Genomic DNA, 55,589 nt, shown 5'->3' on the forward strand with positions numbered 1-55,589 from the left:
GGCGTTGGCATCCAGCGTCTGGTAGGCCGCGGCGTCGGCATTGCGCAGGGTCGCCAGCCCGGCGGCCATCGCGACCGGGTTTCCTGACAGGGTGCCGGCCTGATACACCGGGCCCAGCGGCGCCAGCCGCTCCATCACCTCGGCCCGCCCGCCGAAGGCCGCGGCCGGCAATCCGCCGCTCATCACCTTGCCGAAGGTAAACAGGTCGGCATCGACCGGATCGATTCCGTACCAACCACTTCGGCTGACCCGAAAGCCCGTCATCACCTCGTCGATGATCAGCAGCGCGCCGTGCTCGGCGGTGATCGTCCGCAGCGCCGCGTTGTAGCCGGACGCGGGGGGAACCACCCCCATGTTGCCGGGGCTCGCTTCGGTGATCACCGCGGCGATCTGGTCGCCGAACCGGGCGAACGTCTGGCGCACGGCGTCGATGTCGTTGTAGGGCAACACGATGGTGTCGGCCGCCGTCGCCCCGGTCACGCCCGGTGAGGACGGCAGACCCAGCGTCGCCACCCCGGAGCCCGCGTCGGCGAGCAGCGCGTCGACATGGCCGTGGTAGCAGCCGGAGAACTTGATGACCTTGGCCCGGCCGGTGAAGCCGCGGGCCAGCCGCACCGCGCTCATGGTGGCCTCGGTGCCGGAGTTGACCAGTCGGATCCGGTCGACCGGTGCCACCCGCGCGATCATCTCGGCGGCCAGCTCGCTCTCCGCCGGGGTGGGCGCCCCGAACGACAGGCCCGAGGCGGCGGCCTGGGTGACGGCGTCGACCACGGCGGGGTGGGCGTGGCCCAGGATCATCGGTCCCCACGAGCAGACGAGGTCCACGTAGCGGTTGCCGTCGGCGTCGGTCAGCCAGCATCCGCGTGCCTGCGTGATGAACGGCGGTGTCCCGCCCACCGCGGTGAACGCGCGGACGGGGGAATTCACCCCGCCGGGGATGACGGCGCAGGCGTCCTCGAACAGCCGCGCCGAGGTCGCCGTGGCCCGAGGCGTTCCCGTGGCGTGCGCGGGCGCCCGATCACTGCTTCCCATGATGACTAGTGTCCCAGCCTTCGCGGGCCGTCCAACTACAGGGTGTAGCAGGACCGGGCCGGTCCGCCGGTCAGGCGTGGTGCTCGCCGGCTTCCTGCGCCTTTTGGTAGTCGCGGCGCGCGGCGTCGTTCCTTTTGCGCGGAGCGCTGGTGCGCGGCGACATCGCCGAGGTGCTGGGCGGCCTCGTTCCCCGCCGCCTCGCCCGTGAGACGTCAGTAAACCCAATCGGGCGCCAAATATCGGGTTGTCCTGCGGCCGGGCCTGCGAGTTGGATGAGAGCATGCAACTCCCACAAGGACTTGCCCGGTTCAACCGTCACGTCACCAACCCGATTCAGCGGATGTGGGCCGGTTGGCTCCCGTCGTTCGGGATCGTGGAGCACGTGGGGCGGCGCTCCGGCAAGTCGTACCGCACACCCGTGAACGTGTTCAGCACCGAGGTCAACGGCAAGCCCGGGGTGGCGATCCTGCTGACCTACGGGCCCAACCGGGATTGGCTGAAGAACCTCGCCGCGGCGGGCGGCGGGCGCCTGCGCAGCAGGGGCAAAACCGTGGGCATCGCCGATCCGCGCGTGGTCTCCAAGGCGGAGGCGGCCGCATACGTGACGCGCGGGGTGCGACGGGTGTTCGCTAGGCTGCCGTTCGAGCAAGCGGTATTGCTCACCCGGACCTCCTGACATCGCGGGTGGTGCGGATCGCGGGGATCGTCGAGCGGGCGGTCGGCCTCGACGGCGGCCGGCGCGGGGGGCCCGCCAACGCGGTGGTCAACTTCTCCGGCCACACGGTCTCGTTGGTCGCGGTGATCTCCGACGTGGTCCGGGGCGGGCGGCCCGTGGCGGGCGTCGCGTTCAACTCGATCGGGCGGTTTGCGCAGAGCGGGATCCTGCGCGACCGGATGATTCCGCGGGTGCTGGCCGCGTCCCCCGACACCCTGCTGGATGCGGCCGGGTTCCTCGACCCCGCCGCGGTCGCGGGGTGCGCGCTGACCGACGAGAAACCCGGCGGTCATGGGGACCGGGCGGCCGCGGCGGGCGCGCTGGAACTGGCGTGCTGGGACCTGAACGCCAAACTGCGCGACGAGCCCGCCTGCGTCACGATCGCGCGCGACGCCGGGAGAGTCCCCGCGCCGACCGTGCCGGTGTATGCGGCCGGCGGCTACTACTACGCCGAGGGCGGCGCCGAGCAGCTGCGCGCCGAAATGCGCGGGTACCTCGACCTCGGCTACGACGCGATCAAGATGAAGATCGGCGGCGCCGCGCTCGGCGAAGACCTGACGCGGATCGAGGCCGTCATCGACATCGTCGGCGACGCGGGACGGGTCGCGGTCGACGCGAACGGCCGCTTCGACCGGGACGAGGCCACCCGCTGGGCCGCCGCGCTGGCCCCCTATGGCCTGCGCTGGTACGAAGAGCCGGGCGATCCCCTGGATTACGCGCTGCACCGCGCGGTGACCGACTGCTATGACGGCGCGGTGGCCACCGGCGAGAACCTGTTCTCGGCGCCGGACGTGACCAATCTGGTGCGCTACGGGGGCATGCGGCCGAATCGTGATGTCTTCCAGATGGATCCGGGGCTGAGCTACGGGGTGGGCGAGTACCTGCGGATGCTCGACGTCCTCGAGGCCCACGGCTTTGATCGCCGCTTCGCCTTTCCGCACGGCGGGCACCTGATCAACCTGCACGTCGCCGCCGGGCTCGGCCTGGGCGGGTGTGAGGCTTACCCCGGCGTGTTCGCGCCGTTCGGCGGCTATTCCGAGGCCTGCGCGGTCTCGGAGGGACGGATCGCGCCGACGGACGCCGCCGGGTTCGGTCTCGAGGAAAAGGCGGGCCTGGCCGAACTGATCGCGGAGCTGACCGGAGGGTGCGGATGAAGATCGCCGTGATCGGTTGTGGGGCAATGGGTTCCATCTATGCAGCCAGGCTGGCGACCGCGGGTAACGACGTGCTGGCCATCGACCGCCACGAACCCAGCATCGAACGGATCAGCCGCGACGGCCTGCGGGTCACGGGCCCAGGCTACGACCGGGTGGTGCCGCTGCGGGCCAGCACCACCGCGCCGGACGTGCCGATGGACTTGATCGTGCTGGCGGTCAAGGCTGCCGACGTGACAGTCGGTGCGCGGCAAGCCCTTCCGATGCTGGGGCCGGCCACGCCGGTACTGACCATCCAGAACGGTTTGGGGTCGGCCGAAACCGTCGCGGACATCGTCGGCGCCGAGCGGGTCGCCGTCGGGATCGCCAGCGGGTTCGGGGCCTCGCGGGTGTCCCCCGGCCACGTGCATCACAACGCCATGCGCGCGATGCGTTTCGGCGCCTACTCCTCGCTGCCGCACGCGACGGTCGAGGCGATCGCGCGGGCCTGGGCCGACGCCGGATTCGATGCCGCCGCGGTCACCGACATCGCCGTCATGCAGTGGGAGAAGCTCATCTGCAACGCCGCCTACAGCGCGCCGTGCGCGCTGACCGGCCTGACCGTCGGCCAGGTGATGGACGACCCGGAGATGGGGGCGGTCAGCCAGGCCGCCGCGACAGAGGCGTGGACCGTCGCCCGCGCGTCCGGCATCGCGGTCGCCGTGACCGACCCCGTCGCGCACGTTCGCGCCTTCGGCGCTCAGATGCCCGACGCCAAACCGTCGGCGCTACTGGACCACGAGGCGCGCCGCGTCAGCGAGGTCGACGTCATCAACGGCGCGGTGCCCCGCCAAGGAGCACGGGTTGGCGTCGCGGCGCCGGTGAACGCCACGCTGACCGCGTTGATCAAGGCGATCGAACGGCGGTGGGGCTGACCGGGCTCGGGCTTTCGCCGTCACAGCGGCACGGCAGCCTCTGTGCCCCGACATGTGAGTCAGAAAGTTGATAGCGCATGCGCTAGCGCTTTTCAGACAGCGGTACCCCGTTGCCGAGCCGAGTGCGGCCGCGGGCGACTAGGTAGAGGCCGATCACCACCGCCCAGGACAGCAGGCTGAGCCACAGCTGACTGCGCGCCTTGTGATCGAACGCCATCTGCACCAGCACCGCGGTGATTCCGGTCAGGGTGAGGATCGACAGCACGGGGAAGAACCACATCTTCACCGTCAGCTTTTCGGCGGGCGTGCGGCGGCGCAGGATGATCTGCGACAGCGCGATCAGCCAGTAGACGAACAAGATGACCGCGCCAGATGAGTTGAGCAGGAACAGAAATACCGTGTGGGGCGCGACCCGCGCCATGATGACGCACACGAATCCGACGGCCGACGAGCACAGGATCGCGAGGTGGGGAACGCCACGCCCGCTCAGCTTGACCAACCGCATCGGCGCCTCGCCCCGGTCGGCGAGGACGAACAGCATGCGCGATGCCGTGTAGAGCCCGGAGTTCAAACACGACAGCACCGCGGTGAGCACCACCGCGTTCATCACCTGATCCGCTCCGGGCAGACCCATGTGCTTGAGGGCGGCCACGTACGGCGAGGCGCCGAGTTGTACGGCGTCCCAAGGCAGGATCGCGACGAGCAGAAAGACCGAGCCGACGAAGAAGATGCCGATGCGCGCCACGACCGACCTGGTCGCCCGTTGGACCGCGAGCTCGGGGTCGCGGCTTTCCGCCGCGGCGACGGTGACGATCTCGGCTCCGACCATGGAGAAGATCACCACCACGATGGCGGCGAACACCGCGCCCACGCCGTGGGGAAAGAATCCGCCGTGCGAGTGCAGGTTGGCCAGGCCCCCGTGATGGCCGGGCAGCAATCCCAGGACGTACGCCGCCCCGACGGCGAGGAAGATCGCGATGGTCGCGACTTTGATTCCGGCGAACCAGAATTCGAATTCGCCAAAGGACGTCACCGAGAACAGGTTGGTCCCCGTCATCAGCACCATCAGGCCCAGGGAGAGTAGCCACAGCGGCGCGTGGAACCAGTACGTGAGGACCTTTCCGCCGGCGACCGCCTCGAAGCCCACCACGATCACCCAGAAGTACCAATACAGCCAGGCGACCGAAAACCCCGCCCAGCGGCCCAGGGCGTTGGCCGCGTAGTCAGCGAACGATCCCGTCGACGGGTTCGCGGCCGCCATCTCCCCCAGCATCCGCATGACCAGGACGACGAGCAACCCGCACAGGGCATAGGTGAGGAAGGCGGCCGGTCCGGTGTCTTTGATCACCACGCCGGATCCGACGAACAAGCCGGCGCCGATCACGCCGCCGAGGGCGATCATGCTGAGTTGGCGCTGCGACAGCCCTTGGCGCAGTTGCGAAGTGCCAGCCATGACCAGCCACCCCCTACGCGCATCCCGGTGTTGGTCATCAACCACAGCACATCGGGCGCCGGGATACCAGTGTCGGCGGCCCTATAGAGACAAGACCAGGATCGCCGGCCACCGTCTCCCGCTGGGCCAGAAGGCAATACGATCGCAACGTTTCAGATGGTGGCAACCCTCGTCGGCGGCGCTACGATGTGAACCGATCCAGTGTGATGCCGCAACCCGGCGCGGAAGCCACCTCGCGCCGGGCCGTCAGAGCCGTTGCTGGTCGCCGGAAAAGATCACCGCTTCGTGACCGAAAGATCACGCCAGATCACACAATGCTTCCAATACGGCGTGGCTCGGCGGGTAATCCCCGTTCCGGGCGGCATCATTGCGATCATGCCTGACCTCACACGCCGGGCGGTGCTCCGGATGGGCGCCGGTGCCAGCCTCGGAGCCGCCGGCGTGTTCGCCTTCAGCTCGCTGCTGGCTGCGGAGACGTCGCACGCCGCAACGCTGCCGCAGGCTCCCGCCCCGTTCGAGCCGCCGACGGCGGGCAGCACCCTGCCGAACAGGCTCACCGGGTCATTCGTGTCGGCGGCCCGCGGAGGCATCAAGACCAACTACGTGATCGCCATGCCGCCCGGCCAGAGCAAGATGCTGCGTCCGGTGATCGCGCTGCACGGTGTGGACGGCGACGCCAACCAGATGATCGACATGGGCGTGCCCGACGGGCTGGCCCGGCTGGCCAAGGAGGGTAAACCGCCGTTCGCGGTCGTCGGTGTCGACGGCGGCAACACCTACTGGCACAAAAGAACTTCCGGCGAGGACTCCGGCGCGATGGTGCTCGACGAGCTGCTGCCGATGCTGTCCACGATGGGTTTCGACACCTCCCGGGTCGGCTTCATGGGGTGGTCGATGGGCGGATACGGGGCGCTGCGTCTGGGCGCCAAGCTGGGCCCGTCCCGGACCGCCGGCATCTGCGCGATCAGCCCGGCCCTGTACACCTCGTACGCGACGAGCGCTCCGGGCGCGTTCGACAGCAACGAGGACTTCGTGCAGAACAGCGTGATGGGTGTGCCGGCGCTGAATTCGATTCCGCTGCGCGTGGATTGCGGCAACTTCGACCGCTTCTATTTCGCCACAAAGCAATTCGTGTACCAGTTGAAGACGCAACCGGCGGGCAGCTTCTCGCTCGGCGGCCACGACGTCGCCTACTGGCGCAGCCAACTACCCGGCGAACTGGCCTGGATGGCGACCTGAGCCGACGATGACACTTCGGGAGGAATCAGTCGCCAGCAGCCCACAGCCCGTGGAGCGGCGGACTTCCCGAAGGGGATTCCGGCCCGACATCGAGGGACTGCGCGCCGTCGCGGTGATCGCCGTGGTGCTCTACCACGCGGGCATCCCCGGGGTCAGCGGCGGCTACATCGGGGTGGACGTCTTCTTCGTCATCTCCGGCTTCCTCATCACCGGTCTGCTCTTTCGGGAAACGACCGCCACCAATACCGTTGCGCTGGGCCGATTTTACGGCGCGCGCGCCCGGCGGCTGCTGCCGGCCGCGGCCATCGTCGGCACCGCCACCGCGATCGCCGCCGCCGCGGTGCTGCCGCCGCTGCAGGCCCGCAGCGTGTTTCTCGACGGCGTCGCCAGTGCCCTGTACGTCGGCAACTACCGGTTCGCCCTGCGCGGCACCGACTACCTGACCAGCGATGCGCCGTCGCCGTTCCAGCACTACTGGTCACTCGGCGTCGAGGAACAGTTCTACCTCGTGTGGCCGGTGCTGATCATCGCCGTCGCATGGTTGATCCGGCGCATCCCGTCCCTGCGCGGCGCCGCGAAGCGGGCGGCACCGTACGCGGCGGTCCTCGCGGTGGTCGCCGCCGCGTCGTTGACGGCCGGTGCGCTGTGGACCCGGACGTCGCCGTCGTGGGCGTTCTTCTCGCTGCCGACCCGAGCCTGGGAACTCGCGGCCGGCGGCCTGGTGGCCCTGTCGCTGCAGCAATGGCGCCGGCTGTCGCTGCTGACCGCCTCGATCGCCGGCTGGGGCGGCCTGGCGTTGATCCTGCTGACCTGCACCCAGCTCAACGCACACACCCCCTACCCCGGCGTCGAGGCGCTGCTGCCCGTGCTGGGCACCGCGCTGATCATCGGTGGGGGCGCCGTCACCGGCGGACTCGGGCCCGGTCGGGTCCTGTGCCGCCCGGCGATGCGCGCCGTCGGCCGCATCTCCTACTCGTGGTACCTGTGGCACTGGCCGCTGCTGCTGCTGATGCCGGCGCTGCTCGGCGAGCCCGCCGGACTGCCGGCCCGCCTGAGCGCGACGGCCGTGTCCGCCGGGCTGGCCGTCATCACCCTGCATCTGGTGGAGAACCCCGGCCGCTTCGCCGCGGCCCTGCGCCGATCGGCGAAGGTCAGCCTGGCCGTGGCGGGCGGCGCCAGCGCCGCCACCGCCTGCGCATGCATGCTGCTGCTCAACGTGATCCCCGCGCCGGTGGGCCATGGGGTTGCGGCACCGCGGGCGAACATCGTTGCGGCGCCGCCCACCGGTGTCCCTGCCGTCAGTCCGCAGGAAGCGGCGGTCCGTCAGGCCTTCGACCAGGCGCACGTCATCCTAGCGGGGGCTGCGGGCGTGCGGGCCGTCCCGTCGAACCTCGACCCGCCGCTGGCCCAGGCGCCCGCCGACAAGGCCGCCGTGTTCGTCAATGGCTGTGTGCGGTCCTGGCGCGATGTCGGCCAGAGCGAATGCGCGACGGGCGATACCGCCTCGCCGACCACCGTGGCCCTGATCGGCGACTCGCACGCCGCCATGTGGAATCCGGCGTTCGAGCAGCTCGCCGAGCAGCGGCACTGGCGGCTGGAGACGCTGGCCAAGGTGACCTGCCCGCTGCAGGACCTGCACATCGTGAGCCCCTATCTGGGCCGCGAATACACCGAATGCGAACAGTGGCGCGCGCAGATCATGGGCCGGATGAACGCCGAACACCCACGCTTGATCGTGCTGGACATGAGCCGGCGCTACGGCGGGGACTTCGGCTTCACCTCCTACGATCCGGCGTGGGTCGACACCCTGGGACGCACCGTGGCGCAATTGCGCAATACCGGCGCCACGGTCCTGGTGCTGGGGCCCGCCGCCGATCCGCATTCGTCGGCGCCGACCTGCCTGTCCGCCCATCTCGACGACGCAACCGCTTGTGCGCCAACGCGATCCGCCGCCGCCAACGACGACGGGATCGCCGCCGAGCGCGCCGCGACCGTCGGCAACGGCGGGCGCTACGCCGACCTGACCGACCTGTTCTGCGCCCCCGACCGCTGCCCGCTGATCGTCGGCAACACCCTGGTGTTCCGCGACGACAACCACGTGACGACCGAGTACGCGCGGCTGCTGGCGCCCGTGATGGGTGTGCTGGTGGACCGCGCCGTGGCGGAGGGGTGAACGGCGATGAACTTCTCGTGGCGGACGAACGTCAGATCAGTGAAGGGTTTTTGGAGGGTTTAGCTCATGTCTCCACTGCTGCTGGTCTGCATCGCGGTCGCCGCGCCCTTCGCTGGGGTCGGCCTGCTCCACCTGCAGGATCGCTTGGAGCGGTGGGACTACGAGCGCCACGCGGAGGACTAGCGCCCCGTCACGTCGACAGCTGAGTACGGATCAGCGGTGCGATCTTGTCCGCCATGTACTGGTGCCCCGCGTCGTTCGGGTGCACGCCGTCGGCGCCGATCAGGTCGGGCCTGCCGACGAACCACTGCTCGGCGATCGGGTCGATGAACGTTGCCCCGGCGGCCCCGGCCGCGCCACCGAGGATGTCGCGAATCAGGAACATCGATGGCGGGACGTCGGCGGTCGGCCACGGCGGGCCGATCACCAGCAAGCGGGCGGCGGGTGCGAGTCGGCGCGCCAGATCCAAAGCGGCGTGCGTCTTTTCGGTCAACAGCAGGGGGTCGACGCCCTGGTCGTTGCGGGAGCCGAAGAACACCACCAGAGCGTCGTCGGGATGGACCGCCCTGGCGGTCAGGTCCTCGAAGATGCTGCCATGGTCGCCGGGTGTGCCATAACCGGCGCGGCCCTCGGCGGCCACATCGGCCGAAACGCGCGAGCCCCGCGCGCCGAGCGCCTGCCACGCACGCGTAGGCCATGACCGCGGGCCCAGGCCGCCCTCATCGGTGCCGGTGGTGTACGAATCCCCGATGACCGCCAGGTGATTCAGCCGGAAGTCCAGCGTCAGCGTCTCGTAAGTGCGGACCTGCGCCGGGTATGCGACGCCCACGCCCCCCAAAAAACTCAACCCAATGAGAAAGGTGGCCAGACGACTCACTCTTACCTCCACTGTCAACGGCATGGTCGGATGCCGCCGTGTCCACATCGAATACTGCCCGCGAATCGCGGCCGGGCGCAAAAGCAGCCATCACACCGCGCGAACCGAAATCGCTTCCAGCGGACGGTCGATCGGATGCGGCTTGCCGTTCGTTGACTCGCCGGGGTCACTTCTCGCGGTCACGGCCCTGACATCGACCATCTTGCGCATCCAGCGGCGAGCGGGCTCTTCGACGGCGTGATACAACGCGATCGAAAGGAGCACGGCAATCGCGAGCAGGCCGATGACGTTCCATTTCCACGGGTTGTCCTGCGTTGCGAGCTCGAATTGTTCCACGGCCCAGCCCCACGACGTGTGCACCAATTCGTGAACCATGTACAGGCAGAACGAGATCTGACCGCCGTACACCATCACGCGGGTGGACAACGCCCTCGGCAGGCTCCCCAGGCCGACGGCCAGCGAGATCACCAGCGGAACGAACAGCACGTCGACCACGCCGCCGCTGTCGTTTTCCACCACTCCGGATATCGGGTGTGCCCCAAACCAATACAGGACGCCCACCATGGCGGCCAGGAGAAGCAGCGAGACCCACCCGGCGACACGGCGGCCACGGTCGGTCAGCCGCAATCTGCGCACCGCGGCGCAGGCCAGCGCGCCGGCGGTGAACTGGGTGACGATCCGCGGCAGCCAGCTCCACGGCGTGTAGAAGTGGCCGCTGGCCAGCAGCATCACCACCGGCGGCAACGACGCCGCGAAGGCCAGCACCATCAGGCTGCGCGCCCGCGTCGCCTGCTTCATCCGCAACAAGACCAGCACCAGCAGGGCGAAGAGCACGTACGCCAGCCATTCGGCGCTGATCGACCAGGCCGGCCCGTCCCAGCTCGAGTCGTCGAAGAACGGCACAAACCACAACTGCACCAATAGGATCTGGCGCACGTAGCTGATCGCGGTGAGCGAGGCGGCGTCCGGCGACGGCACGTGACCGACATGCAGCGTAAAGATCACCCACAGGGCGGCGAGGTGCAACGTGACCAGATACACCGGCCATACCCGGGCCAGGCGCAGCCACAGGAAGTGCAGCGTGGCGCGGGTCGACCAGGACCGGCCCATCCGGTCGAGATAGTTGTACGTCAGCACGAACCCGCTGAGGATGAAGAAGAGGTCGACGCCCTGGGCGCCGCAGTTGAGCACGGGGGCCAGCGCGTCGTGGAAATCGGGCGAGGCGTCCCCGAGCATCGGCCGGAAGTGAAACAGCACCACCCACAGCGCGGCGACGATACGGAGTCCCGTCAGGGCCTTGATTTCGCCCCGGATCTCTCCGCCCCGCACGTTGCTCTTCCCGTCTGAATCCTGCCGTTGCGTTCACCTGCTAGCGGCTGAGCGGACGATCTCGCCATTTCGCAAGCCCCCCGACTAGCAACCGGCAGCCATGGCAGCCTAGCAGCGCAATCGCCGACATGCGTGGACGGTTGTGGTGTGGCACACGGCCTTCAGTGCCGCCCGGGCCGCTCGACGCCGATTATGGAGGTTTGCTCCATGGGGAGCCGCATTTGCTTCTTAGCAAAGAGTTAAACGCGGCTACCGGTCTCCTTAGGCTTGCGGCCTAGCGTTTAAGGCAGCTTTGGTGAGCGGGGAGGCGCCCCCAAGGCCAGCGCGAGCGGCACGGAGAGTGAGGGGTCCTCATGACGATCGCAGGCACCGAGAGTCGCCACGACAACTGCGTCTTTGAGTGCGATGGCGCTCAGGTGCGCGCGCACTATCGCCACTTGGCGACGGTGGTGCACATTCGCGGCGAAATCGACGACGCCAATGTCGACCGCGTCAGTCACCACATTCGGCGGTTCACGCTCGGGGAAAACCCCGTGGTGCTCGACATCGCCGATGTCAGCCAATTTGCTGAGGCCGGGATTTCGCTGTTGTACGCGTTCGACGCCGATTGTCGCGCCGCCGGAGTGGATTGGACACTGGTGGCCAGCTCGGCGGTCACCGAGGCGCTCGAGGACACCGGCCATGACGCCAGCTTCCCGCTGATGCGCTCGGTTCAGGAGGTGCTGCGCGACCGCGCCGACGCCATCAGGATCCGCCGCCGGATGGCGTTGCCGCTGGTCAGGAAGACGTCGTAGCGCCGGAACGGGCACGCCGCAGCCTGGCTGCGCCGACGACCGCCAGCACGCCGGCGCTCGTCAGCAGCACCAGTGTCAGCAGCAACAGCTGCGGGTCATAGACCACCGACGTGGTGAAGGGCTGCCCCTCCGCGATGGGCGCCACGGACACCGTGTGATGCGAGCGCATCCAGCTGATGCCCGAGCCCGCCAACGCGGCAACCGCCACGACGAGCTCGACCACCGCCCGGTAGCTGGCGGTCATCACGCGGACCCGGCTTGATTACCTGGGGTGTCGTCCCAATCCGCGTCGATGACATCGGTGGCGGTGGGCTCCACCCGCTCTTGGACCAGTGGGGTCAGGGCCGCCCGCAGCTGGCGATGACGCCGCGCCCACGCTTGCGCGGTGCGGCCATTGGTCAGCTTGAGGCCGATCCCGATCCGCCCGCGTGGCACGCCGACCAGTTCGCCGAGCGCCCGCGCCGACTGCCAACGCGCCAGCTCCTTGCCGGAGGCTTCATGGTTCTCGGGTTCGGGATACACCCTGATGATTTCGCGCACCAAGATCGTCTCGGTGCCTTGGCGCAGGGCGTCTTCGGTGAGCTCGACCGAGACGTGGATCCGCGCCGCCTTCACCTGCAACCCCACGAACGCCGACACCAGCACCAAGAAGATCGCGGGCACCACGAGCGACACCTTGGCGCCGCTCCAGATTTCGACGAGGACCATCGCCGCCGCCGAGGCCGGGCCGGACGCCACCCACCACCAGCTGGCGCCGGGTTCGTAGAACAACGGCTTCGGTTGGGTATCGCTTCTGGTCGTCATCGCAAGCCCCATCTCACGAAAGCCACCCTGCCGCATCCGCGGCCCAATAGGTGAGAACGATATCGGCTCCGGCCCGGCGGATGCTCGTCAACGATTCCAGAGCCGCGGCACGCTCATCGATCCAATTGTTCGCGGCCGCAGCGCAAATCATCGCGTACTCCCCCGACACCTGGTAGGCGGCCACTGGCACCGGCGAAATCGAGGCCGCCGCAGACACCACGTCCAGATAACCCAATGCCGGCTTCACCATCACGATATCGGCGCCCTCGTCCAGGTCGAGCTGGATTTCGCGGAGCGCCTCGCGGGAATTGCCCGTCTCCTGCTGATAGGTGCGCCGGTCTCCGGACAGGCTGGAACTGACAGCGTCGCGGAACGGGCCGTAGAACGCCGACGCGAACTTGGCGGCGTAGGCGAGGATCGCCACGTCGGTATGGCCGGCCGCGTCCAATCCGTCGCGAATCGCGCCCACCTGGCCGTCCATCATCCCACTCGGTCCCACCACGTGAGCGCCCGATTCGGCTTGCGCCACAGCGAGTTTGACGTAGCGGGCCAGGGTTGCGTCGTTATCGACCCGGCCGCGGTCGTCGAGGACGCCGCAGTGGCCGTGGTCGGTGAACTCGTCCAGACAGGTGTCGGCCATCAGCACCGTGGCCTCGCCGAGGTCCTTGGCCAGGTCGCGCAGGGCGACGTTGAGGATGCCGTCGGGGTCGGTGCCGGCCGACCCCACCGCGTCCTTGTCCTCCTCGCGCGGCACTCCGAACAGCATCAGCCCGCCCACCCCGGCGGCGACGGCGCTGGCGGCGGCGCTGCGCAACGAGTCGCGGGTGTGTTGCACCACCCCCGGCATCGAGGCGATCGGCCGGGGTTGGTCGATGCCGTCGGCGACGAACATCGGCAGCACCAAATGCCTTGGCTCCAGGGACGTTTGCGCGACCAAGCGGCGCAACGCCGGGGTTGAGCGGAGCCGACGCGGACGGTGCCGCGGGTAGGCGCTACCGCTCATCGCGCGTCGCCGCGAGCGCGCGCAGAATGCCGGCGCCGACGGCGTGTCGGCGTACAAACACGGACGCTCGGCCGTCCGGCGACCACTAGCGCCTGCGGCTCTTTTTGCGCGGCGGTGGCAGCGCGCCCTCGGCGCGCAACCGCGCGGCGTGTTCGGCCAGAGCGTCGACCAGCGGACCAACCGCGGCGGTCTCCGGCTGGACATCCACCCGCAGCCCGAACTCGGCGGCGGTCTCGGCGGTCTTGGGACCGATGCAGGCGATGATCGTCCGCGCGTGCGGCTTGCCGGCGATACCGACCAGGTTGCGCACCGTGGAGCTAGAGGTGAAACACACCGCGTCGAAACCGCCGGTCTTGATCATTTCCCGCGTCTCCGCCGGCGGCGGTGCGGCCCGCACCGTCCGGTAGGCGGTGACATCCTCGATCTCCCAACCGCGTTCGCGCAGACCCTCGGCCAGCGTCTCGGTGGCGATGTCGGCGCGCGGCAGCAACACCCGGTTGACCGGATCGAAAACGCTGTCGTACGGCGGGAAGTCGTCAAGCAGACCCAGCGAGGACTGCTCACCGGCCGGCACCAGCTCGGGGCTGATCCCGAACGCCCGGACCCGGTCGGCGGTGGACTCCCCGACGCAGGCGATCTTCACGCCGGAGAACGCGCGCGCGTCCAGACCGAACTCGCCGAACTTCTCCCACACCGCGCGCACCGCGTTGGTGGAGGTGAACACCACCCACTGGAACCGGCCGTCGACCAATCCCTTGACGGCCCGCTCCATTTGCGCGGGGCTGCGCGGCGGCTCGACGGCGATGGTCGGGACCTCGATCGGCAGCGCGCCGTAGGACGTCAGCCGCTCGCTCATCTCGCCGGCCTGGTCCTTGGTGCGGGGCACCAGCACGGTCCAGCCATACAGGGCGCGGCTCTCCCACCAGTTCAGCTTCGCCCGGCTCGACACCGTCTTGCCGATGGTCACCACCAGCGGACCGGTCAGGGGCCCCGCCGGGTCGGTGCCGCCCAGGACGGCCGAGTCGGTCAGGCCATGCAGCGTCGTCTCGATGGACCGCTGCTGGCAGGTGGTGCCCTGCGCGGTCACGACGCACGGCGTGTTCTCGGAGAGCTCATGTTCGATCAGGGTGCGCGCCGCGTCGGCCAGATGCGACGACGTGGCCTGCAGAATCAGCGGTCCGGGCGCGGCGGCCAGCGCCTCCCAGTCCACATCGCCCCGCACGTCGGCCACGGTGTGCGAGGAGCCCAGCGGCAGGCCCGCATACGTCGGGACGGCGTTGGTGGGCGCCAGCCCTGGCACGATCTCGATGTGCAGGTGGCTGCGCGCGATCGCGTTGACCTCGGTGATGACGGCGTCCACCGTCAACGGGTCGCCAGCCACCAGGCGCACCACGTCGACGCCCGTCCGCGCCTCGTGGGTGAGTGTCTTGGCCACCTCGGCGGGGTCGCCCAGCGCGGGGCGGATGTCGGGGCCACCGGAGATCACCGCCGGCTGCGTCTGGCCTTGGTCGGCGCCGTCGCCGCTGGCGGCGGCCGGGTCGGCCGGGGCCGGGCCGGATACCGGCGGCAGGTCTTTGCCGATCAGCGCCAGCACCGGCTCGGGCACGTCAGGGTCGGTGAACACCAGAGCGGCGTTCGTCAGCACCGTCGCGGCCCGGGTCGTCAACAGTCCCGGGTCGCCGGGGCCGGAGCCCACGTACGTGATGCGGCCGGGTGTCGGCTTACGCCCTCGCGTCGTCATTGTCGCTCCCACGTAACTCGCACTTAATTTCCTCGCGTCGGGTCTTGCCGCGCTCCGCGCATCAGCTCTCGGGCGCCAAGCTCGAACAGCTCCGCGGCGACCGAAAGCCCAAGCTCTCGTGCCCGACCGGGAGTGCCGATGCCGGACGCGCGGATCACGTCGGACCCGTCCAGTGCCGCCACGCAGCCGCGCAGCGACAGCTCTTCGAAGATCCGGCCTTCCTCATCGATGGACTCGACCACTTCAGCGATCGCGCCCACCGGTGCGGAGCAGCCGGCCTCCAGTTCGGCCAACAGAGTTCGCTCCGCAGTGACCGACGCACGCGTGTCGGCGTCGTCCAGCTCCGCCAGCACTGCCGCCAACCGGGTGTCACCGGCACGGCATTCGACGGCGAGCGCGCCCTGAGCCGGTGCTGGCAACATCTGCACCGGCTCTAGCGTCTCGGTGACGTCATCGAGGCGACCGAGTCGGGCCAGACCCGCCCGGGCCACCACGATCGCGTCAAGATCACCACTGCTAACCCTGTTCAACCTGGTATCTAGGTTGCCTCGTAGGGGGCGGATTTCCAAACCGAGACCCAATGCTCTAAGCTGCGCGGCCCGCCGCGGCGAGGAGGTACCCACCAGCGAACCCGGCGGCAACTCCCCCAGCACCAGCCCGTCCCGCGCTACCACCGCGTCACGGGGGTCGTTGCGCACGGGGATGGCGGCCACAGCAAACCTGGGATCGTCGGCCGTCGGCAGGTCCTTATGGGAGTGCACCGCGGCGTCCACGCGGCCCTCTTCCATGGCCTCACGCAGCGCGGTGGTGAAGACCCCCACCCCAAGGGATTCGATGGGTCCCGACGACCGGTCCCCGGCGGTGGTGATGGTCACCAGCTCCGCCGGGTGACCCAGCGCGATGAGGGCGTCTCTGACGACCCCGGCCTGGGTGGTGGCCAGCAGGCTGCCCCGGGTGCCTATCCGGATCACGTTCGCCAATCGGCTACTCGGCGGGTTGCTGCGGGGTGCCCGCGTCGAATCCGTTTGCTATGACGGGCAATTCGCCCGCGGCGACGGCGTCGACGGCGGTCTGGTCAAGTTCGAAAAGCTCGCGGAGCGCCTCGGCGTAGCTGTCGCCTCCAGGGGCGCTGGCGAGCTGCTTGATGCGCACCGTCGGCGCGTGCAGCAGCTTGTCGACCACCCGGCGCACGGTGCGGGCGACCTCTTCGCGCTGCGCGCTGGCGAGCCCGGGGAGCCGGTTGTCCAGGCGCAGCAGCTCGGCTTCGACCACATCGGCGGCGCGCTGACGCAGCGCCGTCACCGTCGGCGTGACCTCGGCCATCCGCTGGCCGGCCAGGTAGGCAGCAACTTCGGTGGCCACGATGGTGCGGGCGGCGTCGACGTCGCCGGCCGCGGCGTGCGCGGAGGGCTCATGCTGCACCCGGTCCACGTCGACGACCCACACACCGGGCAGCCCGGCCACCGCCGGGTCGACGTCGCGCGGCATACCCAGGTCGCAGATCACCAGCGGCTCGGTCGCCTCGTCCCGGTTGGCGGCGGCGAGCCCGTGGTGCACGTCGGCCAGGGAGATCACCGGGGTCACCGCCCCGGTGCAACTGATGACGACGTCGGCGTCCGTCAGGACGTCGGTCAGCTGCTCCAGCGGCAGCGCGTCGGCCCGCACGCCGGTGTCGCGGATCTTGCGGACCAGGCGCTGCGCCCGCGATAGCGACCGGTTGAGCACGTGGACCTCGGCGACGCCGGCGCGCGACAGGTGCGCGGCGGCCAGGGCGCCCATCGCGCCGGCGCCGACCAGCACGGCGGTCCGGCCTGACAGACCGCCCAGCCGGCGTTCGGCCATGTTCAGGGCGACCGACACCACGGAGGCGCCGGCGGCGTCGATGGCGGTTTCGGAGTGCACCCGCTTGCCGACGGACAGCGCCCGTTGGGCCAGCTCGTGCAGGACGCGGCCGACGGTGCGGTTGGTCTCGGCGGTGGCGTACGCGCGCCGCACCTGGCCGAGCACCTGCTGCTCGCCGATCACCGCCGAGTCCAGGCCGCTGGCCACCGCGAACAGGTGCTCGACGGCGGCCTCGCTGTACCGGACGTAGGCGTATTTGGTGATGTCGGTCATCGACATCCCGGAATGTTCCGACAGCACCTGCCCGATCACCGCGAGTCCGCCGTGGAACGCATCCACCACTGCGTAGACCTCGACCCGGTTGCATGTCGACAGCACCATCGCCTCGGTCACCAGCGGCGACTGCAGCACCCGGTCGACGATCTTGCCTTGATCGGACTCGTCGATGCTGAGTTGTTCCAGGACGGAGACCGGCGCACTGCGGTGCGAAACCCCGAAGAGCAAGACGCTCACGGCAGCATCACCTGGCCAGCTCCCTTGCATCCTCCAGTAACTGAACTGCTGTCCACGGTAAACGTTTATCAGCTGGGCTACCAAATAATTGCCCCGCGGCCACCCGGCCGCCTCGTCAGCGGGCGAGATCCGCGCGCAGGCGGGGCTCGTCGAGCTCCCAGTAGCTCTGTTCGCGGCCGTCGAGCAGGACCACCGGCAGCCGGTCGCCGAACTCGGCGCGCAGCGCCGGGTTGCCGTCCGCGGCCGCGGCGTCGACGTCGGTCGTCGACAGATCGAAGCCCAGTTCACCGGCCAAAACGACGAGCCGGGCGTGGATGCGCTCGCAGATAGTGCAGCCGTCGCGGGTCAACAACTCCACCTGCGGCCGGCCGGCGGCTTGGGTCATGGGCACCAGTGTGTCATCAGCGACTTGTGGGGCCGTCTACCAGGAGTTATGTTCCGGTTTATGGCCGACAACACTGTGCGGGTCGATCCGGTGGTGATGCAGGGCGCCGCCGTCTCGCTGAGCGGTGCGGCCGAGCAACTTTCTGCGCAGCTATCCCAACTCGACGATCAAGTGGGTCAGATGTTGGGTGGTTGGCAGGGCGCGGCGGGCAGCGCGTACGGGTCCGCATGGGAGCTGTGGCACCAGGGCGCCCGCGAGGTCGAGCTCGGGCTGTCGATCCTGGCGCATCTGGTCGGCCAGGCCGGCGGGGCCTATCAGAGCAACGAGGCCAGGGCCGCCCAGGCCGAGCGGTCGGTGCGCGATGGCTGAGGCGTTCCGGGTGGATCCGCAGGCGTTGGCCGACGCCGTGCAGCGGATGGCGACGTTTCAACGCTATGCCGAAGACATGATTGGTGAAATCGATTCTCGCGTAACGCGTTTGCATGGGACATGGACGGGCGCTGCCGCGGCGGCTCATGCCGAGGCGCATCAGCACTGGGTACGCGGTGAGGCGATGATGCGCGAGGCGCTGGCGCAGCTGGAGAAGGTCGCCACGACGGCGCACGGCAACTACACCGGCGCGATGTCGACGAATCTCGGTATGTGGTCGTGAATTCATGGCGCCGCTGGCGTGTGACCCGACGGCCCTAGACCGCGCCGGCGCCACGGTGGTGGCCACGGGCGAGTCGCTGGGATCGGTGATCTCGGCCTTGACCACGGCGCTGGCCGGCAGCGCCGGTATGGCCGGTGACGATCCGGTAGGTGTCACAGTGGGCCGCGCTTACAACGGTGCGGCGGCCAAGGTGATCGAGGCGATGACCAGTACCCGCAATGGGCTGTGCAGCATCGGCGACGGCGTGCGGATGTCGGCACACAACTATGCGGTCGCCGAGGCGATGTCGGATGTGGCGGGCCGCGCAGAGGGTCTGCCCACGCCGCCGGTGACCGGGCCGTTGACCGTCGGGGCTTCGCCGCCGTCGGCCGTCGGTGCCGGTAGCGGCGCACCGGCGGGCTGGAGCTGGGTCGCGCCCTATATCGGAATGATCTGGCCCACAGGCGATTCCGCAAAGCTGCGCGCCGCTGCGGCGGCGTGGACGACCGCGGGTGTCAACTTCATGACGACCGAGATCGCGGCAGGCGGCGGCACGATGGCCGCCATCGCCGGGCAGCAGATTCCCGAGGTCGCTGCCATCAACAAAGCGTTGGCTAATGCCTCCGGCGCCACAAGCAACGTTGCGCAGCAATGCCAAACGATCGCTGCGCAACTCAATAGCTACGCGGCAAAGATCGACAAGGTCCACGCGGCGATCCTGGATCTGTTGTCCCGCATCTGCGATCCGCTGACCGGGATCAAAGAGGTCTGGGATCTCTTGACCGACGAAGACGAAGACGAGATCAAGAGGATCGCCGACGACATCAAAACGGTGGTCGATAACTTCGCCCGGGAAGCCGAAACGCTGGGTGGGCAGATCGAGGCCGCCATGTCGGCGGCCGAAACCGCCGCCAAGGACATGGCCCACTGGGTGGATAAAGAGTGGGACCACTTTCTGCACGGGACGCCGGTCGGTAGGGCCCTCAATCAGGTGGGTCAGACATTCAAAGGAGTCGGCGTCGAGGGCTGGGATCTCCTCAAGGGTTTCTACGACATCAGCCAATTTCACGCCGTGCTCGACCCGGCAGGTTATGCCAAAACGATGGGTGGCATGGTCGAAGGAGCTGGGACGCTCGTCGGCTTGGGACCCGACGGCGGGCCCGGAGTCGCCGAGGCCTGGAAAGCGCTGGGCAAGGACGTCACCCATTGGGACGAGTGGGGCACCAACCCTGCCGAAGCGCTCGGAAAATCGCTCTTCGACGTGGCGACTCTGGCCTTGCCCGGCGGACCGCTCTCCAAGCTGGGCAAAGTTGGGCACGGCGCTGCCGACGCGCTGAAAGGCTTGAAGAAGCCGCCCGAAATTCCCAAGGTTCCGTCGGTAAAGCCTCCGGAGGTCAAGCCTCCCCCGGTCGCGCCCAAACCGCCGGAATCGGGCCACCCCGCGCCGGCGCCCGAGGGCAAGCCAGGACCTTCGGGAAAGCCAGCGCCCGGCCCAGCCGACGGTCCGCTGCCGCACAGCCCCACCGAATCCAAGCCACCGGTTGGCGGGACACCTCACAGCGGCGAACCGAAACCCATTGGGGTTCCGCCAGAATCGGGCGGCAAGCCGCCGGTATCGGCCCCCGCGGAAGGCACGACACCACCCCATCTGCAGCCGCACGAGCCGGCTCCCGCCCACGTGCCATCTGCGGAGCCGGCGACGGCCCCAGCCGCCGCTCCAACTCCCGCGGCCTCGATGCCCGCGGCATCGGCTCCTTCGGTGCCGTCGATGCCGTCTTTGCCGGAGCCGCCGTCCCTCCCCTCTCTTCCCATGGACAACCCCCCCGCCGAAACGCCCCCCGCTGCCGGGATACCTCACGGCGGGGAGCCGGGCGCTCCCCCAACGGGACCGCCACATCCCCCTGACGGCACACCGCCTCTTGACGGCACACCTCCCGGATCGGGTGATAGCGCTCCACACGGCCCAGGAGACGGCGGTCCGCATGGGCCGGTCGACGGCGATACGAACAACCCCAGCGGGCACGGACCACACGACCCGGGTCCAGACGACGGCAGCGATCACCATTTACCACTCCACCCGCTTAACTCGGACGATCTGGCCGCGCTTGCCCACTACACTGGGCCTGGATACAAAGACCTAAATTCTGCTCTTAGGGAAGGCGCGTTGGAAGCATCTCAACAGGCCCGTGTTGACGCGCTTAACAAAGCGTTGGAGAAACTCCCGCCGTATGAAGGCACCGTAGTCCGAGGAACAAACCTGCCCGCAGAAGTGCTCGAACAGTACCGACCTGGAGAAATAATTACCGAGTCGGCGTTTACTAGCACCTCGATGGACCATGCCGTGGCTCAGTCAGCCACTTTCGCCGGAAACGCCGAGTTTAGGATCTTGTCAACTACGGGAAGAGATGTTTCTTCCGTGTCAATGTTCCCCGATGAACACGAGATATTATTTCCAGCTGGGTCAAAATTTTATGTCGTGAACAAGATAGTAGATCCACATACAGGTAAGACAATTATCGAGATGATCGAACGCTGACTCGCTGCTCATCTCGTACCCTGTAGTCATGATGGGAGTTCCCAATGAGCAAAAAAATCGCCGGTAAGACTTTTTCCACGCCAGAAGAAGCCGGCGTCAGCGCACCAACAGAAGAAGAATTAGCGCGCGCAAGGAAGAGTTTCGACGAATTTCAGGCCAGAGTCGACGCTGTTGCGCCCGAAGACCGCAAAACAGACGTTTCGCCGAAATTTTGGGATGATATATCCGGTACTGAGTACGATCCCGACAAGAAAGCGTAGCTTTGTTTTCGGTGCGGGCACCGTAGAGGGGCGACGACGACCTTCCGTTATCGCGGACCTGCACTTCCTTAAATGGTGGTATTACCAGGAATCTTCGCCTTTCAGACACGGATCCTAGTTATCCGCCGATACAGTCGCGGCAACGAGCGGAGGATAGTTGACTGCGCGGGCCCAGAGACCAACTAACGCCCACGGACAAGTCTCGTCGCGCCCGACCAGACTGGCTCGCCAGCCCCGAGTGTGACGCTGCAGTCACACTCGGCGTCGAACGTGACTGCAGCGTCACGCTCGGCAGCGCGGGGCGAGCCCAAGCCGCGGCCCGAGGCGGCGGCCCGGGCCGAGGCACCCCTAGGCGTCAACGCCTCCACGCCATCTGCCCGATAGTGTTGGGTCTCGGGCACCCGCTGGGTCACCAGGCAACACAGCGATCTAGGAGGTTGGGCGATGACTTCCTTTGACCCGGTCAACGCAGACCACACCGGTTACGTCGACTTGGAGTCGCTGGGCGCGGACGCCAGCGCGGCCCGCGCGATCGAGGGCATGCACGAGGAAGCCGCCGCCGCTCCGGACCGTCCGCAACCCCCGATCGACCTCACCGCAGCCGCCTTCTTCGACGTCGACAACACCCTGGTGCAGGGCTCCTCGGCGGTGCATTTCGGGCGCGGGCTGGCCACGCGCAACTATTTCACCTACCGCGATGTGCTCGGATTCATCTACGCGCAGGCCAAGTTTCAGATCCTCGGGACGGAAAACAGCAACGACGTCGCCGCGGGCAGGCGTAAGGCGCTCGCCTTCATCGAGGGTCGATCGGTCGAGCAGCTGGTGGCCCTGGGCGAGGAGATCTACGACGAGATCATCGCCGACAAGATCTGGCCCGGCACTCGCGAGCTGACCCAGATGCATCTGGACGCCGGCCAGCAGGTGTGGCTGATCACCGCCACCCCCTACGAGCTCGCCGCGACCATCGCGCGGCGGCTCGGCCTGACCGGCGCGCTGGGCACCGTCGCCGAATCGGTCGACGGCGTCTTCACCGGCCGGCTGGTCGGCGACATCCTGCACGGCACCGGTAAGGCGCACGCGGTGCGGTCGCTGGCAATCCGCGAAGGGCTCAACCTGAAACGCTGCACCGCCTACTCCGACAGCTACAACGACGTGCCCATGCTGTCGCTGGTGGGGACCGCGGTCGCCATCAATCCCGACGCCCGCCTGCGCGCCCTGGCCCGCGAGCGCGGATGGGAGATCCGCGACTTCCGCACCGCCCGCAAAGCGGCCCGCATCGGGGTGCCGTCGGCGTTGGCGCTGGGCGCGGCCGGCGGTGCGCTGGCCGCGGTGGCCTCTCGGCGGCAATCACGCTGATAGGCTGCGCCGCGCAGACATCTTCGAGCGGAGAGCACAGCGGCATGACAGTCCCCAAAGAAGCCGAAGGACTCATCGGCAGCCATTACCGCGCACCGGACTACTTCGAGGTCGGTCGCGAAAAGATCCGTGAGTTCGCGTTGGCGATCAAAGACGACCACCCGGCGCACTTCGACGAGAATGAATCCCGGAACGCCGGGTACACGGAGATGGTGGCGCCGCTGACGTTCCTCGCGATCGCCGGGCGCCGCGTTCAGTTGGAGATCTTCACCAAGTTCAGCATCCCCATCAACATCGCCAGGGTCATCCACCGCGACCAGAAGTTCAAGTTCTACCGCCCGATCCTGGCTCACGATAGGCTTTACTTCGACACCTACCTAGACTCGGTGATTGAGTCACACGGCACCGTCCTCGCGGAGATCCGCAGCGAAGTGACCGATGCCGATGGAAAGCCGATCGTCACCAGCGTTGTCACGATGCTGGGGGAAGCCGCAAGCCAGGCCGACACCGAAGCAACCGCCGCGGCAGTTGCATCAATATCCGCAGGAAAGTTAGGGGCGACGTAAATGTCACCACAGGGGGAAACGGGAACGCAGCTCCACCCGCCAGTCGAGGCGGTGCGCTCCCACTACGACAAGTCGAACGAGTTCTTCAAGTTGTGGCTCGACCCGTCGATGACCTACAGCTGCGGTTACTTCGACGAGAATCCGGACCCGCAGAACCTGACCAAGACGCTCGAAGAGGCGCAGTACGCCAAGCGCAAGCTCGCCCTGGACAAGCTGAACCTCGAGCCCGGCATGACGTTGCTCGACATTGGCAGCGGCTGGGGCTCCACCATGCGGCACGCGGTGGCGGAGTACGACGTCAACGTGATCGGCCTGACGCTGAGCGAGAACCAGTACGCCCACTGTGTGGCCGAGTTCGACAAGATGGACAGCCCCCGCCGCAAGGAAGTGCGAATCCAGGGCTGGGAGGAATTTCCCGACGAACCCATCGACCGGATCGTGTCGCTGGGCGCGTTCGAGCACTTCGCCGACGGCGCCGGTGACGCCGGGTACGAGCGCTACGCCACCTTCTTCAAGAAGTACTACGACCTGCTGCCCGACGACGGCCGCATGCTGCTGCACTCGATCGTGGTCCCCAGCCGCGAAGAGGGCAACGCGATGGGCTTGAAGGTCAACATGACCCTGCTGCGGTTCATCAGCTTCATCTTGAAGGAGATCTACCCGGGCGGAAAGCTGCCCCAGGTCGACCTGGTCGACAAGTACTCGACCGACGCGGGTTTCAAGATCGAACGACACCACTTCATCGGCAAGAACTACGTGCCGACGCTGACGGCGTGGGCCGACGCTCTTGAGGCGCACAAGGACGAGGCGATCGCCCTCAAGGGGCAGGAGACCTACGACATCTACCTGAAGTACTTGCGGGGCTGCTCGGATCTGTTCCGCGACGGCTATACCAACGTCTGCCAGTTCACCATGGTGAAGTAGTCGACTTCTTCAAAGGTCAACGCCACCACGGATTTCCGTGGTGGCGTTTCCTTTTGGGCGCGCCCCGCTCAGCCGAAGAAGATGTTGCGCCGGCCGGCCAGCAACCGGTACAGCGTCTGCTGGATGGTCTCGCGCACCTGGTCGGTCAGCTCGAAGGTCACCATCGGGTCGTCGGCGTCGGAGGCCGCATAGTCGTCGGTGTAAATCGGCTCACCGAACGCGATGTGCCATTTCGACGGCAGCGGCACCAAACCCATCGGCCCGGCCAACGGGAACAGCGGCGTGATCGGGAAATACGGCAGCCCGAACAGCCGGGCCAGCAGCTTGACGTCGGCCAGCATCGGGTAGATCTCTTCGGAACCGATGATCGAGCAGGGGATGATCGGCGCCTTGGTCCGCAGCGCGGCGGTGACGAATCCGCCGCGGCCGAACCGCTGCAGCCGGTAGCGGTCCTCGAAACGCTTCCCCAGGCCCTTATAGCCCTCGGGGAACACGGCGGTGAGCTCGCCGGCGGCGAGCAACCGGTGCGCGTCCGTCGTGCACGCCATGGTGTGGCCGGCCTTGCGGGCCGCCTCGCCCACCACGGGCAGATCGAACACCATGTCGGCGGCGAGCAGCCGCAACTCACGATGCGCGGGATGCTCGTCGTGCACAGCCACCGACAGCATCAGCCCGTCGAACGGCAGCACCCCCGCGTGATTGGCGACCACCAGCGCGGCGCCCTCGGCCGGCAGGTTCTCGATACCGCTCACCTCGACCCGGAACCAGTTCCGGAAGAACACCCGTAGCAACGGCCGGACGATCGCGCTGTTGAAGTGGGGATCGAAGCCGAACTCGTCGACGCTGTAGTCACCCGTCAGCCGCTGGCGGAGAAATCCGGCGACCGACGCGACGCGTTGCGCCAGCTCGTTCAGCGGCGCCTCGCCGGACGACGCACCCGTGGCACGGCGGTGCTGGTCGATTTCGCGAACCACCGCGGCGATCTGCTCCGCCGACGCGCGGCCACGCGGATCGGTCAGTAACGAGGGGTGCTGGCGGGCCGACTCCGCCCGTTGGTCGGCTCTGCGTCGCGCTGCTACCCGGCCCCGATTCGTGTGCAGTGGAATGACATTCGCTCTGGATTCACCCGCCACGATACCTACCTGACCCCACCCCACGGAATTGGATTTCGGCTACCCCAGCGCTGAGCTAGAGATATGGCGCGACCTTCCAAGGAGCGTACCCGATGTGGGTCGATTATGGGAGTGAGGCAGCGGCCGCGAACGTAGTCGTCGAAGGCCTCCGCCGTCGTCCATTTCGGCTGGTAGTCCAGTTCTGAGCGCATCCGGCTGGTGTCCATGACGCGCCCGTAACTCAAATAATCAAACTGATCGCGACTGATCTCGTTGTAGCGGTTGGCGCGGCGCAGCGAATCCAGGGCCCAGACGCCGAAACCCGGTACGGGCAAAGGGATCCGGCCCGCGCGACGGATCGCCTGCGACAGCATGATGATGCCGTCGGCGCCGATGTTGAACGTTCCCGCCTTGCCGGCCATGGCCGCGCGCTCGAGCGCGCCGAGGGCGTCCTGCTCGTGCAGCAACTGCAGCCGGGCGTCGCGGCCGAACATCGTGGGCACCAAAGGCCCGGCGAGATAACGCGACAGCGTGGTGTCCATCGCCGGGCCGATCATGTTGGCCAGCCGCAGGATCGTCACGGCGATGTCGGGCCGGCGCCGCCCCAATCCGCGCGCATACGCTTCGATGTCGAGGCTGTCCTTGGCGAAACCGTCGCGGAAGGGCCGGCGGCTGGTGCTGTCCTCGGTGAACATCACCGGATCGTGGGCGCTCGAGCCGTACACCTCCGACGTCGACTTGAGCACCACGCGCCGCACCGAGGGCGCCTTCTGGCAGGCAGCGAACAACTGCATCGCGCCCATCACGTTGATCTCTTTGAGCGCCGCGGTGCCGCCGGACCTGGGCGCGTAGGACGCGGCCGCCGCGTGCACCACCGTGTCGACGTCGCCGTTCCGAATCACCTTGGCAATAAAGGGATTACGGATGTCGGCGCGGACGAACTCGGCGCGCCCCATGCGGCGCAGCATGTCCTTGCTGGGGGCGATCGCGTCCACCGCGATGACCCCTTTGATCAGCGGGTTCTGCGCGAGCCGGGCCGTCAGGTAGCCGCCCAGAAACCGGCAGGCGCCGGTGACCAGCACGACTTTGGGGTAATGCGCCGCGTTGCCGGCGGTGTCGTCCGGCCCGGTGTTCTCCCCATTCGACGCATCCACCCGCACAGCGTAGCGGTCGGCGAGACGGCCGCACTATGGCGCGTTGCGACCAGTTACGGCCTTTTTACGGTGGCCTTATGACGGCCTTAAGAAGGCCGCAGCGGGAGTTACTTGCCGAGTTTTCTGCGCTGCACCCGGGTGCGACGCAGCAGCTTGCGGTGCTTCTTCTTCGACATACGCTTGCGCCGCTTCTTGATTACTGAACCCATGAACTCCGCTATCTAGACCGAGACCTGCTTCAAAGATCGGACCCGGACACTTTACCCAGCCGCACGCACCCAACGCCAAACCGGCGCCACCCGATCGCCGCGCGACCGCGAGGCCAGCTGCCGCTCGTGAGCGGCCACCGGTTGTGGTCAGCCGGCGTCGAAGTAGGAGGTCTCCAGCATGTCGTGGACGGCCTTGGCGTGCACCCGGAAGGACCGGCCCACCCGAACCGCGGGCAGTTCGCCGTTGTGCACCAACCGGTAGACCGTCATCTTGGAGACCCGCATCAACGCCGCCACCTCGGCGACGGTGAGAAATTGCGTCCTGCCCTGCTGGCCATCGACGGAACTGGTGTCCCGCGGCTTACCTGCAGAATCTCGCGTTGATGGCCCATTCGTAGACGTCATCGCTACCCAATCGTGTCAGGCACGCGCATGCCAGCGGCTTCCCCTCCGCTGGCACCCACACGTGCTTACAAAGAGGAGAATAGCGGGACTGATGGGGTTACTGGTACTGGTGGGGGACAATCAGTTCAAAAAACTTGGATTACTCTGATGTAATTCTTAGCTGCTCAGAGCGCATTTTGGCGGCCTGAACCGCCGCGTCGACGGCCGCTCGTAGGCCGCCCCGTTCCAGCTCGCGCAGGGCCGCCGCGGTGGTGCCACCGGGCGAGGTCACCGTCGCCCGCAGCTGCGTCGCGGCGGCGTCCACCCGCGTCCCGGGCGCCTCCGCCTCCCCGCGCCGGCGATCGGCGTCCATCCGTTCCAGCAGCATCGCCGCCGCGCCGGCCATGGTCTGCGCGGTCAGCTCGCCGGCAACCTGGCGGCTCAGGCCCGCCGCGACGCCCGCGTCGACGAGGGCCTCGACCATCAGGAAGAAATACGCCGGACCCGAGCCCGACAGCGCGGTGACGGCGTCCATCTGGCTCTCGGGAACGCTGAGCACCCCGCCGACCGAGTCGAACAGCGCCGAGACGCCCTCCAGCTGCGGCGGGGTGACGAACCTGCCCTTAGCCAGGGCCGTGACCCCCGCGCCGACCAGCGCCGCCGTGTTCGGAATGGCCCGCACCACCGGCGTCCCCGCGGGCAGTTTGGCTTCGAAGTAGCCGATGGTGACGCCGGCCGCGACCGTGACGAAGACCTGCTCGGCGGTATCGCTGTCCGCCGCGGCGGCCACGCGCGCGACCTCCGACATCACCGACTCGACGTCGGCGGGCTTCACCGCGACCACGACGAACGACGCGTTTTCCACGGCCTCGGCCACCGAGGTGATCAGCACCGAATAGGTATCGGCCAGGTACTTGGCGCGCTCGGGCACCCGCTCGGCCACCACCAGGTCCTTGACCTGCCGGCCGGCGCGCAGCAGACCCGACAGCAGTGCCTCCCCGATGCTGCCGCCACCGATGATCGCGATTCTTGCCATGCCGGACAGCATCGCAGACCCCGCCCGCTAGCGAGCGGCAGGGACCAACGCCAGCTGGCGGGCCTGCACCACCAGGCGCCCCAGGCTGTCGACGACCGTGTGGTCCTCGTCGAACCAGTCGTGCCCGATCTCGGTACAGGTCGCGATGATGCGCAGCCAGCCGTCGGCGGGCAGCCCCCGCAGAAAGGCGGTGAGCTGGATGGTGGGCGCCCAACCGGTGCGGTCCACCGCAAACGTCACCGGCGCCGACAGATCGCCGCACATGAGCGCAAACAGCGCGTCGGGGGCCACACCGCGGGGGCGCGCCCACATCTGGATCACCGGCGGGCGCCCGTCGGCGCGGGCCTCCATCGTCGACAACACCGGCCGCACGTCGCAGCCCTCGCCCAGGTGCACCAGCCCGGCCAGCGGATGCCCGGGACCGATCGGCTCGATGTCGTCGGGCGGTTCGGGCGCCATCAGGTCGGCCACCGGGTTGGCCGACAGCAGCGGTTTGGCCGCACCGTCAGGAGGAAAGTGTTCCGGCTCGCCGAGGTTGACCACGGCGTGCACCGCGGTGCGGTCGCCCTGGGTGAGCTCGACGTCCACGACGCTGATCCGGCGGCCGCGCTTGCGGATCGACGTGACCAACTGCACCGGCCCCGGGTCGGGCGCCCACAGAAAGCTCGCCGACACGGCGACCGGTTGCAGCGCCGTCCCGGTCGGCTGTCCGCCGCAGGCGGTGCGGGCGGCGTTGGCGCATAGCGCCAGCATCGCGCCGCCGTGCACCTTGGGACCGATGGTCCAGCGCTTGTCGAGTTCTCCTTCGTAGACGCCGGAACCGGCCTCCCGCAACGACATTGCGGTGGTGAATAACGCGTTCATGGATTTTCGCGGGTCTCCTGAATGATCAGCGCAGCAGATGCGTGCGGGCGAACTGCAGCGACTCGGCGAGCATGGCTTCGCGCTCATTGGCTGAACGTGCGCCGGAGGTCGACACCTCCAGGATGACGTGCCCGGCGAAATGGCTGCCGGCCAGCATCTGGCACAGCTCCACGGTGGGTTGCGTACCGCGCCCCGGCACCAGGTGCTCGTCGGCGGGCAGCCCGTTGCCGTCGCACAGGTGCAGATGGACCAGTCCTGCCCCCATCCGTCGCGCCATGTCCAGTGAGTCGGTGCCCGCGGTCGCGGTGTGGGACAGGTCCAGCGTGTAGTGGGCGTGGTTGCCGTCGAGGGGGTCGTAGGAGGGCGCGAACGCCGAGATCGCCGGGCCGGGGCCGCCGCCGCGCCGGCGCATCCGTTCCAGCGACTGACCGGCCCCGAACAGGCGGTCGGCCCGGAACGGAAACATGTTCTCCACCGCGACCAGCACGTCACTCGACGCTTCCAGTTTCGCCACCTGCTCGCTGAAACCGTCGGCGTAGCGCCGCTGCCAGCGAAACGGCGGATGCACGACGACGGTCTGCGCGCCCAGCTGTTCGGCGACGCGCACGCTGCGGTCCAGCTTGGGGATCGGGTTGGGGCCCCACACCCGCTGCGAGATCAGCAGGCAGGGCGCGTGCACCGACAACACCGGGACGCGATAGCGCCGGGACAGCTTCTTGACGGCCGCGACGTCCTGGCTCACCGACTCGGCCCAGACCATCAGCTCGACGCCGTCGTAACCCAGCCGGGCGGCGTACTCGAACGCGGCCTCGGCCCGCAACGGATACACCGAAGCCGTGGAAAGGCCGACTTTGATGGCTGGGCGCACTGGATGTGGGCGTCGCTAGCCCGACTGCAACGACAGCGCCAGGGGCCCCAGGGTGATCAGCGCACCCACCGCGACCGCGATCAACGTGCTGGCAATGTCCTCGGTTTTGCGGACCACGCGCACCCCGACCACCAGGCCGAGGATGACGAGCACCGAGAGCACCAGCGCCACGATGCTGTTCCAGCGCCACAGTTGGTCGAAGGCCACGAACAACCCGCCACCGAACGCGACGGCCAGGATCGACTGCAGCACAACCACGGCGCTGCGCCACAGCGCGTCGAGCCTGCCCTCCGCCGGGTGGGCGTCGGAGCCCTCCGCGTGCCCGTCCTCGTCCTCGAGGCCCAGCAAGCCGGTGTCGAGCGACCCGGCCCCCGCGGTGTCGTCGTCTTCGTCCAGCGAGTCCGAGGACCGCAGGTAGGAGCGCACGTAGGCGGAGTCCTCCAGCGCGGGTTCGGCCTCGCGCACGTCGGAGTCCATCACGTCGACGGGGATGTCGGCGTAATGGTCCATCGGGTCAGGACTCATGTCCTCGGCGCCGGAGGGCTCCGCGGGCTTGGCGGTCCCGTTGGCCAGGGGCCGCGGGTATTCGCTGCGCTCGGGGCCCGGCACCCGCTTGGGCTGCGGGGGCGACTTGGGCCAGCGCGGCTCGGGCTCGGACCAGTAGGCGGTCTTGGGCTCGTCTTCGGTCACCGGCTCGGCGACGGCGTCTTCGACGGCATCGTCGACGGGTTCGGCGGCCTCGATCGTGTCGGTAGCGCCGTGTTCTTCATCGTCGTCGTCGCGGATCACCGGTATTTCGCCGGTGAGTTCGGCGACGGTCACGGCGTCGCTGTCACCGCGGCGACGGCGGCGGCGCCGGGTGACGGCCGGGGCGCCGATGGTGCCGTTTCTGGCCAGCAATTCGGCCACCGAGATCGGCCGAGTGCCGGGGCTCTCGGTCTCGGAGTGCGGTCCGGTCATGGTTTGTCGCCTCTCGATCGGTTCTGATTCCGATCAACTGCCTGACCTCCAGCATTACGCACGGACGGGCCCATGAGGGCGGTTCCGTCGGCTTCGCTGTCGAGTTTGCGCAGAATGAGACCTTCCCGTAATGCCCACGGGCAAATATCCACCGATTCCATCGACAGCGCTCGCATGCTCGCTTCCGCCACCAGCGCACCTGCCACAATCTGCGGCGCGCGCTCGGCGCTCACTCCTTCCAGTTCCGCCCGGTCAGCGGTCGTCATCCTAGAGATGAAAGATATGAGTTGCCTGAGGCCGTTTGCTGTCAGCGTCCTCTTGACCCGCGGACCGGCGCCCGACGGGGCCGCGCCGGTGAGCCGCGCCAGCGAGCGGAACGTCTTCGACGACGCCACCGCCAGGTCGGGGCTGCCGGCGTCGAGGATCTTCGCGCTGGCTTCGGAGAGTTCGGCGTCCAGCCAGTCGCGCAGCATCGCCACCCGGCGCCGTCCGGGCGGATCGTCGGGCAACCATTCGCGGGTCAGCCGGCCGGCGCCCAGCGGTAGCGACATCGCGACCTCGGGCTCCTCGTCCAGGCCGCTGGACATCTCCAGCGAGCCGCCTCCGATGTCGAGGTTGATGATCCGGCCCGCGCTCCACCCGTACCAGCGGCGCACCGCCAAAAAGGTCAACCGCGACTCGTCGACGCCGGTCAGCACCCGCAACTCGACGCCGGTCTCCTTGCGCACCCGGCTCAGCACGTCCTCGGAGTTGCCGGCCTCGCGGACGGCCGAGGTGGCGAAGGCCATCAGCTCCTCGCAGCCCGAACTGTCGGCGATCTTGGCGAATTCGTCGATCGTGGAGATCAGCTTCTCGGCACCGCGTTTGGTGATCTTGCCGGCGCTGTCGGTGGCCTCGGCCAGTCGCAGGGTGGCCTTCGTCGAACTCATCGGCGTCGGATGACCGCCCCGGTGGGCATCGACCACCAGGAGATGCACCGTGTTGCTACCCACGTCGAGAACGCCCAATCGCACGTAGACAACCTAACGGGGTGTCCCCGCCAGGGTTTTGCGCCACCCGGTTAACCCACCGTGATTACGGCCATACGGGCCGCGAGTGTCAGCGGCTCGGCCGCGCCGAAATGTGGTCTAACGTGGACTCCGTGGCGAATTCGCACCCAGAATCCGGACAGCCGGGGCACGAGGTCGAGCTGGATTTCGCCCGCGAATGGGTGGAGTTCTACGACCCCGACAACCCCGAGCACCTGATCGCCGCCGACCTGACCTGGCTGCTCTCGCGGTGGACGTGTGTGTTCGGCACTCCGGCCTGCCAGGGCACGGTGGAGGGCCGCCCGGACGACGGGTGCTGCTCGCACGGCGCGTTCTTGTCCGACGACGACGACCGCGCCCGCCTGGACGACGCGGTGAAAAAGCTGACCGCCGCCGACTGGCAGTATCGCGAAAAAGGCTTGGGCCGCAAGGGATATCTGGAGATCGACGAGCATGAGGGCCAGCCGCAGTACCGCACCCGCAAGCACAAGAATGCGTGCATCTTCCTGAACCGGCCCGGCTTCGCGGGCGGCGTCGGCTGCGCGCTGCACAGCAAGGCCCTCAAGCTCGGTGTGCCACCGCTGACCATGAAGCCGGATGTCTGTTGGCAGTTGCCGATCCGCCGCAGCCAGGAGTGGGTGACCCGGCCCGACGGCACCGAGATCCTCAAGACCTGGGTCACCGAATACGACCGCCGCGGTTGGGGTTCCGGCGGTGCCGACCTGCACTGGTACTGCACCGGCGACCCGGCCGCTCACGTCGGCGCCAAGCAGGTGTGGGAAAGCCTGGCCGACGAACTCACCGAGTTGCTGGGCAGCAAGGCCTACGCGGAGCTGGCCGCAATGTGCAAGCGCCGCAGCAAGTTAGGGCTCATCGCGGTGCACCCGGCGACTCGCATCGCCGAGTAGCGGCTAGCCTTCCAGCTTGTAGCCCAGGCCTCGCACCGTCACCAGGTGTACCGGGTTGGCCGGGTCTGCCTCGATCTTGGACCGCAGGCGCTTGACGTGGACGTCGAGCGTCTTGGTGTCGCCGACGTAGTCCGCGCCCCACACCCGATCGATCAGCTGCCCGCGGGTGAGCACCCGGCCGCTGTTGCGCATCAGGTACTCGAGCAAGTCGAATTCCTTGAGCGGCAAGGTGATCGTGTCGCCGTTGACCGACACGACGTGGCGTTCGACATCCATGCGCACCGGGCCCGACTCGAGCACGCCATCGCTGATCTCGGAGTCGTCCTCACCGCCGCGGCGCAACACCGCCCGGATCCGCGCGATCAGCTCACGCGCCGAATAGGGCTTGGTCACATAGTCATCGGCGCCGAGTTCGAGACCCACGACCTTGTCGATCTCGCTGTCCCGGGCGGTCACCATGATCACGGGCACGCTGGAACGCGCGCGCAGTTGCTTGCATACGTCGGTGCCCGACATTCCGGGCAGCATCAGGTCGAGTAGCACGATGTCGGCCCCGCCCCGATCGAACTCGGCGAGGGCGGCCGTCCCGTCGGTCACCACGGTGGCCTCAAAGCCCTCCTTGCGGAGCAGGAACGCCAGCGGATCGGCCAGCGACTCCTCGTCCTCCACAATCAGCACGCTTGTCATCGACTTAGTTCTTCCTCTCGTTGGGACCGGTCGGACCGCACGTCGCGGCCCTGCGGTTGCTCGGATTCGCCCGCGTCTCGAGGAGACGGCGTGGCCGCCGGAATGGACAGGGTGAATGTCGATCCGGTTCCCGGCTTGCTCCACACGCCGATGGTGCCGTTGTGGTTGGCTGCGACGTGTTTGACGATGGCCAGGCCCAGGCCGCTGCCCCCGGTAGCCCGCGAACGCGCCTTGTCGCCCCGGAAGAAGCGCTCGAAGACCCGCTCCTGGTCCTCCAGGGCGATACCGATACCGCGATCCGTGACGGCGACCTCGACGTTCTCGCCGCGGCGGCGGCGGCTGATCGACACCGGCGAGCCCGGCGGCGAATAGGCGATCGCATTGGACACCAGGTTGGCCAGCGCGGTGATCAACAGCGTCTCATCACCAAGCACCCGCAGACCGCTGGGGGCGTCGGTGCGGACCTCGATGTGCGTGTTGTCGGCGGCCACCTTGTGGCGCGAAATCGCTTCGCTCACAACCTTATCGACGTCGACCTCGACGACGTTGGGCAGCGGTTCGGCGCCCTGTAGCCGGGACAGCTCGATCAGCTCGGCGACCATGTCCCCCAGGCGGTTGGCTTCGACGAGCACCTTCTCGGCGAACCGCCGCACGGTTTCGGAGTCGTCGGCCGAGGCCAGCAGGGCCTCGGCGAGCAGAGCCATGGCACCCACCGGGGTCTTGAGCTCGTGGCTGACGTTGGCCACGAAGTCGCGCCGGGTCGCTTCCATCCGCGCGTAGTCGGACTGGTCGTGGGCGAAGACCACGGCGAAGCGGCGGTCCTCTTCGCTGAGCAGCCGGGCCTGCCCGTGCACCGACAGCCCGGACCGGGCGCCCGCCCGTTTCGCCGGCTGCAGGTCGAATTCGACGTCGACACCGGTCAGCGCCTGCTGCGCCGCCTCCCACGCCTGGTCATCGAGCTGGCGGTCGCGCACCAGGCCCAGCTCCTTGGCCCGGTCGTTGAGGTAGACGACGTCGCGGTGGACGTCCACCACCGCCGCGCCCACCGGCATCAGCGCCACGATGCATTCCAGCATCTGCCCGACGGTGATCCCGGTCCATTCGGTGCTCACCCGCTGGCGGCGCTGCATTGCATGCGGAGACAATCGGGCCCCGACCGCCACACCTGCGGCCAGTGCCAGCACGGACAACACCCCGGCCAGCAACAGCGCCGAGAACACAGTCACATAGCAAATCCTACAAATCTTCCTGAACGCTGCCCTAGCAGAACGAGGCCAAAATCGGACAAGTCACACCTTGCGTCACAGGTGTTCCGCTCCCGTTCACGTGCTGTTTGGCTAACGGGGCTGTTCGCCCGGCACATCGCGCCGGGCGCGAGGGTCAGCCGCGGCCCTGGCCGGCGACCGCGGCGGCGCCGGCGGCGGCCGCTTCGGGGTCCAGGTAGGTGCCGCCGGGCACCACCGGCCGCAGGTCGGCGTCCAGGTCGTAGCGCAGCGGGATGCCGGTGGGGATGTTCAGTCCCACGATGTCGTCGTCGGACATCTGGTCGAGGTGTTTGACCAGGGCTCGCAGCGAGTTGCCGTGCGCGACGATCAGCACCGTCTTGCCGCTGCGCAGGTCCGGGACGATGACGTCGGTGAAATACGGCAGGAAGCGGACGACCACGTCGGCGAGGCATTCGGTCAGCGGCCCGCCGCCGATGTCGGCGTACCGGGGATCGGTGTCCTGGCTGTAGGTGCTGCCCTTCTCGATCGGTGGGGGCGGCATGTCGTAGCTGCGCCGCCAGGCCATGAACTGGTCGTCGCCGTAGCGCGCCTTGGTCTCGGCCTTGTCCAGGCCCTGCAGCGCCCCGTAGTGGCGTTCGTTGAGCCGCCAGGTGCGCCGCACCGGGATCCACAGCCGGTCGGCGGCGTCCAGCGCGAGGTGCGCCGTCGAGATGGCCCGGCGCAGCAGCGACGTGTAGAGGATGTCGGGCAACAGATTGTGTTCGGCCAGCAGCTCGCCGCTGCGCACCGCCTCGGTGCGGCCCTTGTCCGTCAGCCCGATGTCCACCCAGCCGGTGAACAGGTTCAGCGAATTCCATTCACTTTCGCCGTGGCGCAGCAGGACCAGCGTGGCAGAGTCACCCATGCCGGTTAGTCTCTCACGCACTCAAAAAGTCGCCCGAGCGTACTAATCCGAGTCGTCGTCACGGCTCGAAGCTCGACTCCTCCTCATCGCGCTTCGCGCTCTGCATCGTCGTCTTCGTCGATCAGGTGGGCGAAGGCCTCCAGGTTCTTCAGCGACTCGCCGCGCGACACCCGCCACTCCCACTCTTTCTGGATCGACGAGCGAAATCCCAACTCCAGCAACGTGTTGAAGTCCGAGTCCACCGCTTCGAGCACCTGCCCCAGCACTCGGTCGATCTCGTCGGCGTCCACCGACGGCAGCGACATGCGGCCCACCAGGTAGATGTCGCCGACGTTGTCCAGCGTGTAGGCCACGCCGTAGAGCCGGCGATTGCGCTTGAGCAGGAACCGATAGACGCCCTCGTGATTCTCGTCCGGCTTGCGGCACACGAAGGCCTCGACTCGCACCGAATGCTCGCCGACGCTCAGGATGGTGTTGGTCTTGAGCTTGCGCTCGCCGGGCAGTTCCACCACCAATCCCGACGGACCACCATGTGCGCCAGCGTGTTTCGAGTAGTTCAGCCCGCTCGCCTGCAGGGCATCCTCGATCACCCGCGACACGTCGGTGGAGGAGGTCATGCGCCCAACCCGCGGCGCTCGGCGGTGTATTCGCGGATCGCGCGGCGATAGCTAGCCAGCAGCGCGTCGGTGGTGTGGTCCCAGGAGAAGGTCGCCGCGTGGGCGGCGGCCGCGCGGCCCGTCTCGTCGGCCTCTTGCGCGGGTCTGCGCAGCAACCCGTCCAGCGCGGCGGCCCAGCGGTCGACGTCGTGCCCGGCGACCAGCGTGCCGGTGACCCCGTCGCGCACGGCCACCGGCAGCCCACCGACGGCGGCCGCCGCCACCGGGGTGCCGCAGGCCTGCGCCTCGAGGGCGACCAGACCGAAGGACTCCGAATAACTTGGCACCGCAACCACATTGGCGGCCTGGAACAAGGTGGCCAGGTTCGGGCGGGACTGCGGGGGCAAAAAGGTCACCCGCGCGGTGATGCCGAGTTCGTCGGCCAGCCGGGCCAATCCGTCCGGCGAAGCCAGTCCGCTGCCCGACGGCCCGCCCGCGACCACGATCCGCACCCCCGGCAGCTTGGCGGCGGCACGCAACACGATGTCGGGCGCCTTCAGCGGCTGGATCCGGCCGACGAACGCGACGATGTGTTCGTCGGGCGGCAGGCCCAGCGCGGCCCGGGCGGCGCGGCGGTCGCCGGGCCGGAACACGTCGAGGTCCACGCCAGGATGGACGACGTCGATCCTGGCCGGGTCGGCGTGGTGAATCGAGATCAGCTGCCTGGCCTCGTCGTCGGTGTTGACGATCAGCCGGTCCGCCTCGTCGACCACCTGCTGCTCCCCCACCGTGCGCAGCGGCGGCTCGGGCGAGTCCCCGTCGGCCAGCGCCGCGTTCTTGACCGCGGCCAGGGTGTGCGCGGTGTGCACCAGCGGCACCGCCCAGCGGTCCCGCGCCAGCCAGCCCACCTGCCCGGACAGCCAATAGTGCGAATGCACGATGTCGTAGTAGCCCGGCTCGTGGGAGGCCTCGGCGCGCAACACCCCGGCCGCGAATGCGCACAGCTGGGTGGGCAGGTCGTATTTGTCCAGGCCTTCGAACGGGCCCGCCACCACGTTGCGGACCAGCACCCCCGGCGCCACCCGCGCGACCGGTGGGTCCGCGGACGCGGTCGCCCGCGTGAAGATCTCCACCTCGATGCCGCGCCGCGCCAGATGCAACGCGGTCTGCAGCACGTAGACGTTCATGCCGCCCGCGTCGCCGGTGCCGGGCTGGGCCAGTGGGGAGGTGTGGACCGCCAACACTGCGACGCGACGCGGTTCGTTCAGCCGGAAAACGTCATCGTGCCGCACCCTGTCATCTTTACAGGACGGGCCGCCGGCGACCGCAGGCGCGCATGACACGCGTCAGGCGGACGACTCGTCCCGGGTGACCTCTGGCAGGCGGGCGTCCAGCGCCCCGGCCCGCCGCATCGCCCCCAGCGGGTCGGCGTAGAGCCCGGACAGCGACACGGTCCCCGCGCCGGCCTCCTGCACCCGGTTGCCGAAGGCGGTGAGGCGGATGTCGCGCGGCCCCAGCACCGAGCGGGCGGCGAACGCCGCCTCCACTTGCTCCATCGCCTCGGGGTATTCGGTGAACGCCTGTCCGCCGACCACCAGCTCATCGGGGTTGAGCATGTCGCGCAGCAACGCCACCGCCTCGCCGAGCACCCGGCCCCGCTCGGCGAGCAGATCCTTGGCCTGCTGGTTGCCGGCGCGCACCACCCGCAACAGGTCGGCGATGCCGGTGGCGGGCCCGTTGCCGCGGTTCGCCGGGGCGAACGGCAGGATGCGCTGCTGGCGGGCGACGGCCACCACGGCCTCGTCGCTGACGGTGGTTTCCAGCGCTCCGGTGCCGCCGAGCAGCTCGGAGTGGGCGGGCAGGCTCGCGATGGTGCCCGGGCCGCTGGACGGGCAGTGCACCCGCCCGCCGATCACCAGCGCATAGCCGACGGTTTCGCGGGCGTAGACGTACAGGCTGGTCGGCGAGCTGGGCAGGAACCGCCGCATGCCCAGCAGCAGCTCGGCTCCGGCCATGGCGTCCACGTGCGAGGCCACCGAGACCGGCAGGCCGAGCGCGTCGGCCAGCACCTGGCCGACCGGCGCCTGCCGCCAGCCCAACCGCGGGTGGTCCACCTGGCCGGTGGCGCCGTCGACGGTGCCACCGATGGCGACCCCGACCCACAGCGGCCGCCGCCGATGCCAACGGCGCAGATATCGGCGAGCGCTGTCGGCCAGCGACGCCAGCGCGGGCCCGGCCGGGTTGCGCGGCGTGGGGGTCTCGACGGTGTCGAGGGTGCGGCCGAACAGGTCGGCGGCCACGATGCTGGTGGTGCGCGCGCCGATGTGCATGCCTAGCGTCACGAACGGCTCGTGGTTGACCTCCACCGGCACGCGCGGGCGGCCGATCGCGCCGGAGACGGCCAGGTCGGCCCGCTCCCGCAGCAGACCGGCCTCCAGCAACGCGATGACCTGACGGTTGACCGTGGCGATGCTCAGCGAGGTGACGCCGGCGATGACGTCGCGGCCGACGGGCCCGCGCAGCCGGACCGCCCGGAAGACGGAGGCCGCCGCGGAGTCGGGGATGTGCAGGGCCGGCGGCACGATCTGCCGTCGCACCGAGCGATGGCCCTTTTGGCCGGAGTAGCCGACGACGCGGCTAGGCGAAAGATGGGTATGGGTGAGGGTATTGGTAGGCACGAGCGTCCTTTGTCCGAATTTTGCTGGCCATCTTGGCCACACCTGGCATGGGGTCAGGAGCGGCAAAGTGCGCAGCAACAACACGCACCCGCCGCGCACAGACACGCGGCGGTGGTGATGTCGGACAGGGCGCTGTGAAGCACAGGGAAAATTTAGCACGTTCACTAAGGTTGTTTCGATGGTTAAAACTGGCAGGAATGAACGCGTCGCGGTGATCACGGGAGCCAGCTCCGGAATCGGCGCGGCGACCGCTCGAAACCTGGCTGCACAGGGCTTTCACGTCGTCGCGGTGGCGCGCCGGGCCGACCGGATCCACGACCTGGCCGAGGAGATCGGCGGCACCGCGATTGTGGCCGATGTCACAGACGACGCCGCCGTCGACGCGCTGGCGAGCAAATTGAGCCGCGTCGACGTGCTGGTCAACAACGCCGGCGGCGCCCGCGGGCTGGCGCCGGTCGTCGATTCCGACCTCGACCACTGGCGATGGATGTGGGAGACCAACGTGATCGGCACGCTGCGGGTCACCCGCGCGTTGCTGCCCAAGCTGATCGAGTCCGGCGACGGGTTGATCGTCACCGTCACTTCCGTTGCGGCACTTGAGGTTTACGACGGTGGCGCCGGCTATACGGCGGCCAAGCACGGCCAGGGGGCGCTGCACCGCACGTTGCGGGGCGAGTTACTGAGCAAACCGGTGCGGCTGACCGAAATCGCGCCGGGGGCGGTCGAAACGGAATTCTCGCTGGTGCGCTTCGACGGCGACCAACAGCGCGCGGACGCCGTCTACACCGGCATCACCCCGTTGGTGGCCGACGACGTGGCCGAAGTGATCGGATTCGTCGCCTCGCGGCCGGCCCACGTCGATCTGGACCTGATCGTGATGAAGCCGCGCGACCAGGCGTCGGCCAGTCGCTTTAACCGCCGGGGGTAGCCGGGCCGGTGGTGGCCGGCGTCGTCGTGGTCGGGGTGCCCGACAGCGTCGGCGCGTTGGACGGCGTCACCGGCGCGGTGACCGGGATCTGCGTCGACGGCGGGTGCGCGGTGGGCGGCGGCAACGCGGACATGGCCACCCAGGTGTCCCAGTCCACGGCCCAGTCCCAGATGTCGCCGTCGGAGTAGGACAGCTGGATCGTGCTCCCGGTGACTTCGACCGGGTCGCCGTAGATCGCCGTCTGGTAGTACTGCTCGGCGTCGTTGGTGGACAGGTTGATGCAGCCGTTGGTGACGTTGGTGTTGCCCTGCGCGCCCGCGCTCGCCGGGTTGGCGTGGATGAACTCGCCGTTGTTGGAGATCCGCACCGCCCAGCGTTCGTGGATGTGGTTGTAGCCGGCCGCCGGGTTGGACATGTAGAAGTCGGCGTACTTCTCGCTGACCACGTGGATGCCGTTGCGGGTGACGTTGCGCGCCTTGTCGGCTTCGCCGTAGCTGCACGGGAAGTCCATGATGACGCCCTCGTCGCGGACCACCTGGATGCGGTGCGACGAGACCTCGGCCTTGACCACCTGCCGGCGGCCGATCTGGATGTTCAGCGAGATGTCCTCGGCGCCGTACGCGCTGTCGCCGAAGGGCAGTCCGTAGAGCTTGGCGTCGACGTTGACCGTGGTGCCCGCGGGGTAGTACTCGCGGGTGCGCCAGTGCGCGCGGGCGCCGGCCGCCTCGTCGGGCAGCCAGGCCCAACTGCCCTCGACGGGCGGATTGGTGGTGACGGTGAGCGCCCGTTCGACGGCGGCCTTGTCGGTGATCGGGGCGTCGAACTGCAGGATGATCGGTGCCGCGACGCCGACGGTCTGGCCGTCGGCCAGCTGGAACGCCCCACCGATCTTTTTGCTGGGCGACACCGTGGTGAATTTGCCCGCGACCGGGACCGCCTTGCCGTCGTGCCCGACGGCCGAGCCGCTCCACGTGTAGGTCATGTCGTAGCCGAGGGGTTCGGAGGTCGTGTAGACGGTCCGGTCCTGGTTGAACGTTCCGGTGACGACTTTGCCCGACGAATTCGACAGCGTGACGTGCTGAAACCACCCGTCGCTCACCTGGACGCTGACCGGGGCGATCGGCACGACGTTGCGGGTGGCGTCAGCGGGCTGGTACTTCAGCTGCAGCGCCGGCTGCTCTTTCTTTTCGGCTTGTTTCGCGGAGGTGCCGCTGCAGGCGGCCAAGGCATTGGGAGCGAGCACGCCGAGCCCGAGGGTCGCCAAAGCCACGCGCCGATTGAACGGCCGCGGGGCGCGGGACGGGGTCACGAAAATCAAAGATACCGGGGAAAATCCACCAACCCGGCCGCGACAAATCGGGGTTCGGCACACGTCGGCAAATTTTGCCGCTACAGCCTGCACCCCAGCAGGACGGGCTCGGGGATCAGTGTGACACCAAACACAGCCCGGACCCCGTCGCGGATGGCGCGGGCCAGCGCTATCACGTCCTCGGCGCTGGCCCCGCCGCGGTTGGTCAGCGCCAGAGCGTGCTTGGTGGACAACCGGCACGGCGCCTCGGACCCGCCCGGTCCCGGCTGCGGATAGCCCTTGCCGAAGCCGGCCCGCTCCACCAACCAGCCGGCGGCAAGCTTGACACCGTCGGGAGCCGGGTAGTTCGGGACGGGCCCGCCCACGCTCGCGGCCAGTCGCTCGTAGACGTCGGGGGCGACGACCGGGTTGGTGAAGAACGAACCCACGCTCCAGGTGTCGTGATCGGCCGCGTCGAGCACCATGCCCTTGCCCGCCCGCAAGGTCAGCACCGCCTCGCGAACCGCGCGCGGGTCGGCGCGCTCGCCGATATTCACCTTCAGCGCGGCCGCCAATTCCCCGTAGCGCATCGGCGCGCTGCGCCCCGATGGGTCCAGCGCGAATTCCACTTCCAGTACGACGGAAGGGGTTTCGAACCCGCCGCCGCCACTGCGTTTGAACACGCTGGTGCGGTAGCCGAAGCCCAACTCGCTGCCCGGCACCCAGCGCGCCTCGCCGCTGGCGCGATCGAGCACCCGGACCCGCGTGAGGGTGTCGGACACCTCCGCGCCGTAGGCCCCGACATTCTGCACCGGGGTGGCCCCGGCCGAGCCGGGAATCCCGGACAGGCATTCCAGCCCGCCGAGGCCGTGCTCGATGGCGGTGACCACCACGTCGTCCCACACCGCGCCCGCCTGCGCGCGGACCAGGTTGCCGTCGACGGTGATGCCGTCGTTGGCCAGCCGCACGGCGGTCAGGTCCGCGCATGTGTCGGAGATCACCAGGTTGGAGCCACCGGCGAACACCAGCACCGGGTCGCCTTGTCCGGCACGGGTTTCGGCGTCCAGGTGCCCCAGCGTGGCGACGACCTGATCGCTGTTCGTGCAGGTGACGAGGCGCCGTGCGATCGGTCCGACCCGCAGGGTCGTCAGCGGCGCCAGTGGCACCGATTCGGCCACCGACGCGCCGGCGAACACCGAACCGGCACCGCTGGATTTCATCGTCCGTAACGGTAGCCTGACCTGCTATGCCGCGTTCATTCGACTTGTCGGCCGACTACGACGGCAGCGTTGACGAGGTGCACCGGGCCTTCACCGATGCGAACTACTGGCGGGCCAGGCTGGCCGGATCCGGCGTCGACGTCGCCACGCTGGAGTCGATGCGGGTCGGCGGGGAAACCGGCGACGACGACTCCGTCGAGGTCGTCACGCTGCAGGTGATCCGCAGCGACAAGCTCCCGGGGATGGTCACCCAGTTGCACAGCGGCGACCTGCGTATCCGGCGCGAGGAGACGTGGGGACCGGTGAGCGACGGGGCGGCGACGGGTTCGGTCGTGGGCTCGATCGTGGACGCGCCGGTGAACCTGGAGGGCACCGCCGCCCTGGAGCCGATCGGGCGGACCGGCGGCGCCCGGTTGACGTTCCGGGCCACCGTCCACGTGCGTGTCCCGATCATCGGCGGCAAGTTGGAGAACATCATCGGCGCCCGACTGGCCGAGCTGATCGCCGCCGAACAGCGCTTCACCACGGAGTGGATCGCCAAAACAGCCTGAGGCCTCACGGGCCTAAGCTGGCCCTCATGCGAATCGCCCTGGCGCAGATCCTCAGCGGCACCGAGCCCGCAGCAAATTTGCAGCTGGTGCGCGACTACAGCCGCCGCGCCGCCGACGCGGGCGCGCAACTGGTGGTGTTCCCGGAGGCGACCATGTGCCGGTTCGGTGTCCCGCTGGGACCGATCGCGGAGCCGCTCGACGGTCCCTGGGCCGACGGGGTGCGGAGCATCGCGGCCGAATCGAAGATCACCGTCGTCGCCGGCATGTTCACCCCGTCGGGTGACGGGCGGGTGAAGAACACGCTGCTCGCGGCCGGCCCGGGCGATCCCGATCAGCCCGGCGCCCACTACGACAAGATCCACCTCTACGACGCGTTCGGCTTCACCGAATCGCGCACGGTCGCGCCGGGACGCGAGCCGGTGGTGATCACGGTCGACGGCGTCGGGGTCGGATTGACCGTTTGCTACGACATCCGCTTTCCAGAGCTCTACACCGAACTGGCCCGCCGCGGCGCCCAGGTGATCGCCGTCTGCGCGTCCTGGGGCGCGGGCCCGGGCAAACTCGACCAGTGGACGCTGCTGGCCCGCGCCCGCGCGCTCGACTCGATGAGCTACGTCGTCGCCGCCGGTCAGGCGGACCCCGGTGCCGCGCAGGCGGAACGCGGATCCGGCGCACCGACCGGGGTCGGGGGAAGCCTGGTCGTTTCGCCGCTGGGCGAGGTTGTCGCGGCGGCCGGCGCGGAACCGCAGCTCGTGGTGGCCGACGTCGACGTCGACCGGGTCGCCGAGGCGCGCAAGGCCATCGCAGTCCTTAGCAACCGCTCGGCCTTTGCTCAGGTCGATAAGGCAGAATCGGTACGGTGACGAACCCACAAGGACCCCCGAACCAGGACCCGTCGAAGTGGGCCCGTCCCTCCAACCAGGGACCGTTCGGCCAGCCCCCCACGGAACGGCCCACCGAGCGGATCAGCACCGGCGGCCCGGGTCAGCCGCCCCCGCCCCCGCCCCCGCCGCCGCCCACTCAGGGGCCCCCGCCCACTCAGGGTCCCCCGCCGGGTCAGACCGAGCGGTTCGGGACGCCCCAGCCGAACATGCAGCAGCGTGGTTATCCGCCGCCGCCCACCCCGCCCGCCGGCCCGACGGAGCGGCTGGCCACCCAGCCCGGTGACGACACCACGTCGGGAAAGAAGAAGCGCCGCTTCGGCCGTGACCCGGTGTCGGTCCTGCTGATCTTCATCATCGTGTTCGCGCTGATCATCGCCGGGCTCATCGGGGCCGAGCTATACGTGCGCCACGTCGCGGACACCAAGGTCGCCCAGGCGGTGGCCTGTGAGGTCAAGGACCAGGCGACCGCGTCCTTCGGGGTGACGCCCCTGATGCTCTGGCAGCAGGCGACCAAGCACTACACCAACATCTCGGTGCAGACGGCCGGCAACAACATCCGCGATGCCAAGGGCATGAAGCTCTCGCTCAACATCAACGACGTCCGGATCAAGGACACGGGCAACTCGAAGGGCACCATCGGCTCGCTGGACGCCACCATCAGCTGGACCAGTGACGGCATCAAGCAGTCGGTGCAGAACGCGATCCCGGTTCTGGGCCCGTTCGTCACCAACACCGTGACCACGCATCCCGCCGACGGCACCGTCGAGCTGAAGGGCATGTTGGACAACATCACCGCCAAGCCGGTGGTGGATGGCACCGGGCTGAAGCTGCAAATCGTCAGCTTCAACGCGCTCGGGTTCACGATGCCCAAGGAATCCGTGCAGTCGACGCTGGACGACTTCACCTCGAACCTGACCAAGAACTACCCGCTGGGCATCCACGCGGACAGCGTGAAGGTCACCGACGAGGGTGTGACCAGCCACTTCTCGACGCGCAATGCCAGCATCCCCGCCGGCGACAACAACAATCCCTGCTTCGCCAACCTCTGACGGTTCAGCCCGTCCGGCGCCAATGCGTACCGGCACGGCACGCTGAGAAGCCGGACAGGTTCAGCCGAGCCCGTCGAGCACTGCCCGGGTGCCCGAAAGGCCCAGCCGGGTGGCTCCGGCGTCCAGCATCGCGAGCGCGTCGGCGGCGGTGCGGATGCCACCGCTGGCCTTCACGCCGAGCCGGCCCCCGACCGTCTCGGCCATCAGCGCGACGGCCTGCGCGGTCGCGCCGCCGGTCGGGTGAAACCCGGTCGAGGTCTTGACGAAGTCCGCGCCGGCGTCTTCGGCGGCGCGGCACACCCGCGCCAGCGTGCGCTCGTCGGCCAGCGCCAGCAGCGCTGAGGACTCCACGATCACCTTGAGCACGGCGCCGCCGACAGCACCGCGCACCGTCTGGATGTCGGAGCGCACCGCATCGATGTCGCCGGCCAGCGCCGCGCCGACGTCGATGACCATGTCGATCTCGCAGGCGCCGGCGGCGACGGCCAGGGCGGCCTCGTGCGCCTTGACCGCCGAAACATGCTTGCCCGACGGGAATCCCGCCACGCTGGCCACCCGCACGCCCGCGCCGGCGCGCACCGCGACGGGAACCATCGACGGCGAAACGCAGACCGCGTACGCGCCCAGTTCGGCCGCTTCGACGACCAGGGCGGCCACGTCGGCGGCGGTGGCTTCGGGTTTGAGCAGGGTGTGGTCGACGAACGCCGCCAACTCCGCCCGGGTGGGGTGGCTGGTCATCCGAACGATTCTTCCCGACCGCCCGGATTGCAGTCGGAGGCAACCATTTCGGCGTCGTCGACGACCGGGCGCCATGGCTCCAGGTTCCAGCTGGTCTTGCCGGGCCGAGCCAGTTCGCCGAACTGCCAGTGGCACAGGAACTGCGCGCGCATCCCGGGAGTGTCCGCATCGGGAGCCAGGGCGAGCACCTCGGCCCAGGCCTCGTCGGCCCACGCCATGCTCGTGGGGGCGCGAGAGGCGGTTCGGCCGGCCGCCGTCGGGAAGACCCGCAGGCTGCCGCGGCCCTGCCACTGCACCCACTCGGTGCGGTCGACAAACGGTGGGGACACTGCGGGCGGGTTCGCCGCGCCGGTGCCGGGGTCGGGATCGGGCGCGGCGATCGCGTGGGGCGGCGGGCAGCACAGGGCGACGAGCGCAACGGCCAGCGCCGTCAGCAGCACCCTCATGGCGCTAGCGCGACTTACCCTGAATTTCCAGGAGTTTGGGCCGCACGTCGACCAGGTACACGCCGGCCGCACAGGCCGCGATCGCCATGCCGAGCACGCCGAAGACGAACCCCAGGATCGACGTCAGGGCGACGGCCCCGGCCAGGATCAGCAACCACACGGGCTTGGTCAGCTTGTCGGCGGCGGTGTAGGCGTCGGGCCGCTGGAGCGCGGCGTGCACGAACGCGTAGATCGCCGTGACCAAGACGGCGATCTGCAAAACCAGCATGACGGTACCCACGAGGTGGTTCACGCCTCAAGCGTAGGCGGGCACCCTCCAAAACGTCGACTCCGAGTCACCCGCGGGCGACTCGGAGCCGAACGTCGTGAAGCGTCGTACTACTTCTGGGTGACCTTCTTGGCCGCCGCCTTCTTGGCGGGCGACTCGGAGCCGAACGTCGTGAAGCGTCGTACTACTTCTGGGTGACCTTCTTGGCCGCCGCCTTCTTGGCGGGCGCCTTCTTGGCCGGAGCCTTCTTGGCCGGAGCCTTCTTCGCGGGCGCCTTGCCGACGGCCTTCTGGGCCTTCTTGGCGGCCGTGTCGGTCTTGCCGGGCAGGTCGATGCCGACCAGCTTGGCGGCACGCTCGCCGACGGCGCGGGTCTGCGACGCGACGGTGCCCAGAGCCTCCTGGGTCAGCTCGACGGCCTGGTCGACGTAGCCCTCCGCGCGCGCGGAGGCGTCCTCGAACGCCGTCTGGCTGCGCAGCCGCTGCAGGGCCGCCTCGCCGCGCTCGACGAGCTCGTTGTACCGGCTGGTCGCCGCCTCCAGGTAGCCCTCGGCGGCCTTGCGCAGCTCGTCGGTGGTGAACTTGTCGCGCAGCTCGGTGAACTGCTCGGGCAGGTCCTCTTGCAGCCTGGTCAGGCGCGCGCGGCGCTCTTCGACCCGGCTGCGGGTTTCGACGCGGGTCTCCTCGGCGCGCTCGCGCAGGCCGGCGATCAGGTCGTTAACCGTGGCCAGGGCCAGGTCGGCCGCGCCCAGGGCCGCGAGCAAAGGGGCCCGCAAGTCTTCGATGTTTGAGTTTTCCGCCATGGTTTTTCCTTTCATGGTGTGGTTTGGCTTTTGGCGTTATCCGTTGTCACGTGTCTGGTCGGGAAGTTAGGTGCAAACGTCTCCTTCGCAACTGGGGCCGCCAGAGCCGGGGTATTTCGTCCAGCGCATGAGCTGGAATCGGTAGATCCCTCCCTACGGGGTAACCCGGGCGGCCGGTCGTCTATACATCACCGATCCGAGAGCGACTGTTCACTCGGTGTCGGATTCGGTCGAACACTCCTCGTCGGTGGACTCGTTTTGCTGGGTGAACGAGGCGTAGATGTCGAGCAGAATCTGCTTTTGGCGCTCGGTGATCGCAGTGTCGGTGACGATCGCGTCCCGCACCTGACTCTTGTCGGTGGGTTCGAGAATCCCGGCGCGCACATAGAGAACCTCGGCGGAAACCCGGAGGGCCTTCGCGATCTGGTTCAGGACGTCGGCGGAGGGTTTACGCAATCCACGCTCCACCTGGCTCAAATATGGATTGCTGACCCCGGACTTCTCGGCGAGTTGCCGCACCGAGACCTGCGCGAGTTCACGCTGGCTGCGGATGAAGCTGCCGATGTCGGAGGCCATGTCGGAGGCAGCGTTGGACACCTTGGCGGAGAGCTTCTCCTCGGGCGCCATCGGATGCTCCTGGGTCGGGCGGTTGATCTTGACGCCACCAGGGTACAACAAGTGCTTGCTATTGCAAGCACTTGTTAGCACTGCTAGAAAAGCAGCTGCGCGACGGCGTAGATCACCAGGCCCGCCAACGAGCCGACCACCGTTCCGTTGATCCTGATGAATTGCAGGTCACGGCCCACGTGGAGTTCGATGCGCCGGCTGGCCTCCTCGGCATCCCAGCGTTCGATGGTGTCGGTGATGATCGCTGTGATCTCCACCCCATATTGCGAGACCAGATGCTGGGCCGCCCGGACGAGCCAGTTGTCGACCTTGTCACGCAGGTCGACGTCGTCGCGCAGCGACTCCCCAATGCGGACGACCGTGTCGGCGATCCGCGTGCGCAGCGTGCTGGACGGGTCGTCTACGCCCTCGAGCACCAGGCGCTTCAGCGTCGTCCACGCGGTCGCGGCGGCGTTGGCGATCTCGTCACGCGCCATGAGCTGCTCTTTGATGGTGTCGGCGCGCGCGATGGTGTCCGGGTCGTGCTGCAGGTCGTCGGCGAATTCGAACAGGAAGCGGGTCGCCGACCGGCGCAGTTCGTGGTCGGGGTTGCGGCGCACCTTGTCGGTGAAGTCCATCAGCTCGCGGTGGATGCGGTCGCCCACGAGATGATCGACGAAGCGCGGCGACCAGGTCGGCGAGTCACGCTCGACCACCCGCTGGATGACCTCGCCCGCGTTCAGCGACCACTGGAAGGCCCGGTCGGCCAGCAACTGGATCAGCGCCTCCTGCCGATTCTCGGCCAGCAGGGTCGCCAACACCCGGCCGACGGGCGGACCCCATTGCGGTTCGGCGATGCGGCGCACGATCATCCGATCGATCACCTGCTGGACGTCCTCGTCGCGCAGCAGCTCGACCAGCACCCGCAGCACGGTGGCCGTCTCGCTCGCCACCCGCTCGGCGTGCGCGGTTTCCGACAGCCATTTGCCGAGCCGGCCGGACACCTCGGCGTCGCGCAGCTTGGTCTCCACGACCTCCGCCGACAGGAAGTTCTCCCGCACGAAGGCGCCCAGGCCCTCGCCCAGCTGGTCCTTCTTGCGCTTGATGATCGCGGTGTGCGGGATGGGGATGCCCAGCGGGTGCCGGAAGAGCGCGGTCACGGCGAACCAGTCCGCCAGCGCGCCCACCATCCCGGCCTCCGCGGCGGCACCGACATAGCCCACCCAGACGCCCAGGCCGGCGTGAGCCTGGGCCCACCGGCAGGCGAGGAACACGCCGGTGGCACCGATCAAAAAGCTCAGCGCCACCATCTTCATCCGGCGCAGCGCCACCCGTCGCTGCGCGTCGGCCTCTTGATCGGCGCCCGCGAAAGATTCGGCAAAAGAGGTGCGACCCCGCGCCGGGGCCGTCAACGGCGTCGCCGAACCGGGCCTCGCCGTCGGCGGGCCGGACGCGTCGCCTCGCACCGAGGCTCTGTGTGCCACCACTTCATCATCTATGTTCCCGGCAATTGGTGTGACGACACCGGTTGCGCGGCCCCTCAAACGCCGCTACATGCCCGGCCAGGACCACAAACCGCGCGCCACACGCCGTAGTATCGAGGGCGTCTAGGGAATGGGAACTCGGCGACAGTGACAGAGCAACTCGCGGTTGTGCGCGTCAAAATGGATGGGCGCAAGCGGCGCTGGCATCAGCACAAGGTGGAGCGTCGTAACGAACTCGTTGACGGTACGATCGACGCGATTCGGCGCCTCGGCGGCACCCTGAGCATGGATGAGATCGCCGCGGAGATCGGCGTCTCGAAGACGGTGCTGTACCGCTATTTCGTCGACAAGAACGACCTCACCACCGCCGTGATGATGCGGTTCACCCAGACCACCCTGATCCCCAATATGGCTGCGGCGCTTACGTCTAACCTCGACGGCTTCGACCTGACCCGCGAGGTCATCCGGGTATACGTGGAAACCGTCGCGAACGAACCCGAGCCCTATCGCTTCGTGATGGCCAACAGTTCCGCCAGCAAGAGCAAGGTCATCGCCGACTCCGAGCGGATCATCGCCCGCATGCTCGCGGTGTTGATGCGCCGCCGCATGCAACAGGCGGGCATGGACACCGGCGGCGCGGAGCCGTGGGCCTACCTGATCGTCGGCGGCGTGCAGCTGGCCACCCACTCCTGGATGTCCTATCCGCGGATGAGCCGCGACGAGTTGATCGACTACCTGACGATGCTGAGCTGGAATGCGCTGAAGGGCATCGTCGAGGTCGGCGGATCGCTGGAGAAGTTCCGCGAAGAGCCACACCCGTCGCCGATCGTCCCGCCCCGGGACGACGCAGGGACCGGCCTCTGAGGCCCTGTTGCGGGCGGCTTTTGGCATGGCACCGCGGCTCATGTGACGCTGGGACGCGGCCCGGGGAGTGCGACTCCGCCGACCTCAGGGATTAACATGCAGAGGAGCGTCGGGGGACAAAGCGGGGTTGTTGTTCGGCTGTTTGCCCCCTGCCCTCCGCAATAAGAAAGGCTCATGTCGACATGTCTGTGCAGCTCACGCCGCATTTCGGAAACGTGCAAGCCCATTACGACTTGTCTGACGATTTCTTCCGGCTGTTCCTGGACCCCAGCCAGACTTACAGCTGCGCCTACTTCGAACGCGACGACATGACGCTGGAACAGGCGCAGCTCGCCAAGATCGATCTGGCGCTGGGCAAGCTGAAGCTCGAGCCGGGGATGACGTTGCTGGACATCGGTTGTGGCTGGGGCGCCACCATGCGGCGAGCCATCGAGCGCTACGACGTCAACGTCGTCGGCCTGACGCTGTCGGAGAATCAGGCCGAGCATGTGCAGAAGTCCTTCGACCAGATGGACACCACCCGTACCCGTCGGGTGCTGCTGGAGGGCTGGGAGAAGTTCCACGAGCCGGTGGACCGCATCGTCTCGATCGGGGCGTTCGAGCATTTCGGCCGCCAACGCTACGGGCGCTTCTTCAAGATGGCCTACAACGCGCTGCCGCCCGGCGGAATCATGTTGCTGCACACCATCGTTCGGCCGTCGTTCAAGGACGCCCGGGCAAAGGGCCTGAGCCTGACGCACGAGATCGTCGAGTTCTCGAAATTCATCCTGGCCGAGATCTTCCCGGGCGGCTGGCTTCCGACGCCCCAGACCGTCGGCGAGTACGGCGTCACCGTGGGCTTCGAGCTCACCCGCGTCCAGTCGCTGCGGCTGCACTACGCGCGGACGCTGGATCTGTGGGCCGAGGCGCTCGAGGCGAATCGCGAGCAGGCCCTCGCCATCCAGTCCCAAGAGGTTTACGACCGGTATATGAAGTACCTGACGGGTTGTGCCGAGCTGTTCCGCGACGGGTACACCGACGTCAATCAGTTCACGATGGAGAAATAACCGGCCGCACCGAAACAATCAGCCCCGAACGGATCTACCGTTCGGGGCTGACTTAGCTGTCCTACTTGACCAACGTGAATTGCCCCACGTTGCTGATGCCTTTGCGGAAGAAGTTCTCGCATCCGGTCAAATAGTGCATGTATTTGTCGTAGACCTCTTGGGACTGGATGGCGATCGCCTTTTCCTTATTGGCTTCCAGGTTTGCCGCCCAAATGTTGAGGGTCCGCGCGTAATGCTGCTGCAGCAGCTGCACCCGCTCGACGGAAAAGCCCGCCGCCTCGCCGAACTTGAAAATGTCTTCCTGCGCCGGCAGTTGTCCGCCCGGAAAGATCTCTTGGCCGATGAATCGCGCGAAGCGAATATCGCTCATCGTCAATGTGACGCCGAGTGAGGGGTAGTCCTGCCAGTGATACATCAGAATCGTGTGCAAAAGCATTCGGCCGTCGTCGGGAAGGATGTCGTAGGCGCGATCGAAGAACGCGGGGTAGCGCTCCATCTTGAAAGCTTCGAAGGCGCCGATCGTCACAACGCGGTCGACCTTGTCCTCGAACTCTTCCCAGCCCTGCAGGCGCACTTCGATGTTGCGGTCCGTCGGCAACCCGGCCAGCTTGTTCTTGCTGTACTCAAATTGGTTGCGGCTCAGCGTGATTCCGATGACGTTGACGTCATAGCGCTCGACGGCCCGTTTGAGCGCGCCACCCCAGCCGCAGCCGATGTCCAGCAGCGTCATCCCCGGCTCGAGGTTCAGCTTTCCCAGCGCCAGATCGAACTTCGCAATTTGGGCCTCTTCGAGGGTCATGTCGTCGCGCTCGAAGTAGGCGCACGTGTAGCCCATCGTGGGGTCGAGAAACAGTGCGAAGAATTCGTCCGAGACGTCGTAGATGGACTGCGACTCCTCGTAATACGGCTCGAGCCTCGTCATCCTCGGTACATACCTTTCGTCCTCTTCAACGCACGCATACTAACCGACGGGATACCAGCCGGCGGCTCAGCCGCCCCGCGGTATGTCTGGATCGGGGTCAGTACCTGTAGAAGCCCTGGCCCGTCTTCTTGCCGAGTCGGCCGGCCTCCACCATGCGCAGCAACAGCGGCGGCGGTCCGTACTGCGGCTCCTTGAACTCCTCGAACATCTTGTCCGCGATCAGCTTCAAGGTGTCCAGGCCGACCAGGTCGGACAGGCGCAGCGGGCCCATCGGGTGCGACAACCCGGCCACCACGGCCTTGTCGACGTCTTCGACGGTGGCAAAGCCGGCTTCCACCATACGGATCGCCGACAGCAGGTAGGGCACCAGCAACGCATTCACCACGAATCCGGACCGGTCCGAGCAGCGCACCACCTGCTTGCCCAGGACCGCGCTCGCGAACTCTTCGGTGCGGGCGGCGGCGGCCTCGTCGGTGACCAGCGTGCTGACCAACTCGACCAGCGGCAGCACCGGGACCGGGTTGAAGAAGTGCAGACCCAGCACGCGTTGCGGGTTCTTGGTGGCGGCGGCGATCTTCATGATCGGGATGCTGGAGGTGTTGGACGCCAGCACCGCGTCGGGATCGGTGATCACGCGGTCGAGTTCGGCGAAGACCTGCGCCTTGACGGCGTCGTCTTCGATGATCGCCTCGATGACCAATTGGCGGTCGGCGAGGTCCTTCAGGTCAGTGGTGAAGGTGAGCTTGCTCAGCGCGCGGTCGCGTTCGCGCTCGGTGACCTTGCCCGCGCTCACACCGCGCTCCAGCGACTTGACGATGCGGTTGCGCCCCGCGGTGATGAGGGCCTCGGTGGTCTCGAACACGGTCACGTCGACGTCGGCGCGGACCGAGACCTCGGCGATGCCGGATCCCATCTGACCGGCCCCGACTACGCCTACTCGCTGAATCGCTGTGTCACTCACTGAATTCTCTCCGGTTCTCTGCGGTGGCCGTATCGTCTTGCACCGCAATAGGCCCCGCCCAGGGGTGGCCTGGGCGGGGCCTACGCTACTTCATCTCATTTTCGGTGCGGCGAGCGTGTAGTCAGGGCGAAGATTCGGCCGAATTCTCGCCGCAGGTGCACGCTCGGCGCGCTCGCGGGCCAAAGCCCGCTCGGGCTCAGTGGAACTGGCCCTCTTCGGTGGAGCCGGTCAGCGCGGTGGTCGACGAGGTCGGGTCGACCGTGGTGGCGATGCGGTCGAAGTAACCGGCACCCACCTCACGCTGGTGCTTGGTGGCGGTGTAGCCACGCTCCTCGGCGGCGAACTCGCGCTCCTGCAGCTCGACGTAGGCGCTCATCTGGTTGCGGGCGTAGCCGTAGGCCAGATCGAACATCGAGTAGTTCAGGGCGTGGAAGCCGGCCAGCGTAATGAACTGGAACTTGAATCCCATTGCGCCAAGCTCCTTTTGGAACTTCGCGATGGTGGAGTCGTCAAGGTGCTTCTTCCAGTTGAACGACGGCGAGCAGTTGTAGGCCAGCATCTGGTCGGGGAACTCGGACTTGACGCCCTCGGCGAACTTCGCGGCGAGCTCGAGGTCCGGAGTGCCGGTCTCCATCCAGATCAGGTCGGAGTACGGCGCGTACGCCTTGGCCCGGGCGATGCAGGGCTCCAGGCCGTTGCGGACCCGGTAGAAGCCCTCCTTGGTGCGCTCACCGGAGATGAACGGCTGGTCGCGCTCGTCGACGTCGGAGGTGATCAGCGTGGCCGCCTCGGCGTCGGTCCGGGCGATGACCACGGTCGGAACGTCGCACACGTCGGCCGCCAGGCGGGCCGAGGTCAGGGTGCGGATGTGCTGCTGGGTCGGGATCAGCACCTTGCCGCCCAGGTGACCACACTTCTTCTCCGAAGCCAGCTGGTCCTCCCAGTGCGAGCCCGCCACGCCGGCCGCGATCATGGCCTTCTGCAGCTCGTAGACGTTGAGCGCGCCACCGAAACCGGCCTCACCGTCGGCGACGATCGGCGCCAGCCAGTTCTTCACCGAGGTGTCGCCCTCGACCTTGGCGATCTCGTCGGCGCGCAGCAGCGCGTTGTTGATCCGGCGGACCACCTGCGGCACCGAGTTGGCCGGGTACAGGCTCTGGTCGGGGTAGGTGTGGCCGGACAGGTTCGCGTCACCGGCGACCTGCCACCCGGACAGGTAGATGGCCTTGAGGCCGGCGCGCACCTGCTGGACGGCCATGTTGCCGGTCAGCGCGCCGAGGGCGTTGATGTACTCGAGGTCGTGGAGCTGCTCCCACAGCACCTCGGCGCCGCGGCGGGCCAGCGTGGCCTCCTCGACGACGGTGCCCTGCAGCGCGACGACGTCCTTGGCGCTGTAGGTGCGGGTGACGTCCTTCCACCGCGGGTTGGTGTCCCAGTCCTTCTGGATCTGTTCGGCGCTCTTGGGGGTGCCAACGACAGACATTGGGCATGCTCCTTCACGATGTTCACTACTGAGTTGCTGAACGCCTCACCGGCGGCAGCTAATGGCTCAACTTCGCTGGTGTGCTAACTCGAAGATGGCACAGCTCAAGGACGCCGGTCCACCCGTTTCAGTTGCCAATTTCAGCAACGGGAACGCGCGAATTTGCGAATCTTGTTAAGTTGCTAACAAGCTTGACCGTTTCAGAAGCTACCCATCAGTAACCTCAAATCCGCAGGTCACAGCGCAATTTAACCGGGACGCTTGTCCTGTTACCTAGCAAAGATCGACGCGACGGCTTTCGTCTCGTCGCCGACCGCGTATGTGAGCGTTGTAACAGTGCGATCGGTGAGGCCGGGACCGAATTGCTCGGTCGATCCGGCGGGGTGGACGTGCGAGATGATCTCCAGCTTGTCCCCCAGCGCCACCGGCGCCTCGTGCTCGATGGTGATGCGCAACGGCGCCTCCATCAGTTCGGTGTGCGAGGCCAGGTAGTCCTCGACCACGCTCCAGTACACCGAGTTGTTCATGTGGTCGAACAGGTCGATGTCGGTGACCCGGACGGGAAACTCGTGGATTTCGACCGCGTCCTCCCGGCTGCCCGGCTTCAGATAGGACTTCCACCGCAGCCGGTCCACCGACGTCGTCTTGTGCAGGCCGGCCAGGAAGTCGTCGGCGATGCGCGAGGGCATCTGGGTTTCCCGGTTGATGTTGATCCAGAAGGCCTCGGACTCGATGAGGCCGCCCTTGCGCTTGCCATCGATGCGCACCCGCATCTCGCACCAGCGATTGGAGGTGCCCGAGCACCACCGGCGCATGCGCAGCATGTCGCTGAACTCGACGGGCCGGATCAGGTCCACCATGGTGCGCCGGACGATCCACAGCGGGTGGGTCTCCTCGAAACCCATCTCGCGCAGCTGGTCCTGGCCGATGTCCTGGATGTGCCGGCACGCGGCGTCCAGCCGCAGGCGGCCCGTGCGGTCGATATCGCCGACCCGCAACGGCCACTGGCGGTCGAAAACGTCAGGGTGACCGTCGGGCACCGGCATCAGTTGTTTATCCAGGCTCACCGCCACCCTCCCCACTGCTCCCCGATTCCATCCTCGTGGTCACCCCAGGCTAAGGCCCAAGGCCCGGTCGAATCATGCCAACGGCGCCCGTGTAACACCAATCGACACCAATCGCGACGCGCGAGAG

Annotated in this window: 56 protein-coding genes and 2 pseudogenes (1 of these 58 only partly in view); 20 read left to right on the top strand and 38 right to left on the bottom strand. The window is 68.0% G+C overall.

Features of this window, described 5'->3' with window-relative positions:
• A protein-coding gene (gene hemL / locus G6N26_RS14385) for a glutamate-1-semialdehyde 2,1-aminomutase (protein ID WP_067164903.1) crosses the window boundary here: on the bottom strand, positions 1-1,032 show its 5' portion. The gene continues 318 nt to the left of window position 1, outside the view; 1,032 of the gene's 1,350 nt are visible here — the first part of the coding sequence; it begins with the start codon at positions 1,030-1,032; the stop codon falls past the left edge of the window.
• A gap of 280 nt (positions 1,033-1,312) precedes the next feature.
• Between hemL and G6N26_RS14390 the strand changes: the two genes are divergently transcribed.
• The 3 genes from G6N26_RS14390 to G6N26_RS14400 are packed head-to-tail and all read left to right on the top strand — an operon-like array spanning position 1,313 to position 3,815.
• Positions 1,313-1,708 (top strand): nitroreductase family deazaflavin-dependent oxidoreductase, encoded by a 396-nt coding sequence (locus G6N26_RS14390; RefSeq protein WP_067164898.1) that lies wholly within the window; start codon positions 1,313-1,315, stop codon positions 1,706-1,708.
• An 8-nt stretch (positions 1,709-1,716) separates the two neighbouring features.
• Positions 1,717-2,901 (top strand): enolase C-terminal domain-like protein, encoded by a 1,185-nt coding sequence (locus tag G6N26_RS14395; protein WP_083018363.1) that lies wholly within the window; start codon positions 1,717-1,719, stop codon positions 2,899-2,901.
• Positions 2,898-3,815 (top strand): ketopantoate reductase family protein, encoded by a 918-nt coding sequence (locus G6N26_RS14400; protein WP_083018366.1) that lies wholly within the window; start codon positions 2,898-2,900, stop codon positions 3,813-3,815. Before G6N26_RS14395 ends, G6N26_RS14400 begins: the two co-directional genes overlap by 4 nt.
• A gap of 82 nt (positions 3,816-3,897) precedes the next feature.
• Here G6N26_RS14400 and G6N26_RS14405 read toward each other — a convergent pair whose 3' ends face one another.
• Entirely contained in the window at positions 3,898-5,268 is a 1,371-nt protein-coding gene (locus G6N26_RS14405; protein WP_083018367.1) for an amino acid permease, read from the bottom strand.
• Positions 5,269-5,643: 375 nt separating this feature from the next.
• Between G6N26_RS14405 and G6N26_RS14410 the strand changes: the two genes are divergently transcribed.
• Positions 5,644-6,507 (top strand): alpha/beta hydrolase, encoded by an 864-nt coding sequence (locus G6N26_RS14410; protein ID WP_179960208.1) that lies wholly within the window; start codon positions 5,644-5,646, stop codon positions 6,505-6,507.
• A gap of 49 nt (positions 6,508-6,556) precedes the next feature.
• Complete coding sequence (locus G6N26_RS14415; RefSeq protein WP_083018369.1) at positions 6,557-8,680, top strand: acyltransferase family protein; 2,124 nt, start codon at positions 6,557-6,559, stop codon at positions 8,678-8,680.
• A 190-nt stretch (positions 8,681-8,870) separates the two neighbouring features.
• Here G6N26_RS14415 and G6N26_RS14420 read toward each other — a convergent pair whose 3' ends face one another.
• Positions 8,871-9,557, bottom strand: coding sequence for an Rv0518 family GDSL lipase (locus tag G6N26_RS14420; protein WP_067164881.1), 687 nt, complete (start codon positions 9,555-9,557; stop codon positions 8,871-8,873).
• Between the two features lie 90 nt (positions 9,558-9,647).
• Entirely contained in the window at positions 9,648-10,886 is a 1,239-nt protein-coding gene (locus G6N26_RS14425; RefSeq protein WP_083018371.1) for an acyltransferase family protein, read from the bottom strand.
• 353 nt (positions 10,887-11,239) lie between these two features.
• Here G6N26_RS14425 and G6N26_RS14430 point away from each other — a divergent pair, with 353 nt between their 5' ends.
• Positions 11,240-11,680, top strand: a complete 441-nt coding sequence (locus G6N26_RS14430) for an STAS domain-containing protein (protein WP_083018373.1) — start codon at positions 11,240-11,242, stop codon at positions 11,678-11,680.
• Here G6N26_RS14430 and G6N26_RS14435 read toward each other — a convergent pair.
• The 7 genes from G6N26_RS14435 to G6N26_RS14465 all read right to left on the bottom strand — a co-directional run bounded on the left by G6N26_RS14435 (position 11,664) and on the right by G6N26_RS14465 (position 17,968).
• The gene (locus tag G6N26_RS14435) at positions 11,664-11,924 is read right to left on the bottom strand and encodes a hypothetical protein (protein WP_067164872.1); all 261 of its coding nucleotides are present in this window, start codon (positions 11,922-11,924) and stop codon (positions 11,664-11,666) included. The two genes, G6N26_RS14430 and G6N26_RS14435, sit on opposite strands and share 17 nt — an antisense overlap.
• On the bottom strand, positions 11,924-12,484 hold the full coding sequence (locus G6N26_RS14440) for a DUF3093 family protein (protein WP_067164919.1): 561 nt from the start codon (positions 12,482-12,484) through the stop codon (positions 11,924-11,926). The genes G6N26_RS14435 and G6N26_RS14440 overlap by 1 nt, the downstream gene beginning before the upstream one ends.
• Positions 12,485-12,497: 13 nt before the next feature.
• Entirely contained in the window at positions 12,498-13,487 is a 990-nt protein-coding gene (gene hemB, locus G6N26_RS14445) for a porphobilinogen synthase (protein ID WP_083018375.1), read from the bottom strand.
• A gap of 85 nt (positions 13,488-13,572) precedes the next feature.
• Complete coding sequence (locus tag G6N26_RS14450; protein ID WP_083018377.1) at positions 13,573-15,228, bottom strand: bifunctional uroporphyrinogen-III C-methyltransferase/uroporphyrinogen-III synthase; 1,656 nt, start codon at positions 15,226-15,228, stop codon at positions 13,573-13,575.
• 23 nt (positions 15,229-15,251) lie between these two features.
• Complete coding sequence (hemC, locus tag G6N26_RS14455; protein ID WP_008261156.1) at positions 15,252-16,199, bottom strand: hydroxymethylbilane synthase; 948 nt, start codon at positions 16,197-16,199, stop codon at positions 15,252-15,254.
• Between the two features lie 13 nt (positions 16,200-16,212).
• The gene (locus G6N26_RS14460; RefSeq protein WP_067164865.1) at positions 16,213-17,583 is read right to left on the bottom strand and encodes a glutamyl-tRNA reductase; all 1,371 of its coding nucleotides are present in this window, start codon (positions 17,581-17,583) and stop codon (positions 16,213-16,215) included.
• Between the two features lie 115 nt (positions 17,584-17,698).
• Positions 17,699-17,968 carry a glutaredoxin family protein gene (locus G6N26_RS14465; RefSeq protein ID WP_083018379.1) on the bottom strand — a complete coding sequence of 90 codons (270 nt, stop codon included), beginning with the start codon at positions 17,966-17,968 and terminating at the stop codon, positions 17,699-17,701.
• A gap of 60 nt (positions 17,969-18,028) precedes the next feature.
• Here G6N26_RS14465 and G6N26_RS14470 point away from each other — a divergent pair, with 60 nt between their 5' ends.
• The 7 genes from G6N26_RS14470 to G6N26_RS14500 all read left to right on the top strand — a co-directional run bounded on the left by G6N26_RS14470 (position 18,029) and on the right by G6N26_RS14500 (position 24,241).
• Entirely contained in the window at positions 18,029-18,337 is a 309-nt protein-coding gene (locus G6N26_RS14470; protein WP_067164916.1) for a WXG100 family type VII secretion target, read from the top strand.
• The gene (locus G6N26_RS14475; protein ID WP_083018381.1) at positions 18,330-18,620 is read left to right on the top strand and encodes a WXG100 family type VII secretion target; all 291 of its coding nucleotides are present in this window, start codon (positions 18,330-18,332) and stop codon (positions 18,618-18,620) included. The genes G6N26_RS14470 and G6N26_RS14475 overlap by 8 nt, the downstream gene beginning before the upstream one ends.
• Positions 18,621-18,624: 4 nt before the next feature.
• Positions 18,625-21,135 carry an ADP-ribosyltransferase gene (locus G6N26_RS14480; protein ID WP_083018383.1) on the top strand — a complete coding sequence of 837 codons (2,511 nt, stop codon included), beginning with the start codon at positions 18,625-18,627 and terminating at the stop codon, positions 21,133-21,135.
• Between the two features lie 44 nt (positions 21,136-21,179).
• Complete coding sequence (locus tag G6N26_RS14485; protein WP_082991258.1) at positions 21,180-21,395, top strand: hypothetical protein; 216 nt, start codon at positions 21,180-21,182, stop codon at positions 21,393-21,395.
• Positions 21,396-21,839: 444 nt separating this feature from the next.
• Positions 21,840-22,751: an HAD family hydrolase gene (locus G6N26_RS14490; RefSeq protein ID WP_067164852.1), complete on the top strand. Its 912-nt coding sequence runs from the start codon at positions 21,840-21,842 to the stop codon at positions 22,749-22,751.
• 44 nt (positions 22,752-22,795) lie between these two features.
• Entirely contained in the window at positions 22,796-23,317 is a 522-nt protein-coding gene (locus tag G6N26_RS14495; protein ID WP_067164850.1) for an FAS1-like dehydratase domain-containing protein, read from the top strand.
• Entirely contained in the window at positions 23,318-24,241 is a 924-nt protein-coding gene (locus G6N26_RS14500; protein WP_067164848.1) for a cyclopropane mycolic acid synthase family methyltransferase, read from the top strand.
• 68 nt (positions 24,242-24,309) lie between these two features.
• Here G6N26_RS14500 and G6N26_RS14505 read toward each other — a convergent pair whose 3' ends face one another.
• From G6N26_RS14505 to G6N26_RS14545, 9 genes are all read right to left on the bottom strand, one after another.
• On the bottom strand, positions 24,310-25,398 hold the full coding sequence (locus G6N26_RS14505; RefSeq protein ID WP_179960209.1) for a lysophospholipid acyltransferase family protein: 1,089 nt from the start codon (positions 25,396-25,398) through the stop codon (positions 24,310-24,312).
• Positions 25,380-26,507: an SDR family oxidoreductase gene (locus G6N26_RS14510; protein WP_083018385.1), complete on the bottom strand. Its 1,128-nt coding sequence runs from the start codon at positions 26,505-26,507 to the stop codon at positions 25,380-25,382. Before G6N26_RS14510 ends, G6N26_RS14505 begins: the two co-directional genes overlap by 19 nt.
• 107 nt (positions 26,508-26,614) lie before the next feature.
• Positions 26,615-26,716 (bottom strand): 30S ribosomal protein bS22, encoded by a 102-nt coding sequence (locus G6N26_RS14515; RefSeq protein WP_003402602.1) that lies wholly within the window; start codon positions 26,714-26,716, stop codon positions 26,615-26,617.
• Positions 26,717-26,863: 147 nt separating this feature from the next.
• The gene (locus tag G6N26_RS14520; RefSeq protein WP_067164836.1) at positions 26,864-27,121 is read right to left on the bottom strand and encodes a cell division/environmental response transcriptional regulator; all 258 of its coding nucleotides are present in this window, start codon (positions 27,119-27,121) and stop codon (positions 26,864-26,866) included.
• 139 nt (positions 27,122-27,260) lie between these two features.
• Positions 27,261-28,136, bottom strand: a complete 876-nt coding sequence (gene proC, locus G6N26_RS14525; RefSeq protein WP_179960210.1) for a pyrroline-5-carboxylate reductase — start codon at positions 28,134-28,136, stop codon at positions 27,261-27,263.
• A 27-nt stretch (positions 28,137-28,163) separates the two neighbouring features.
• Entirely contained in the window at positions 28,164-29,000 is an 837-nt protein-coding gene (locus tag G6N26_RS14530) for a thioesterase family protein (RefSeq protein ID WP_083018389.1), read from the bottom strand.
• A 25-nt stretch (positions 29,001-29,025) separates the two neighbouring features.
• Positions 29,026-29,868: a sugar phosphate isomerase/epimerase family protein gene (locus G6N26_RS14535; RefSeq protein WP_067164826.1), complete on the bottom strand. Its 843-nt coding sequence runs from the start codon at positions 29,866-29,868 to the stop codon at positions 29,026-29,028.
• Positions 29,869-29,883: 15 nt separating this feature from the next.
• The gene (locus G6N26_RS14540) at positions 29,884-30,828 is read right to left on the bottom strand and encodes a hypothetical protein (RefSeq protein WP_083018391.1); all 945 of its coding nucleotides are present in this window, start codon (positions 30,826-30,828) and stop codon (positions 29,884-29,886) included.
• A complete protein-coding gene (locus tag G6N26_RS14545) occupies positions 30,825-31,841 on the bottom strand; it encodes a Ppx/GppA family phosphatase (protein ID WP_067164810.1) in 1,017 nt (338 codons plus the stop codon). Before G6N26_RS14545 ends, G6N26_RS14540 begins: the two co-directional genes overlap by 4 nt.
• A 119-nt stretch (positions 31,842-31,960) precedes the next feature.
• Here G6N26_RS14545 and G6N26_RS14550 point away from each other — a divergent pair, with 119 nt between their 5' ends.
• A complete protein-coding gene (locus tag G6N26_RS14550) occupies positions 31,961-32,764 on the top strand; it encodes a hypothetical protein (protein ID WP_083018392.1) in 804 nt (267 codons plus the stop codon).
• 3 nt (positions 32,765-32,767) lie between these two features.
• Here G6N26_RS14550 and regX read toward each other — a convergent pair whose 3' ends face one another.
• The 6 genes and pseudogenes from regX to G6N26_RS14580 form a co-directional block, all read right to left on the bottom strand.
• Positions 32,768-33,451 (bottom strand): two-component sensory transduction protein RegX, encoded by a 684-nt coding sequence (gene regX, locus G6N26_RS14555; RefSeq protein ID WP_067164803.1) that lies wholly within the window; start codon positions 33,449-33,451, stop codon positions 32,768-32,770.
• Positions 33,448-34,677 (bottom strand): sensor histidine kinase, encoded by a 1,230-nt coding sequence (locus tag G6N26_RS14560; RefSeq protein ID WP_095577840.1) that lies wholly within the window; start codon positions 34,675-34,677, stop codon positions 33,448-33,450. The genes regX and G6N26_RS14560 overlap by 4 nt, the downstream gene beginning before the upstream one ends.
• Before the next feature lie 154 nt (positions 34,678-34,831).
• The gene (locus G6N26_RS14565) at positions 34,832-35,581 is read right to left on the bottom strand and encodes a phosphoglyceromutase (protein ID WP_083018394.1); all 750 of its coding nucleotides are present in this window, start codon (positions 35,579-35,581) and stop codon (positions 34,832-34,834) included.
• A gap of 58 nt (positions 35,582-35,639) precedes the next feature.
• A pseudogene (locus G6N26_RS14570) lies at positions 35,640-36,198 on the bottom strand (type III secretion system chaperone family protein).
• Positions 36,195-37,469, bottom strand: coding sequence for a D-inositol-3-phosphate glycosyltransferase (mshA, locus tag G6N26_RS14575; RefSeq protein ID WP_083018398.1), 1,275 nt, complete (start codon positions 37,467-37,469; stop codon positions 36,195-36,197). Before mshA ends, G6N26_RS14570 begins: the two are co-directional and overlap by 4 nt.
• 54 nt (positions 37,470-37,523) lie before the next feature.
• A complete protein-coding gene (locus G6N26_RS14580; RefSeq protein ID WP_179960373.1) occupies positions 37,524-38,774 on the bottom strand; it encodes an ROK family transcriptional regulator in 1,251 nt (416 codons plus the stop codon).
• 259 nt (positions 38,775-39,033) lie between these two features.
• Between G6N26_RS14580 and G6N26_RS14590 the strand changes: the two genes are divergently transcribed.
• Positions 39,034-39,783, top strand: a complete 750-nt coding sequence (locus G6N26_RS14590; RefSeq protein WP_083018402.1) for an SDR family oxidoreductase — start codon at positions 39,034-39,036, stop codon at positions 39,781-39,783.
• On the opposite strand, the gene G6N26_RS14595 is transcribed toward G6N26_RS14590, so the two are convergent.
• Complete coding sequence (locus tag G6N26_RS14595) at positions 39,767-41,140, bottom strand: L,D-transpeptidase (RefSeq protein ID WP_179960374.1); 1,374 nt, start codon at positions 41,138-41,140, stop codon at positions 39,767-39,769. The genes G6N26_RS14590 and G6N26_RS14595 overlap by 17 nt on opposite strands.
• 32 nt (positions 41,141-41,172) lie before the next feature.
• Positions 41,173-42,291 (bottom strand): UDP-N-acetylmuramate dehydrogenase, encoded by a 1,119-nt coding sequence (locus G6N26_RS14600; RefSeq protein ID WP_083018405.1) that lies wholly within the window; start codon positions 42,289-42,291, stop codon positions 41,173-41,175.
• A gap of 26 nt (positions 42,292-42,317) precedes the next feature.
• Between G6N26_RS14600 and G6N26_RS14605 the strand changes: the two genes are divergently transcribed.
• Genes G6N26_RS14605 through G6N26_RS14615 form a run of 3 tightly spaced genes read left to right on the top strand, consistent with a single transcriptional unit; the run spans position 42,318 to position 44,775 of the window.
• A complete protein-coding gene (locus G6N26_RS14605) occupies positions 42,318-42,842 on the top strand; it encodes a DUF2505 domain-containing protein (protein WP_083018407.1) in 525 nt (174 codons plus the stop codon).
• Between the two features lie 26 nt (positions 42,843-42,868).
• On the top strand, positions 42,869-43,705 hold the full coding sequence (locus G6N26_RS14610) for a carbon-nitrogen hydrolase family protein (RefSeq protein WP_083018409.1): 837 nt from the start codon (positions 42,869-42,871) through the stop codon (positions 43,703-43,705).
• Positions 43,702-44,775, top strand: a complete 1,074-nt coding sequence (locus tag G6N26_RS14615; RefSeq protein WP_179960211.1) for an LmeA family phospholipid-binding protein — start codon at positions 43,702-43,704, stop codon at positions 44,773-44,775. Before G6N26_RS14610 ends, G6N26_RS14615 begins: the two co-directional genes overlap by 4 nt.
• Positions 44,776-44,835: 60 nt before the next feature.
• Here the strand turns inward: G6N26_RS14615 and deoC are convergent, their stop codons facing one another.
• The 6 genes and pseudogenes from deoC to G6N26_RS14645 all read right to left on the bottom strand — a co-directional run bounded on the left by deoC (position 44,836) and on the right by G6N26_RS14645 (position 49,122).
• Positions 44,836-45,513 (bottom strand): deoxyribose-phosphate aldolase, encoded by a 678-nt coding sequence (gene deoC, locus G6N26_RS14620; RefSeq protein ID WP_067173865.1) that lies wholly within the window; start codon positions 45,511-45,513, stop codon positions 44,836-44,838.
• Positions 45,510-45,959 carry a DUF2599 domain-containing protein gene (locus G6N26_RS14625; RefSeq protein ID WP_083019432.1) on the bottom strand — a complete coding sequence of 150 codons (450 nt, stop codon included), beginning with the start codon at positions 45,957-45,959 and terminating at the stop codon, positions 45,510-45,512. The genes deoC and G6N26_RS14625 overlap by 4 nt, the downstream gene beginning before the upstream one ends.
• A 4-nt stretch (positions 45,960-45,963) precedes the next feature.
• Positions 45,964-46,251 (bottom strand): DUF2516 family protein, encoded by a 288-nt coding sequence (locus G6N26_RS14630; protein WP_008261234.1) that lies wholly within the window; start codon positions 46,249-46,251, stop codon positions 45,964-45,966.
• Between the two features lie 160 nt (positions 46,252-46,411).
• Positions 46,412-47,029 (bottom strand): heparin-binding hemagglutinin HbhA, encoded by a 618-nt coding sequence (gene hbhA, locus G6N26_RS14635; protein WP_067173871.1) that lies wholly within the window; start codon positions 47,027-47,029, stop codon positions 46,412-46,414.
• A 188-nt stretch (positions 47,030-47,217) separates the two neighbouring features.
• Positions 47,218-47,656: pseudogene (locus tag G6N26_RS14640) on the bottom strand (helix-turn-helix domain-containing protein).
• Positions 47,657-47,739: 83 nt separating this feature from the next.
• Positions 47,740-49,122, bottom strand: a complete 1,383-nt coding sequence (locus G6N26_RS14645; RefSeq protein ID WP_372509313.1) for a DUF445 domain-containing protein — start codon at positions 49,120-49,122, stop codon at positions 47,740-47,742.
• Positions 49,123-49,299: 177 nt separating this feature from the next.
• Between G6N26_RS14645 and G6N26_RS14650 the strand changes: the two genes are divergently transcribed.
• Both G6N26_RS14650 and pcaA read left to right on the top strand, forming a co-directional pair.
• Entirely contained in the window at positions 49,300-49,983 is a 684-nt protein-coding gene (locus tag G6N26_RS14650; RefSeq protein ID WP_095578309.1) for a TetR/AcrR family transcriptional regulator, read from the top strand.
• A gap of 182 nt (positions 49,984-50,165) precedes the next feature.
• Entirely contained in the window at positions 50,166-51,029 is an 864-nt protein-coding gene (gene pcaA, locus G6N26_RS14655) for a cyclopropane mycolic acid synthase PcaA (RefSeq protein ID WP_083019434.1), read from the top strand.
• Positions 51,030-51,090: 61 nt separating this feature from the next.
• Here the strand turns inward: pcaA and G6N26_RS14660 are convergent, their stop codons facing one another.
• The 4 genes from G6N26_RS14660 to G6N26_RS14675 all read right to left on the bottom strand — a co-directional run bounded on the left by G6N26_RS14660 (position 51,091) and on the right by G6N26_RS14675 (position 55,462).
• A complete protein-coding gene (locus tag G6N26_RS14660) occupies positions 51,091-51,951 on the bottom strand; it encodes a cyclopropane mycolic acid synthase family methyltransferase (RefSeq protein WP_083019436.1) in 861 nt (286 codons plus the stop codon).
• A 97-nt stretch (positions 51,952-52,048) separates the two neighbouring features.
• The gene (locus tag G6N26_RS14665; protein WP_415620585.1) at positions 52,049-52,864 is read right to left on the bottom strand and encodes a 3-hydroxybutyryl-CoA dehydrogenase; all 816 of its coding nucleotides are present in this window, start codon (positions 52,862-52,864) and stop codon (positions 52,049-52,051) included.
• Positions 52,865-53,108: 244 nt separating this feature from the next.
• Positions 53,109-54,395, bottom strand: a complete 1,287-nt coding sequence (aceA, locus tag G6N26_RS14670; protein ID WP_067166413.1) for an isocitrate lyase — start codon at positions 54,393-54,395, stop codon at positions 53,109-53,111.
• Positions 54,396-54,664: 269 nt separating this feature from the next.
• Positions 54,665-55,462 (bottom strand): acyl-[acyl-carrier-protein] thioesterase, encoded by a 798-nt coding sequence (locus G6N26_RS14675; RefSeq protein ID WP_083019496.1) that lies wholly within the window; start codon positions 55,460-55,462, stop codon positions 54,665-54,667.
• Between the last annotated feature and the right edge of the window lie 127 nt (positions 55,463-55,589).

This window comes from Mycobacterium marseillense (assembly GCF_010731675.1).
GTDB classification, from domain to species: Bacteria; Actinomycetota; Actinomycetes; order Mycobacteriales; family Mycobacteriaceae; genus Mycobacterium; species Mycobacterium marseillense.

What these genes read in the sequence shown, in the direction of transcription:
- G6N26_RS14440 (WP_067164919.1), bottom strand. Translation starts at nt 12,484, where the DNA reads ATGACGACCAGAAGCGATACCCAACCGAAGCCGTTGTTCTACGAACCC.
- G6N26_RS14490 (WP_067164852.1), top strand. Translation starts at nt 21,840, where the DNA reads ATGACTTCCTTTGACCCGGTCAACGCAGACCACACCGGTTACGTCGAC.
- proC (WP_179960210.1), bottom strand. Translation starts at nt 28,136, where the DNA reads ATGGCAAGAATCGCGATCATCGGTGGCGGCAGCATCGGGGAGGCACTG.
- pcaA (WP_083019434.1), top strand. Translation starts at nt 50,166, where the DNA reads ATGTCTGTGCAGCTCACGCCGCATTTCGGAAACGTGCAAGCCCATTAC.
- G6N26_RS14520 (WP_067164836.1), bottom strand. Translation starts at nt 27,121, where the DNA reads ATGACGTCTACGAATGGGCCATCAACGCGAGATTCTGCAGGTAAGCCG.
- hbhA (WP_067173871.1), bottom strand. Translation starts at nt 47,029, where the DNA reads ATGGCGGAAAACTCAAACATCGAAGACTTGCGGGCCCCTTTGCTCGCG.
- G6N26_RS14480 (WP_083018383.1), top strand. Translation starts at nt 18,625, where the DNA reads ATGGCGCCGCTGGCGTGTGACCCGACGGCCCTAGACCGCGCCGGCGCC.
- G6N26_RS14405 (WP_083018367.1), bottom strand. Translation starts at nt 5,268, where the DNA reads ATGGCTGGCACTTCGCAACTGCGCCAAGGGCTGTCGCAGCGCCAACTC.
- G6N26_RS14590 (WP_083018402.1), top strand. Translation starts at nt 39,034, where the DNA reads ATGGTTAAAACTGGCAGGAATGAACGCGTCGCGGTGATCACGGGAGCC.
- G6N26_RS14600 (WP_083018405.1), bottom strand. Translation starts at nt 42,291, where the DNA reads ATGAAATCCAGCGGTGCCGGTTCGGTGTTCGCCGGCGCGTCGGTGGCC.
- hemB (WP_083018375.1), bottom strand. Translation starts at nt 13,487, where the DNA reads ATGAGCGGTAGCGCCTACCCGCGGCACCGTCCGCGTCGGCTCCGCTCA.
- regX (WP_067164803.1), bottom strand. Translation starts at nt 33,451, where the DNA reads ATGACAAGCGTGCTGATTGTGGAGGACGAGGAGTCGCTGGCCGATCCG.
- G6N26_RS14410 (WP_179960208.1), top strand. Translation starts at nt 5,644, where the DNA reads ATGCCTGACCTCACACGCCGGGCGGTGCTCCGGATGGGCGCCGGTGCC.
- G6N26_RS14665 (WP_415620585.1), bottom strand. Translation starts at nt 52,864, where the DNA reads ATGGGATCCGGCATCGCCGAGGTCTCGGTCCGCGCCGACGTCGACGTG.
- G6N26_RS14485 (WP_082991258.1), top strand. Translation starts at nt 21,180, where the DNA reads ATGAGCAAAAAAATCGCCGGTAAGACTTTTTCCACGCCAGAAGAAGCC.
- aceA (WP_067166413.1), bottom strand. Translation starts at nt 54,395, where the DNA reads ATGTCTGTCGTTGGCACCCCCAAGAGCGCCGAACAGATCCAGAAGGAC.
- G6N26_RS14660 (WP_083019436.1), bottom strand. Translation starts at nt 51,951, where the DNA reads ATGACGAGGCTCGAGCCGTATTACGAGGAGTCGCAGTCCATCTACGAC.
- deoC (WP_067173865.1), bottom strand. Translation starts at nt 45,513, where the DNA reads ATGACCAGCCACCCCACCCGGGCGGAGTTGGCGGCGTTCGTCGACCAC.
- G6N26_RS14530 (WP_083018389.1), bottom strand. Translation starts at nt 29,000, where the DNA reads ATGAACGCGTTATTCACCACCGCAATGTCGTTGCGGGAGGCCGGTTCC.
- G6N26_RS14465 (WP_083018379.1), bottom strand. Translation starts at nt 17,968, where the DNA reads ATGACCCAAGCCGCCGGCCGGCCGCAGGTGGAGTTGTTGACCCGCGAC.
- G6N26_RS14435 (WP_067164872.1), bottom strand. Translation starts at nt 11,924, where the DNA reads ATGACCGCCAGCTACCGGGCGGTGGTCGAGCTCGTCGTGGCGGTTGCC.
- G6N26_RS14650 (WP_095578309.1), top strand. Translation starts at nt 49,300, where the DNA reads ATGGATGGGCGCAAGCGGCGCTGGCATCAGCACAAGGTGGAGCGTCGT.
- G6N26_RS14515 (WP_003402602.1), bottom strand. Translation starts at nt 26,716, where the DNA reads ATGGGTTCAGTAATCAAGAAGCGGCGCAAGCGTATGTCGAAGAAGAAG.
- G6N26_RS14470 (WP_067164916.1), top strand. Translation starts at nt 18,029, where the DNA reads ATGGCCGACAACACTGTGCGGGTCGATCCGGTGGTGATGCAGGGCGCC.
- G6N26_RS14400 (WP_083018366.1), top strand. Translation starts at nt 2,898, where the DNA reads ATGAAGATCGCCGTGATCGGTTGTGGGGCAATGGGTTCCATCTATGCA.
- G6N26_RS14430 (WP_083018373.1), top strand. Translation starts at nt 11,240, where the DNA reads ATGACGATCGCAGGCACCGAGAGTCGCCACGACAACTGCGTCTTTGAG.
- G6N26_RS14475 (WP_083018381.1), top strand. Translation starts at nt 18,330, where the DNA reads ATGGCTGAGGCGTTCCGGGTGGATCCGCAGGCGTTGGCCGACGCCGTG.
- G6N26_RS14495 (WP_067164850.1), top strand. Translation starts at nt 22,796, where the DNA reads ATGACAGTCCCCAAAGAAGCCGAAGGACTCATCGGCAGCCATTACCGC.
- G6N26_RS14565 (WP_083018394.1), bottom strand. Translation starts at nt 35,581, where the DNA reads ATGGGTGACTCTGCCACGCTGGTCCTGCTGCGCCACGGCGAAAGTGAA.
- G6N26_RS14610 (WP_083018409.1), top strand. Translation starts at nt 42,869, where the DNA reads ATGCGAATCGCCCTGGCGCAGATCCTCAGCGGCACCGAGCCCGCAGCA.
- G6N26_RS14500 (WP_067164848.1), top strand. Translation starts at nt 23,318, where the DNA reads ATGTCACCACAGGGGGAAACGGGAACGCAGCTCCACCCGCCAGTCGAG.
- G6N26_RS14605 (WP_083018407.1), top strand. Translation starts at nt 42,318, where the DNA reads ATGCCGCGTTCATTCGACTTGTCGGCCGACTACGACGGCAGCGTTGAC.
- G6N26_RS14540 (WP_083018391.1), bottom strand. Translation starts at nt 30,828, where the DNA reads ATGACCGGACCGCACTCCGAGACCGAGAGCCCCGGCACTCGGCCGATC.
- G6N26_RS14450 (WP_083018377.1), bottom strand. Translation starts at nt 15,228, where the DNA reads ATGACGACGCGAGGGCGTAAGCCGACACCCGGCCGCATCACGTACGTG.
- G6N26_RS14390 (WP_067164898.1), top strand. Translation starts at nt 1,313, where the DNA reads ATGCAACTCCCACAAGGACTTGCCCGGTTCAACCGTCACGTCACCAAC.
- G6N26_RS14625 (WP_083019432.1), bottom strand. Translation starts at nt 45,959, where the DNA reads ATGAGGGTGCTGCTGACGGCGCTGGCCGTTGCGCTCGTCGCCCTGTGC.